Origin of the sequence: Domibacillus epiphyticus (genome assembly GCF_001975785.1) — a bacterium.
GTDB classification, from domain to species: Bacteria; Bacillota; Bacilli; order Bacillales; family Domibacillaceae; genus Domibacillus; species Domibacillus epiphyticus.
Window position 1 is genome coordinate 1 of record NZ_MSFI01000019.1, and the last position, 56,604, is coordinate 56,604.

A 56,604-nucleotide genomic window follows, 5' to 3' on the forward strand; every position below is an offset into this window, starting at 1 on the left:
CCTCCAATTGTCAGATGGTGTCTAACAATTGGGGTGCAGTTCATGAATAGGCTTCGGGTTTTTTTGATTTCCGAAAAATGCAGAATGAATGTCAACTCGAACAGCGAATGAAAGTCGAAATGTATAAAGCTGGTGACCCCATACTGCGGGTTGATGATAAATACGGAGTTTTACACACGCGGTGATTCGCCAAAAGGAAAAACAAGCGAAAAAAATTGTCAGCCCGGTGCCCCGGTGAAGGAAATAGCGGAAATAATATATTTATTGCCGGAAAAAGTCGGGAGTAATGTGAAAAAAACGGCCTTCAGGGGCCGCTTTTTTCTGACAGTAATACAGAGAGAGTATGGAATGTATTTTAGTAATGTGAGCCGTTTAAACCGGCTTCTTGTTTACTATTTTAAATGTTTTTGAAAGTGCTTTCATTATAAACGTCACAAAATGCCATAAAAAAGACATTAAGCAGAAATTTTTTGATCTAAATAACAAAATCATTTAATGGAAAGAAAAAACAGCCGGGTAAGGGCTGTTTTTTCATAAACGTTTTTTAGTTAAAGTTTATTTATTAGTAACGCCGGACCGCTTTTTGCGATTTTTTGAGATCAGGGCTGGAATCGGTCATAGAGCAAAAGCGGCCGAACGGACGTTAAAAAGTTTATTAGCCGATGACAGCTTGCTCTTTTTCAAGCATCGTACCTGTTTCGGCAAGGCGTGTGTGCCAGGATAACGCTTTTTCTAAAATATGCGGTGTCTGACCACCGCGGGCTGATGCTTCTTCAAAATAATCGAGAAGCTGCTTTTTATACTTCGGATGCGCACATTTTTCGATAATAACAAGTGCACGTTCACGCGGTGCAAGGCCGCGCAAGTCCGCATATCCCTGTTCCGTAACAAGAACATCCACATCATGCTCCGTATGATCAACATGTGATGCGAATGGAACAATGCTTGAGATGGCACCGTTTTTCGCCGTTGATTTCGTGACGAAAATAGCAATCCGGCAATTGCGGGCAAAGTCTCCTGAACCGCCGATGCCGTTCATCATTTTTGTACCGGAGACGTGAGTAGAATTGATATTTCCGTATATGTCCGCTTCAAGTGCCGTGTTAATGGACAAGAGTCCAAGACGGCGTATGATCTCCGGATGATTGGAAATTTCTTGCGGACGCAGCACAAGCTTTTCTCTATATTTGTCCAAATTTGCATACACGTCTTGCATTTTTTCATCTGATAAAGTAATCGAGCATCCGGAAGCGAATCTGATTTTGCCATGATCAAATAAATCAAAAACAGCATCTTGCAAAACTTCCGAATAAATGTCGAGATTCTCAAATTCCGAATCAATCAACCCATGCAGCACCGCATTGGCAACTGTACCTATTCCAGATTGAAGGGGAGCCAGACTGTTCGTGAGACGTCCTGCCTGTACCTCTGATCGGAAAAAGTCGATAAGGTGATCTGCCATTTGTGCTGTTTCAGCATCCGGCGGCACAATCGTAGAAGGAGAATCAAGCGCTTCCGTTACGACAATGCCTTTAATTTTGGATAAATCTACGCTTATTCCCGGTATCCCGATCCGCTGCTCAACGGATGTAAGTGGAATTGGTCCACGCATACCTTGTTCTTCTGCACTGTAAATATCGTGCAGCCCTTCAAGCTCGCCAGGCTGCGCGAGGTTTAGCTCGATGATGACATTTTCTGCTTTCTCAATAAAGATAGATGAATTGCCGACGGATGTAGCCGGAATGATCAGTCCATCTTCTGTTATCGCGACTGCTTCAATGATCGCATAGTCGATCGATCCGAGTACCTGGCTCCGAATAAGTTCCGCTGTATGAGAAAGGTGCTGGTCGACAAAATAAAGTGCGCCATCATTAATTTTTTTTCGCATTGATGCGTCTGCCTGGAATGGGAGACGTTTATTTATGATTCCGGCTTCTGCCATCATTTTATCAAGGTCAAATCCGAGTGATGCCCCGGTGAAGATGTTCACTTTAAATGCTTCCGTTTTTGCCCGTTCAACGAGTGACATCGGGACCGCTTTTGCATCTCCTGCCCGTGTAAAACCACTTAGACCGAGTGTCATGCCATCTTGAATCCAGGAAGCTGCCTCATCGGCTGTTACAATGCGTGTTTGTAAATCCTTATTGCGAAGTCTTTCAATCATACGTTTATCCACGATCTACTTCCTCCCCGTTTCCTTTTGATAAGTGTAACAATCTATGAAAAGGCTTTCATTCGATTCTGCATAAAAAGCCGAAAAAAAGACGCGAAAGAGAATTTTCGCATCTTGAAGCAGATATATTAATAGTTAAGTGATTTTCGAAACGCACTTGTGTACGTCTGGGTGACGGGTATTTTTGTCCGATCTTTCATAATAAGCAAGAATGTTGAATGCGAATCAGGCTGTATCTCCTGAATATAATGAACATTGACGATATAAGAACGGTGGACGCGGATAAATGAATCTTCTGGCAGCATAAATTCGAGCTCCGTTAAATTTAATTTATGGAAGCCCACTCCGGAATGCGCCTGAACTTTCGTTTTGCGTCCTTCAGACTCGAGATAAATCACATCGTTGTATGGAATTGGATACCACCGGTCTTCTGCTTTAATCGTCAATACATTGCGTGAAATGGGTGACGGTTTGGCAGGATAAATGGTTGTAATAGCTCCGGTCACTTCGCTTTTATCAAAAATCGGTACAGACATTGCGAAATAAGGAATTCCGTACACGTCGCTGTCAATATAAGTCGAAACTTGATGTTTTTCCATTAAAGCCTGGTGTGTCACACTTCCTTCTTTAATCGGCTCGCCATTCCGAATATGCAGATCTACAAGCCGGCTTGGCTGATAATAGATAAATTTTTCATGGTCAGAGACAGCTACTGACGTATTGGAAGGGAAAAATTCTTTCATTACTTCCATCATCGCGGATACAGTCATTTGATCCATTTTATCACCCCATTTTAATGATTGTAGTACAATGATTTTAACATAAAAATGGAGTGAGTCATGATGGCGAAAGGGAAAACAAATGCGATGCGTCTGCTAGATGCAGCGGGCATTGCCTATAACATATATGAATACAATAGCAAAGATGGGAAAATAGATGGTGTTGCAGCGGCAGAGAAAATCGGCAAAGACGTGGAGATGGTGTATAAAACGCTCGTTACCCAAGGATCAGGTGGATTGTATGTATTCGTTATTCCCGTTGCGGAAGAACTTGATTTAAAAAAAGCAGCACAAACAGCGGGCGAGAAAAAAGTAGAGATGATTCCAGTGAAAGACATTCAAAAACATACAGGCTACATTCGCGGCGGCTGTTCACCTGTAGGAATGAAGAAGTTATTTCCAACTTTTATTGAAAAAAGTGCACATAATTTGGACAAGATGATTATCAGTGCCGGCAAGATCGGTATGCAAATCGAACTGGCGCCGGATGATCTGAAAAAAGCAGTAAACGCTTCCTTTTGTGAACTTGTGAACAAATCTTGAATGAAATGTTAACGAAATGTGTAAAGTGAATGGAATCCGCGTAAAGCCGTTCTTTTCTGCTTCGTTTTTTCGTATACTGTACTCATCAAAAGAAACAGGAGTTGACCCACTAACATGATGGTCGTTGAAAATCTTCTTGACGTGAAAAATTATTTCGCCGGTGAAGTAAAAGAAAATTTTGTAGTGCAATATGAAAAAATGGTAAAATCAAACGCTTTTTACGAAGCAGGCGGATTACACGAAACAGAAGAAGAAACAGCGGAATGCATTAAAGTCCTGCGCTCAACAGGTGAAGCTTCCTCAGTCACAAGAATTAGTGAATATCAAATCGGCGGCGAATATACAAGCGTTGACGATGTACTTGCCGTTATCAGGGAAGCACATAAAGATATTTTTAAATCATAAATAAACGAAAAAACCGGTTCTTGTACAAAGAACCGGTTTTTTGTATGAATGCGGTCTTAAGACTTAAATATATTCATAAGCAGCCTGCCCATTTCATATAGTAGACCGTGTGCATACAAAAAGGGGGTGAGCGAATGATTTATTTTACGTCGGGTCACACAGCTAGAGGGTTTGTGCAGATGGCGGAATCAAATGTAGAGGATGTGCGGTTATTTATTTTGCTGCGGGGCGGCGGGGAATGCGCGCAGATGGAGTGTTTGAAAGAAGTCGAGCGGCGCCTTCAGTCAGCTGGTGAGGAATTTGATTCCGTTCGCAGTCCATGGAATGCGCTGCAGCCTGAAGGGCTGATTGTCGGTGATAAAGCCATTTGGTGCGGAAGCCTGGCTCCAAGTCTCCCGAGTGCTGCAACGGCCCGTCATGCCGCGATACGGCCGGATATGCTTTCAGCACCGCCTGCAGGGAAAACGGCTCACATTGCGTATGATTGTTTTAGGGAGGCATTGATCATTCATGATGAATGGGAATCTATTTACATTAATCGATTTAATAAAAACAAAGCAGATCTTCTTGCAGCGCAATGGATCAAGAAACTATTCCCTGGTAAATCAACTGAACAATCACGAACCGTCCATCGTTTTTTAGGCGCAGCCACACCGTCAGGATCGGTCGACTACATTCCTGAGCTGACAGAAGGCTTAACAAAAAGATATTTGATTAAAGGAAGAGCCGGAACAGGTAAATCGACATTCATGAAAAAGATTGCAGCTGCTGCGGAACAAAATGGATATTCGGCTGAAATATATCATTGCGGATTTGATCCGGCGAGCATCGATATGGTGATCGTTCGTGAACTTGGCTTTGCACTGTTTGACAGCACTAAACCGCATGAATATTTCCCAAGAAATAACACGGTTGATGAAATCATTGATATGTATGAATTACTTGTTGAACCGGGGACGGATGAACTGTTTTCTAAAGAAATTGCTGCCCTGTCTTCAAGGTATTCTGAACTGATGGAAGAAGGGACCGCGCACTTGCTTGAAGCGCACAAAGAAAAAGAAGCGGCTCGAACCGCTTCGTCCACCGCTGCTTCAAGAACGGCTGAAATGATCTGTAATTATTTATAGGAAAAAAAGGCGCCGATCTTTTCATCGACAATCGGTGTTTCATGCAGACCGCTATGATCAATTGTTCTGTCATCGATAATATCAACACTGTATTGTTTTTCAGGAATGATTGCTTTTAAACTGAGTGCACTTTCTATTGGTGTAACCTGGTCGCCGGTTCCAGCAATATTCAGTACGTTTGTTTCGGCGGGAAATCGAGAGTGTCCTGTAGCGATCTTGGAGAGAGCTGGGGATCCTGGCATTAAGTCGTAAACGGCAGGGCCGGTATTCTGTGTGAACCACCGGCCGCCGGCGACGCCATCAAATGGGCTGCCGATTGTGACGAGTTTATCTGTTGCCGGGTGCCGCGCTGGATCATACAGCTCCTGCAAAAATTTCACTGTCACAATGCCCCCCATAGAATGGCTGACTATATTAATGCGTTCAATTCCATATTCATTTTTAAGCACCTGCATAACGGATGAGAGGGCGTGTGATGTATCGTCAAATGAAGCACGGTTATTTTCGAATAATACTTGAATAAAAGCCGGTTTTCCTGGAAGGGGGGTTCCTTCATGGACGAGCAGGCGGCCCGTTCTTGTCACGTTCATCGTCAAAGCCTTTGCCCCCCAGCCGCGCTCTTCAAAACGAGCAATCATCGAACTAAACGAGCGGGCCGTTCCTTTAAAGCCATGCACAAACACAACGGGTTCATTATATTGATTTTCAGATACAGCGTGATCGCTTTTCGAAAGCATCAAAAAACTCATATAAATAAGGGCAGCAGCCGATAAAAATAAGCTGATATTGCGCATGACTTGTCTTCCTCTCCGGCAATAAGTAATACCTTTCATTATACGTAATTGCATTAATAATATACATATTGTTTTATAATGGGGAGAAAGGCAGGGGATTCATGTGAATGAACTAGTTGGGCAGTGCATGAAGTGCGGCAAAAAAGTATATTGCCTGGACGGCTTTTTAAATGGAGTGAAGGACGGCGGGAAATTACTTTGTTTTGATTGTGCGGATGAGGAAAAATAAGAGCCTGCAATGAAGCAGCGCTCTTATTTCTAATTTTAGGAATGTTCATTTCTTTTTCGTTCGGTTCCATTGGGGTGCAATAAAAATTCCGGATAAGACGAGGAGCGTTCCAGCATTTCGTATCCATTCTTCTGATCCTGTGAAATGATGACTGAAAAATGTTATGCATACACCGGCAAGCGCAAATGCGACGCTTATGAAAAGTCGTCCTGTCATCATAATCCTTCGACCCGGTCAAACGACTCCGGCTCCTTCATTCGAATTTGTCCGTTCCATGACCAGTTCGTCCACATACGCAGGACTTGCTCGATTGGTCCCCGTCTGAATCGTTTCATATACCAACTGCTGCACATGCATTGCAATAGAAAGATAACGATCCCGAATACAATTGCGTTGAGTACACCTAACTGTCCGAATAGACCCAACCCGTAACCATAAAACACAAACGTACAGATGACGGTTTGCATTAAATAATTCGTCAGGGACATCTTGCCGACTTGCACAAAAGAAGTGGTGATTTTCGATGCAGGGAGCCAAGTATATAATAAAGAGAAGGCAAATATATAGCCGACGGAAAGAAGGCTCGCACCGATAATTCCTGATACACCAGTCCAGTCCGTTTCAGGCATCAATACCGCAGCGCTTTTTAGCAAAAGGCCAAGCGGCACGAGCAGCACGCCTTTTTGATACATCCTTTTTTCTTTGTCCGGTTGAGTAAATAAACCTGATTTTGCTGCATACATGCCATATAAAAAAAGCGATGCGGTAACAAACGGCGACAGTAAAAGCAGGATAAGATAAACGTAGTCCGGCATAATCAACGGATCTTCGTTGTTTCGCTGTTCCATAATTTCCGTATACGTGCCATTTGCATAAATCGTTTTTGTCGCTTCGACGTAATTTGACATCTTTTCTTTTTCGGCGGGGGTTTCTTCCACTACACCATACCCGAGTGCAAAGGAAAGCACGAGCAAGATTGTGCCCCAGATAAGCAGCGCCTTTTTAGATCGTTTTAAGAATAAAAGAAGAAAAAACCCCATCACTCCGTAAAAGGAAAGAATATCCCCTTCCCATAAAAGGAAAGAATGCAGCAAGCCAAGTATGAGTAATAAAAGAAATCGACGGGCGAAATGACGCCGTGCCTTTACACCGTTTCTTTTTAAACTCTCCATCATTTTCACCATTGAATAGCCGAATAAAAACGTAAAAATCGGCATAGCACTTCCTTCAATGGCGACTTTGACAAATTTATACGCCATTAAATCAACACCAGACAGTGAATAAATATGGATTTCATCTTTTCCCCATATGCCGTATTGAAAAATGAGCAGGTTCGCAAGTAATATACCTAACAGGCTGAATCCCCTCATTCCATCAATCAGCTGTATCCGTTTTATTTCCACCTTGTTACCTCCATTTATTGTTACTAGTATTTTACAAGAATTTCTTTTCAGCAAAACAACCTGCCGTTTACCGATTCATAAATTGTTCCAGTATTGTTCAATTTTTGGTAATGTTCGTGTGCTATCATGAAAGTAAGCGAGGTGTATATAAATGGAAGAACAATCAATTTTAATTGTGGACGATGAAAAAGCAATTGTGAAAATGGTCGAAATGGTACTTCGTAAAGAAGGATTTCAATATATTTATACAGCGCATACAGCGAAAGCAGCAATGGAGGTCGTGGAGAATCGCCCGATTGATTTAATTATTTTGGATGTTATGCTGCCGGACGGAAACGGTTTCGATTTATGTCCAAAAATCCGTGCGGTGTCAGAAGCATACATTTTATTTGTTACTGCAAAAGTGTCCGACCTTGATGTGTTGACAGGATTCGCGACCGGCGGAGATGATTACGTGACAAAGCCGTTTAATCCGCTCGAAATTGCGGCCCGTATTAAAGCGTACTTTCGCCGTCATGCTTCAGGTGGGACAAATGAGACAGTAAAAAAACAAACAAGATATGATTTTGGCCGGTTTGTTGTCGATGAAGAGCAGGGGCAGCTGTTTGTAGCAGGACAGCCTGTTCCGTGTCCGACACAAGTGTACTTGCTGCTGCTTTATTTATGCAAGCATCCAAATAAAGTTTTTTCAAAGCAGGAATTGCTCGAAGCGGTGTGGGGGTTTACAGATTACGTAGATGACAACACCGTATCTGTCCATATTCGCCGCATCAGGGAGCGGATTGAAGAAGACCCGGGACAGCCGGCTTTTTTGCAGACTGTACGGGGCCTTGGGTATAAATTAGTTGAGGTAAAAAGATGAACCCGCTTAGAAGAAGACTTATTTTCCATTTTTCAATTCAGTTTATTTTAATGGCTGCAGCCATGATTCTCGTTTTAGGTGCTTTATTGTTTTTCCTTCTCCAGCGTATAGCGAATGAAGAGACGAAACTGAACCCGCCGGTAGGTGTACTCCAAATGATCTCACTTGAAACGGCGATAGAAGAAGGCGAGGCAAAGCTTGGGCAAAAATGGAATGACGTGCTGGAGAAACGGGGTTTTTGGGTGCAAATTATTGATGAATCCGGAGACGTCATGAAATCAGTTAATACACCGGAATCATTGCCGAATCAGTATTCAGTTCGTGAGCTTTTACATATAGAAAAGGAACGGAAATATGGGAAATTCACGGTCTTATCTGAAATGGAGACCATGTATGATGATCCTTACCTATATTTGCTTGGTTATGAGGACAAGGAAGCGGCCATGCTTGAAGCCCTTTTTCGACAGTACAGCAAGAATGGTTTGATGGAAATGAAATCAGAAGTTGAGGAGAAACTGAAATCAATCGATGGATCTCTTCTTATTATTGACCGGCAAGGGGAGATTATTCTGTCTGCTGGGGCTTCTGTAAATAGAAAAAGGTATAAACCGCTCGAATTGGCGAAAAAAACAATACAACCGGGGACTTTTTCTACCGCAACATCTATTTATCAAGATCCAGATTCGGATTATACATGGATCCTCGAAACACCGAAAGAAAAAGAGAAAGATCAGCGAATGTCATTACTTGAAGAAGTAATCCTTGGTTTCGGGTTAATTGGTGTAGTTGTGCTTGTGCTGACGCTTGCCATTGCGTTTTGGAACGGATATCGCTATGGATACCCGTTGTTTATTTTTACCGGGTGGCTTGATCGGATGGAACATGGACGCTATCAGGATATGATGACGGATAAAGAGCGGAAAAAGATCTTTACAAAAAAAGGGAAAGTGAAAATGCGTTATAAACTATATAAAGAAGTAATCGACGCGTTTTATTCAATGGTGGAAAAAATGAATGCGTCAGTGAAAGAGCGCGCTCAGCTGGAACAGACACGGGAAGAATGGATGACGGGCATTTCGCATGACTTGAGAACACCTCTTTCGACAATTCAAGGATACGGACATATGCTTGAAAGCGGGCATTACAGCTGGACCTCGGAGGAGCTTGAGGAAGTGGGGGCGGTCATTCGGGAAAAAGGAGACTACATGCTGCATTTAATTGAAGATTTTTCTCTTTCATTCCGATTAAAAAATAATGAACTCGTTCTGACGAAAGACGTGGTCAATCCGGATGAATTACTGGAAGGAATCGTATCAAAATTTGAACAAGACAGAACTCTAAACCAGTATTGTTTTCATTTTGACCAATCCAATGAGCAATTGCTTATTGAAGCGGATATTAAATGGTTTGAGCGGATGATCGATAATTTAGTCTTTAACGCGGTTAAGCACAACCCATCCGGCACGAAAATTACGGTGCGTGTCCGGCGGTCCATTTCCCATGTTCATGTGATGATTGAAGATAATGGTGTCGGCATGAATGAAGAAACTGTTAACCAATTATTTGACCGTTACTACCGTGGTACGAATACAGAGGAACGGACAGAAGGAGCAGGACTCGGGATGAGCACCGCCAAAAATATCGCGGAGCTGCACGACGGCACCGTATGCGTTCAATCCGCGCTTGGTGAAGGCACGATTGTGACCGTAACGCTTCCAATCTGTGAATAAAGAAAAAGGCTGCCTCGTTTCAATTGAACCCAAAAAAGAGTTAGACACTTTTACTCAGTTAGGCAGTACTCAGACTCAGGGTATGAGAGCGGTATTCAACCGGGGTCATGCCCTTTAGTTTTGCCTTAATTCGTATAAGAGAATGGAAACTTTCTTTTTTCCGGTTGATACTTTAACAAGGCTTGTATTTTTTCTTCATTTTTAAATTTGGCATAGAAAAACAGCACCTCCAGTTGTCTAACCACTAGAGGTGCTGTTCAGTTTGGACAGCCATTCATTTATTCTTTCGTTTATTCGTGGCGCAGCGACTGTATCGGATCAAGGCGCGCAGCTTTATTTGCTGGCAGCATGCCGAAAATGATGCCAATCACCATTGAAAACAAGAGCGCGCCAAGCACGACTTGCCATGAAATGAGAGACGGCCATCCGGCGAAAAAAGAGACAGCCGATGCGCCGGCTGCGCCGAGTAAAATACCAAGAATGCCGCCTATCGAGGTGAGCGTGAGTGCTTCGATTAAAAACTGAGTTAAAATTTGCTTTTTTGTAGCACCGAGTGCTTTTCGAATGCCGATTTCACGTGTCCGTTCGGTTACGGAGACGAGCATAATATTCATCACCCCGATGCCGCCGACTAACAGCGAAATGCCTGCGACGGAGCCGATAATAGTCGTCATAATGGTGGTGACTTGCCCGACACCTTCTGCAATTTCTTCCATGTTCATCACTTGATAGGAATCTTCCGTATCATGGAGCGAGTTTAACAGTTCGGTCGCTGCATTTCCGACATCCTGCAAACTGTCTGCATCGGATGCCTGTACACTAACAGATGTATAGTCAATCGACCCGAAGCCCGCCCGGTACGTATTAGACGGGATGTACACGTCCATTGTACCGAATGCGAAAAGCCCTGTTGGTTTGGCCGCGACACCGACAATTTCGATAGGCTGGCCGTTTACCCATATAATTTCACCAAGTGCCTGCTCATCTGCAAACAATTCTTTATTCAGTTCATCACTGATAATGCCGACCCGGCTGCCGGAAAGAAAATCCGTCTCATTGAAAATGCGTCCTTTATCGACGGCTAAACGGTTTACGTCTAAATACGCTTCATTTATGCCATACACCGTCGTTTCACGCTCTTCTTCCTTAAATCGGGTCGTCATCATCGTCATTGTGGAGGCAACAACATTTTTTACATCCGGCAGTTTTTGCAGTTCAGCAATGTCCTGTTCAGTAAAAAATGCCTGTTCATAGATATTTGGATTCGACTTCAATTCTTCTTCAGACGGCTCATAATATACGTCGATTGTATTCCCTGGACCTGTAAGCTGGGACTTCAGCATTTGCTCGCCGCCCTGGCCGATAGCCACAACTGTAATTACCGCTGCGACGCCGATAATAATACCGAGCATCGTTAAAATGGACCGCAATTTATGGGCCATGACAGATGAGAGTGCCATACGAATATTTTCCTGCAGACTCATTGTTTATTCACCTCATCCGGTACAATCAATCCGTCCCTTACGGTCACGGTTCTAGCTGCATATTCCGCGATCTCCGCTTCATGCGTAATGACGATAATTGTCGCGCCGTCTGCGTGAAGTTTCGTTAATTCTTCCATAATTGATATGCTTGTTTTCGTATCAAGTGCGCCAGTCGGCTCATCCGCTAAAATAAGTCCGGGATTGTTGACGATTGAGCGCGCGATCGCAACCCGCTGCTTTTGACCGCCGGATAGCTCATTCGGCAAATGATGCATCCGGTCGCGCAGCCCGACTTTATCAAGAGCGGAGGCCGCACGCTCTTTTCGTTCTTTTTTGGATACACCAGCATACACCATTGGCAGCTCCACATTTTCAAGTGCATTTAACCGGGATAGCAACTGAAATTGCTGAAACACAAAACCGATTTCTGCATTCCGTACATGGGCAAGTGCATCATCTGTATACGTTGATATTTCCTGTTCATTCAGGAAATAGGAACCGGATGATGGTTTATCAAGACAGCCAATAATATTCATCAGCGTCGATTTTCCTGAACCGGACGGTCCCATAATTGCTACAAATTCACCTTTATTGATTGTTAAATTAATATTTTTTAAAATGGGGACCGTTTCTTTTCCGAGTGTATAACTTTTTTCGATGTTTACAAGATCAATCATTTTACCTTCACATCCATCCCATCGATGAGATCTTCAGGCGGATTGATAATGACTTTGTCTTTCCCTTTAATCCCGCTTGTTATTTCAATGAGCTTATTCGTTTTTTGACCCGTTTTCACGGTCTTTTTAACAGCTTTCCCGTTTTCGGCAACAAATACATATTCCTCTTTTTCATCTTGACGAACTGCTTCCGCCGGAACTGCATATGCTGTTTTTTTGCTTGTCTCGATCTCCATTAACAATTTAAATCCTGGTTTTATATCAGAGATGCTGCTGTCTGCAATCGTGATTTCAACAGGGTATTGATTTGCTGTATCTCCGGCTGGATCCGCTTGCTTCTGCGGCAGCAGGTCCACTTTTGTTACTCTGCCTGTCCATTCTTTATCTGGTATAACATCAGATGTAATCGTGACAGGCTGTCCCTTTTTCACATTAAGCGCATCGTATTCCGATAGAACACCTTCACCAGTGAAGGACGTTGTATTGCCGATATGAACAAGCGGCTCCTGTATATCTGCTGTGTTCACATCTGCTTCTTTATTTACGTTTAATACCGTTCCATTTATTTCGCTTTCTACCGATAAGCCGGCTTTCTTTTTCCGGACGGTCTCCCGCTCAAGATCACTTCGTTTTCGTTCAATTTTCGCGGTGTCCAATTCAAGATTCAGCTGGTTCCGTTCCGCTGCTACCTGTTCTTTTGCTGCTTGTTTGCCGATCTCTTTTTCCAATTCATCCTGTTTGTCGCTTAGCTGGTTCAGCTGCTTGTTAATCGATTCAATTTGTAAGTTGCTTGATTGTCTCGTAAGGTCGCTTTGCTGTTCTTCGAGAGAGAGAGTTTCATTTTTATAGGTGACAAGGGGCGTCCCGATCTTTACTGTATCGCCTTCTTTCACGTGTATCGTATCGACATCGCCTTTTTCCATATCGTAGTAAATGGACTGTTCATTGGCGAGTGCTAGTGTGCCGGGAATCATAACTGTTGTTCGTAACTCCTGTTCTTTTAATGTTGTTACGCTGACAACAGCTTCATTCTGGCCTTTAGCGCGGTAAATACTGGTCCCAATCAGCAGTACTGCAACAAGAATGGCAACGGGGATGATGATTTTCTTTTTCCTCACGATACCGTCCCGCCTAAATAACCAAATATAAGCATTAAAATAAAGAAAATAATGGTGATAATCGTTGCTGAACGTTTTGATAAAGAACCGACAATATGTAAACCGTAACCGGTTAAAACAGTCGCCCAGATAGTGAAAATTTCGATTGTATTCAGCAGACCGCCAACTTTTCCTTCCACACCGATCAAACCATTGATGCTTGTGACATTTGGGTCTGTACCGGCCAGCAAAGCGATGCCGTTGTTAAGGATTTGCCCAATGAATGTAATAAACATAATGAAAATTGTAAAACTGATCATATGTTTATATGTCGTTTGCCCGCCGGCAATTTTCACGACAACGTATGTTATGCCAGCAGCTATTAAAAGAATAATGGGAAATGAAATGAGGCCGACCACACTGTTTGTTAGTAATGTTGTAGTTCGAGCTTCTTCATAGCTCATGCCAAAATCGTTGACCATCATATTTAATGTTTGCGGAAGAAGGGACATTAATACGAATGCGGACACAGATAAAATAAGTGTGATAAAAAGTGGACCCCAAATGACAGGGCGGGATTTCATTCGTTCAAACTGCACCCCTGGATTCGCTATAAGACCGAAAATAGAAGGCTTTGGAACGCTGTTTTGTTCTGTTGTAGTCATTGTCAATCTCCTTTTTGTAAATAAATTTGTATGTATAGTACTGAAAACAACAAATTGAATAAACAATACGTTTTCGGTAGAATCGCCGCCCTCCCTTTTTGCTATTTCTAATTAATAGTATAACAGGAACTTTTCGTAACAGATACCAGTTCATTACCAATATATTAACATTTCACTTTTTGTTCAAGAAATGGTAAAGAAAAACAACATAAAATGAGAATTTTCACAAAGAAAAAGCCTCACCGGTATTTCCGGAGAGACCTAAATATTTAATCGACTTCTTTCGCCGCAGCGTTGCGTATTTCCGTGCGTTTTTGATACAGGTTTGACAAGATTGTTTTAATCACAGCATAGGTCGGGATCGCGAGAATGATTCCCCAAATTCCCGCAATGTTGCCGGCTGCTAAGATTACCGTAATAACTGTCAGCGGATGAATATGGAGTGCCTTGCCCATGACGTTCGGTGAAATAAAATTACTTTCAATTTGCTGGGCGATGAGCATGATAATGGCTACGTAAAGGGCCATTTGCGGTTCTTGAAGAAGTGCAATGAGAATGGCTGGCACGACCGCGATATATGGTCCAAGAAACGGAATGACATTCGTGACCATTCCGAACAGCGCAAGTAACAACGCATAATCAAGACGGATAATTAAATATCCGATCAAGAGCATAACTCCGACGAGGAAGCTTACTAGCAGCTGTCCTTGTATGTACGAACGGAGTGTCACGTCGAGGTCATGAAGTGTTTTTTTAACCCACGTTTTTCTTTCTCCGGAGAAGAAACCGGACACAAACGGTACAAATTTCTCATGATCTTTTAGCATATATACGAGGAAAAATGGCACGAGAATGATTAAAAACAGCCCTTGTATGAGGCCTTGAATAAAACCAATAAGCCAAGTGCCAAAGCCCATTACAAACTCGTTCAGCCTTCCTGTTGCGTTTTCAAGGGATTCAACTGCAACCGGTGGAAGACGGTCCTTTTGATTCAGTACATAATCCAGCGCTTTTTCACTTTCTTTGACCATTTGTGGAGTGTTGTGAATGAGTGACGATACCTGACTATTAACGACAGGGCCAATAATGGCATAAATGAGCCAGAAAACGAGCCCGAGTATGATCAACACGGTCGTCAGTGATGCCCAGCGCGGCAATTTTTTTGATTCGAGCGACTTCATAAGCGGACGGGTTAAATAAAATAAAACACCGCCTAGAAGCAAAGGCAGGAAAATGGTTTTCGCGACAATGACAAGAGGATTAAATACTTCGCGGATTTCCTGGAACATAAAAATAATAAGCATTGTGAGTAATATGCCGATTCCAGTCTGGAACCAGAGTTTGTTTGTCACAGTGACACACCCTTTCTGTTGCATAACATATCATGTTAACCCGATTATACGAAAAAAAGTTTAGAGAGTTACGCTTTATTAAAATAATTATGTGCATAAACTTCGTCATTTGGTCAACTAAGAGCCCATTGATAAATGAAACATTCAGCAGGTACAGTTGTATAAATTTTTAGCCCAACGTTTCATCTATTCCCGAAAATCTATTTAAATTATCCATTTATAAAAACCGATTTATGGTTCCGCTTACAACTCTTGGTGCTTATAGAACAACGCTTTTTTCCGTATTCCGAAGTATTTTCATGTTAAAATAAGAAGGGATTAAATATAAACGAGAAGGTGAAAAGAATGATTACAAGCATCGCAACGGATATGGACGGCACGTTACTGAACGGGGAAATGGAAGTGAGCGAAGCAAATCGTAAAGCGATTAAAAAAGCGCAGGAACTAGGTGTGGAAGTGATTGTCGCCACAGGTCGTTCTTACGCTGAAGCACGTTTTGCATTAGAAGGCACCGGGATTGAGTGCCCGATTATTGCGGTAAACGGTGCGGAAGTGCGCGATGCGGCGGGAAAAGTCATTCAATTCACGGCACTTGAAGACGACCTTGCTTATGATCTTTATCGCCGTTTAAAGGATGTCGGCGTATACTTTGAAGTTTACACAAATGAGGGTACATATACGGATAATCCGGAGAAAGCGGTTGAACTTTTAATTGACATCATTTTGTCAGCACATCCTGAGACAAACATTGACGATATTCGTGAGCGGGCTAAATTGCGGATGGATCAAGGTCTTGTGAAGCAGGTGGACGATTATGAAGAAATTATACGGGACACGGATCAGCACATTTATAAATTTTTTGTGTTTTCAACCGATTATGATTTATTGCAAAAAGCGGCAGACCGTCTGGATGGGATAGAGGGTGTTGCTATCAGCTCCTCTGGAAGTGAAAACCTGGAAGTGACGAATGATCAGGCGCAAAAAGGGATCGCACTTGAAGCTTTTTTGTCGTCAAAAGGCCTTTCAATGAAGGATGCCCTTGCGGTTGGAGACAACTACAATGATTTGTCGATGCTTGAGCGTGTCGGCTATTCATATGCGATGGGCAATGCCGATGAAAATATAAAAAAAGTATGCCGATTTGAAACAGCCATTAACAATGACAGCGGCGTAGCAAAAGCGATTGAAGATGCACTGGAACGAAGTGTGGTCAAATGATACAATTATTCTTAAAATTCGAATAAAGAAGGAGAATGACCTTGTCGAAAGTATCAATTGAAGAAATTGTAGTGGCGAATCAAGTGCTAAAAGATGTAGTCGTAAAAACGCCGCTGCAAAAAAATGAACTATTATCCGCACGTTATGGCTGTAATGTGTATTTAAAGCGGGAAGATTTGCAGATTGTCCGCTCCTTTAAACTCCGGGGCGCTTATAATTTTATCCGAAGCTTAACGGAAGAAGAGCGGGCAAAAGGAGTTGTTTGTGCAAGTGCCGGCAACCACGCGCAAGGTGTGGCGTATTCATGCTATGCGCTCGGGATTGAAGGAAAAATCTTTATGCCGTCGACAACGCCGCGCCAAAAAGTATCCCAGGTAAAACGGTTCGGCGGCGACAAAGTCTCCGTTGTGTTGACAGGGGATACATTTGACGATTCTTATACAGCGGCAATGGAATATTGCACAGAAGAAGAAAAAATGTTTGTTCATCCTTTCGACGACTACCGGACAATTGCCGGACAGGGCACAGTCGGCGTGGAAATTTTGAACGATATGCAGGCGCCAATTGATTACATGTTCTGTTCAATCGGAGGCGGAGGATTAGCTGCCGGTGTCGGTTCTTATATAAAAGGAATAAGCCCGAATACAAAGTTGATTGGCGTGGAGCCAGAAGGTGCAGCCGGCATGAAAGCTTCTTTAAATAAAGGGAAAGTCACACGCCTTGGTACAATAGATCCATTCGTTGACGGCGCCGCGGTGAAACAGGTCGGCGATTTAACAATGGAGATTTGTATGGACGTTTTGGATGGTATTTCTATCATTCCAGAAGGCAAAGTGTGCACAACGATTTTACAGCTTTATAATGAAAATGCAATTGTTGCGGAACCAGCCGGCGCATTATCCGTTGCGGCACTTGACTTTTACAAGGATGAAATTAAAGGGAAAAACGTCGTATGTGTCGTCAGCGGAGGGAATAACGACATCGAACGCATGCAGGAAATAAAAGAACGATCACTGATTTACGAAGGGCTTAAGCATTACTTCATCGTGACTTTCCCGCAGCGGGCAGGGGCACTCCGGAAATTTATGGATCAAGTACTTGGCGAGCAAGATGATATTACACGTTTTGAGTATACGAAGCGTACTAACCGGGATGAAGGTCCGGTACTTGTCGGAATTGAACTGAAATATAAAGAAGATTACGAGCCGCTTGTGAAACGAATGAAAGAAAATGGCTTCCCCTACATGGAAATCAACAATGATCCATTATTATTTAATTTATTAATATAAAGTAAAAAAGCAGGCAAAGGGCCTGCTTTTTTATTTGATCTCGCTCACTTTATCATTTTCATCAAACGTATATGTCCAGAAGTGCTCATAATTAAAACGGTCGTGCAGTTCACTGCCTTCTTGTGCTACACCGGACTCAAGATCTTTCAGCATCCAGATTGTTTGTGAAATGTGGGCCTTCATTGCATCCATTTTTTGATCATATACGTGGCGGATATCATAATGGATATCTGCTGGCCCGATTTCTTCAAGTGTATTATTCGCAAATGCTACACAATGAAGCTTCGGACGTTTGTTTTCTTCAATAGCCCGAACGGCACGAACTACGGCACGTGCTGTCGCTTCATGGTCTGGGTGAACGGAATAGCCTGGATAAAAGGTGATGATTAATGATGGGTCAAGTTCATGAATTAAATCAGTCACAAGATCCATCATTTTTTGATCATCCTCAAATTCTAGAGTTTTATCGCGCAGCCCCATCATACGCAAATCCTGAATACCAATCGCTTCTGCAGCTTTTTTTAATTCAGCTTTGCGAATGTCCGGAAGAGATTCACGTGTTGCAAAGGGGGGATTTCCAAGATTGCGTCCCATTTCACCTAGCGTCAAGCATGCATATGTAACCGGTGTTTCGCGCCCTGTATGAATAGCGATTGTCCCTGATACACCGAATGCTTCATCATCCGGATGAGGGAAAATAACGAGAACGTGCCGCTCTTGTTCGACTTCCATCGTTTTCATCTTCTTCAGCCCTTTCGTTTATTTAAACGGCGTTTTGCCTATTTGCAAAGCAACAGCCAGTTTCCCGTCAAAGTCATGGCCTGCCATCAGCAAGTGCCCATCTTCATCAAAACCATAATGCGTTAATCCTTCTGCATACACCCAGCCAATTTCGAGCTTTAAACCAACCCGATATGGTCCGTCTCCGACAATTTTTCCGTGTTCATAGATAAGTTTTGCGTTACGGATATAGGCACCTGCAGAGAAAAACTTTTCGTTAAAGTGAGAAGCGTATGCGCCGTTCGTCGTTTCAAGGTGAAGATAAATTTCCTCGCCGGCAAACCGGTCAATGAGTTCCTGCACTTTATCCGGTAAAATCGGTTCCATGCCGTCCAGCCTCCAGTCAAAATCAGTTATTTGTTCATTGTACTAAAAATTATTCCCAATAGCGAAAATCTAGCTTTTTTCGTATGATGGTAGTGGAAAACTATTTGAATAGGGGTGTGGAGGATGAGTCAATCAATACAGGCAATTATTGCGGAACGCCGCTCGATTAAAAAATTTAATGGACGATCCGTTTCACAGTCAGACATAGTGGAGATTTTGGATGTGGCGTCATGGGCGCCGAATCACGGAAACCGTGAGCCGTGGCGTTTTATTGTTGCGGCCGAGAATGGACTTGATGCAATCCGGAATACGATGAAAGAATGCACCATTCCAAATTGGGGACAGCTTCCAGAAGAAGAAATTGAAAAGAAGACAGCAGGATTTAAACTGCCTGGCGCGTTTGTGTTTGTCGTCGTTCCGGAGGATGTGCGTCAAAAGGAAAGACTTGAAGATTTTTCTGCGGCAAGTGCACTCATTCAAAATGCACAGCTGCTCGCCTGGGGAAAAGGGATTGGAACATGCTGGAAAACGCCAGCGTGGATGGAGTTGCCAAAATTTAGACAGGCACTTGATGTAAAACCGGGCGAGCGCATTTTAGCTATGCTTCAATTCGGATATTATGATGAATTGCCAAAAGCGAAAGCGCGCACACCCATTGAACAGAAAATTACGTATTTCGGATAAACAGACGGCCTCCGGGCCGTTTTTTCTTATCCTAAACACGACACCCTAAAGCGGATGAGCATATTGATGGTTGAAAAGCAGTTTAATTGTCGATCATACTCTAACATCTTCTCTTATTCACATTGTTTTTAAACAATTGTTGATTCCTTTATAATGAATAGAGAGGTGAACCGTATGACGAATCAAATTTTACAAAATGATTGGGGACCGCTGCTTCAAAATGAATTTGAGGCTCCATATTACAAAAAGCTCCAGTCATTTTTACAAGAAGAATATAAAAGCAATACGATATATCCGCAGATGAACGACATATTCAATGCACTTCATTATACGCCATATGAAAAGGTGAAAGTAATCATTTTAGGGCAAGACCCGTACCATGGACCGGGACAGGCTCACGGTCTTAGTTTCTCCGTTCAGCCTGGTGTGGCGGTTCCGCCGTCTTTAAGAAATATATACAAAGAATTGCATACGGATCTCGGTTGTATGGTGCCAACCCACGGTTATTTAAAACAGTGGGCGGATGAAGGGGTGCTTTTATTAAACACGGTTCTGACCGTCCGCGCTGGACAAGCTCATTCACATCGCGCCAAAGGGTGGGAGACATTTACAGACCGGGTGATTACTCTTATCAACGAACGGGAAAAACCTGCTGTATTTATACTCTGGGGCCGTCCTGCCCAAAGCAAGAAGTCTTTGATCGACGAAAGCAGACATTTTGTGATTCAATCTCCGCATCCAAGTCCGCTGTCTGCGTCGAGAGGCTTCTTTGGAAGCGGTCCGTTTTCTAAGACAAATAAACTTCTTGCTGAGATGGGCGAGAAACCAATTAATTGGTGTATGAACGAGTTATCGTAAGAGTTTCACGTGAAACATGTCGATTTTTGCTACAATAAAGGAGAGAAGAGATTGTCTACTGAACCAAATTGTATGAAGTGCCAGCATTTTTTCGTGACGTGGGAACCTGCATCGCCAAGAGGATGCGGGGCGTACGGTTTCAAAACGAAACAGATGCCATCCATTGTGGTCCGGCGATCATCGGGACATCCATGCTACAAATTTTCTCCGAAAGCAGGTGAGAAGAAATGAATGTATCACATGAAAAAGTTCTCTTGAAAATGGAGCAGGAAATGAACGCAGCGAGAAATGCTGCGTCATCGGATTTTGAGCGGCATGTGTATGCGATTAAATCGATGTGTGAATTGTTGATCGGGTCGGAAGATTATGTGTCTCCTCCTGTTCAAGAATTATCGGGGATGACGCAAATGCCCCAGTCTTCTATTCGGCAGACAGAGCGGATAGTGGCAGATGATGGGTCAAATGGAGATTCTATTTTTGATTTTTAAAGGAGAATAAAAATGAAATTATTCATGATTTTAGGTGCTATCAACGCCTTTTTAGCTGTTGCGCTCGGTGCATTTGGCGCACATGGACTGGAAGGAAAAGTCGAACCAAAGTATTTAGAAATCTGGAAAACAGCGGTACAGTATCAAATGTTTCATGCGATCGGACTAATGATTGTCGGATTTTTAATGGGGCAGTTTCCGGGAAGTTCGCTCCTCAATTGGTCCGGCTGGCTTATGCTTGCTGGAATCATTTTATTCTCGGGCAGTTTGTTTGTACTGGCGGTAACAGCAATCAGTAAACTTGGCGCTATTACACCGCTTGGAGGACTTGCCTTTTTGGCTGCCTGGGTGTTAGTAATTGCGGCGGCAGTAAAAAATATGTAAATGAAAAGGTGAACCCGGCTAACGGGGTCACCTTTTGTGTTTTTACCTTGTATGGAACGGATATTCGTACGCAATTTCGCCGTCAAATGTGGCGTAATCCAAATAAAGAAGAGGGATTAAGTACCGTCGTCCAGTAGATGGTTCGCTTAAAATTAAATGGTCGCGTCCAGCAGCTTCAATACGTCCTCGGAATACTTTTGCATTCCATTCTTTATTGTTTTCGAATGTTGTGTAAACAGTCACCATTTTTCCGCGGTTCAGCCGGAAAATATTTTCGATGTAGGACTCTTCGACGACAGGCTGGCCCGGAGGCGCTCCTGGGCCTGGTACTAGTCCGGGACTAGGTGCGGGTACTTGCTGAACAGGCATCGCCATGTAACCGTAAGGATTCATCTTCATTATTCCCCCTTATTCAATATACACGCAGACAATCGGACGGAAGCGGTCTGTAAAAGTAGTGGCATCAAAACCGCCGGGTGGCTGAAAAACCATATCTTGAATGGATCGTATTTGATTGATAACCAGACAGTCAGCGCAAGTACGGTTGACACCTGCTTTACCGACCATCAGCATCCCGAGCGGTTCGTCATCTTCTGCTTCTGCCCGCATAATCCGTACAAGAAGCGTAGTTCATCTTGGCTATAACAACAGCTGCCCAACTTCACCTCCCTATGTAATGTATGCAGAAGGATCGTGACGTGTGACCTGCTATTGAGGACGCTATTTCACGCCGGTCATTAATTTTCTGCGCTGTCATTCAGCAGAGGCAATACATCATCAAAAAACCGTGCCCTTATAAGGACACGGTTACCGCAAAACGATTTAATTAACGTGCATCATTTGTGCGAATTTTTCGTCTGTCAATAAATTTCCAACGAAGAATGAACCAAATTCGCCATAGCGTGCGCTTACTTCATCAAAACGCATTTCGTAAATTAATTTTTTAAATTGCAGTACGTCATCGGCGTAAAGCGTGACGCCCCATTCGTAGTCGTCGAAACCGACTGACCCAGTAATGATCTGCTTCACAAGGCCTGCGTACTGGCGGCCGATCATGCCGTGGCTGCGCATCAAATTTCCGCGCTCTTTCATCGGAAGCATGTACCAGTTGTCTTCACCTTGACGCCGCTTGTCCATTGGATAGAAGCAAACGTACTGTGTCTTTGGAAGTTCCGGATACAAACGCGCACGAATTTGCGGGTTTTGATACGGATCTTCGTCAGAAGAAAGGTAGTTGCTAAGCTCGACAACCGAAACGTATGAATAGGCTGGAATCGTATATTCAGCGATTTTTAGCTTGTTAAATTCATTTTCAATCACATTCAATTCTTCCATTGTCGGGCGCAAAATCATTAGCATAAAATCAGCTTTTTGGCCAACAACACTGTAAAACGAATGGCTTCCAGTTTTCTGTTCATGCGCAGAATCTAATTTTTCTAGAAATTTTCGAAACTCGCTGATAGCGCCTTCGCGTTCATCACTTGACAGCATTTTCCATGTTGTCCAATCAATTGTCCGGAAATCATGCAGGCAATACCAGCCTTCAAGTGTTTTTGCTGCTTCACTCATGATCTTCACTCCTATGTAATTAGTCTCAACATCACTATACCACAAAGTAAATCTTCATTCACCGGAAGGGTTTCTTGCCATAATGAGCGGCTTCATGGAGCCAATTTAACGGGCAATTCACCAGCAAATAGCCTTGAAGAAATTTGCCTTTCGTTAAAGCTGCAGCTGGATAAAACACTTGAATGACTGGGATCATAAGGCTACAGTAAAGATAAGCAAAACAAGAAGGAGAAACCCTTATGGATCAATCACAAGACTTACTTCGCCGCCCGGTATGGCGTTTTATCGACCAATCTGCTTACGGACCTGGATTTAATCCTATTCATTCATTTGCAGCAGATGATGCCCTCTGCACGGCGGTTGGCGCAGGGAAAAGCCCCTCGACGGTACGGACGTGGGTACATCACGATACCGTCGTTCTAGGTATTCAAGATACAAAGCTTCCATTCTTAAAAGAGGGGATCCAAGTTCTGAAAGACTTTGGTTATCATGTCATCGTCCGCAATTCAGGCGGTCTTGCGGTTATGCTTGATGAAGGAGTGCTGAATTTGTCATTAATTATGCCGGATACGGAAAAAGGCATAGATATCGACCGGGGGTACGAAGCGATGTACGCGCTTGTTCGCCGCATGTTTCCTGATCAAATGATTGATGCTTATGAAATTGTTGGATCGTACTGCCCGGGGAGTTATGACTTGAGCATTGGCGGGAAGAAATTTGCCGGTATTTCACAGCGGCGTCTTCGAAAAGGGGTTGTGGTTCAAATATATTTGTGCGTTACTGGAAGCGGGGCCGAGCGGGCAGCGCAAATTCGTGAGTTTTACGAAGCGGCAAAACAAGGAGCAGAAACGAAATGGGTATATCCCGATATTCAGCCGGATGTAATGGCATCGCTTGCTGAATTAATCGGGATCGATTTAACCATCGAGGATGTGATTGTCCGGTTCTTGCATTCTCTGAAAGAAATCGGTGGACCGCTGGACGCCGGAGCAACGTCTCCGTTTGAAGCCGACTTATTTGACGGATATTTAGACCGAATGGTTGAGCGAAACGAAAGAGCTTTTGGATAGGTCATTCCGCCATTTTTTCTAAGTTGCCGTTTCGTTCCATTTTAAATGTGACGGAAGGCGATTCTTCATCGTCGAGTGCGACAAATTTACGGGCACGATTCATTATTTTCATTAATGTTTCATAGTCTTCCTGCATCGTTTCAGATGACTGCTCAATTTTTTGAAGTTTATGTTGAAGTTTTTCGTTTTCAGCACGAAGTCTATCGTTTTCGGCTTTTAACATATCGACGGATTCTAAGCTTTGTAAAAAACCAATTACGTCGGTCATGGTGACTCCCTCCGTCTTTGGTGTGTAGATTACTTTTTTCTCAAGAGACCGGCTTCGTTGCTTCCGCTGTTTTTTTGCAAGGCTTAGTGCTTTTTCATATTGTTGGCGGACAACAGCGTTCCATCGGAATCCACAGGCAGCGGATGTGCGGTTTAGTACGTCGCCGACTTCTTCAAATGCATTTAACTGTGTGCTGCCTTCACGCACGTGGCGGAGAACAGTCTCTGCGAGCAGCAAGTCATTTTCTTCTGACCAGGCATCTTGACGAATTTTCATTGATTCATCTCTCCTTTATGGAATAGTCTTTAAAAATAGGATAGCCAGAATCGCCTAATTATATACCGGCAGCACAAAGAAGATTAGAAAGCTTGCAAACACCCTTCTTTCCATGTAAAATACCGGTTGAATGTAAGGGAAAGGAATGTTTTAAATGGCAAATGAATTTCGCGTTTGCGATGATTGTCAGGCAGTCGATCTTAAAACATTGATTCCAAAGCTCGAAAAACTCGATCCGGAAGCAACGATTGATATTAAATGTCAGTCATACTGCGGACCGGGCCGTAAAAAGACGTTTGCTTTTGTGAATAATCGACCGGTTGCGGCACTCACAGAAGATGAGCTAATGGAAAAAATCGTTAAAAAATTAAAGTTATAAAGATAATCACCTTTTCTTCTGAAATAGGTGATTTTTCTATTTATGCAAACAGTATATGCGAGTTACAGTGCGAATTTTCCCATAAAGATTCGTTTTTCCGTTATAATGGACAAAAATAAGACTGGCGGGAGGTAGGTTATGAGCTACGCAAAGCAGAAGTTGAAAGAAGAGAAAGTGTTCAAAGATCCAGTTCATCGCTATGTGCACGTGCGCGATACAGTCATCTGGGATTTGATTAGCACAAAAGAGTTTCAGCGGCTGCGCCGGATCCGCCAGCTCGGCACGACATATTTTACGTTTCACGGGGCAGAACATAGTCGATTCAATCATTCGCTCGGCGTGTATGAGATTGTACGCCGAATGGTAGATGATGTGTTTCGCGGACGGCCGGAATGGAACTCCGATGAACGGCTCCTAAGCTTATGCGCAGCTCTTTTGCATGATGTCGGTCACGGACCTTTCTCGCATTCGTTTGAAAAAGTATTCGGACTCGATCACGAGGAATATACAGAACGCATTGTACTAGGGGATACGGATATTAACCGGGTATTGTCAAAGGTAAGTGCTGATTTTCCTGAAAAAGTAGCGGCAGTTATTAATAAATCGTATGAAAATAAACTCGTAGTCAGTTTAATTTCAAGCCAAATCGATGCCGATCGAATGGATTATTTGCAGCGGGATGCTTATTATACTGGGGTTAGTTACGGTCATTTTGATATGGAGCGCATTTTACGAGTTATTCGTCCGAGGGAAGAACAAGCTGTTTTTAAGCAGAGTGGCATGCATGCGGTCGAGGACTATATCATGAGCCGCTATCAAATGTACTGGCAAATTTATTTCCATCCGGTGACGCGCAGTGCAGAAGTGCTGCTGTCGAAAACGCTGCACCGGGCGAAAGTGTTATATGAAGAAGGATATTCATTTACATATGAACCTGTGCATTTTCATTCGCTTTTTGAAGGAGATTGTACACTAAAAGATTACTTGAAGCTTGATGAATCGGTTGTGATGTTTTATTTCCAAGTGTGGCAAGATGAAGAGGATGCGATTTTACGTGATTTGTGCAGCCGATTTATGGACCGGAATTTATTTAAATATGTAGAGTTTGATCCCGAGGAAGAAAAGCAGAAATACACCGAATTAGAAGAGTTGTTCCGAAAAGCAGGCATTGACCCGGATTACTATCTTGTACATGATTCGTCTTCCGATTTACCATATGACTTTTACCGTCCGGGCATAGAGTCCGAGCGTCAGCCGATTTACTTGCAAATGAAAGATGAGTCACTTCAGGAGCTGTCAGGCAAGTCGGAAATTGTTGATGCGATTACAGGCAAACGGCGCACCGATCATAAATTGTATTTTCCGGTAGATATTCTGCGGGATGAATCATCCAGCCGGTCAGTGAAACGGAAAATAAGAAGCATCTTGGAGATTTACCGAAAGTGAAAGTTGATGAAGTCGAGGTGGATTATTTATCCTAACAGGAATATTCACTTCATCGATACTTGTATAACTATTTCGGTTAGCATAATAGGTTCGGTCTCTTTCATATTGTTGCATATAAGAATGGCGCGGTTTGTTGTTAAGACCAACGACTACTACAATTAAAAGGAGATATAATTATTGGAAAACTTTTCAGTAAACTTTCTAGCGTTTTCACTTGAAGAAATGCCGTTTGTTATTATATCTTTACTGGTCGCGTTTACAGTTCATGAATTTGCTCATGCGTATACGGCATACAAGTTTGGAGATGATACGGCGAAAGACCAGGGAAGATTAACGCTGAACCCGGTGCATCATCTTGACCCAATTGGGACACTGTTTATTTTACTGGCAGGGTTTGGCTGGGCGCGTCCAGTGCCTGTGAACCGGCGCAATTTCGCGAATCCGAAGCTTGCCGGCGTACTTGTATCACTTGCCGGGCCGCTCAGCAACTTTCTTATTGCTTTTATCGCGTTTGGGATTTTATTTTTTATTATTGGAAGCGCCCCATCGTTTGCAATTGAGCTTTTAAACATGATGGTGTGGCTGAATGTTTTACTGTTTGTCTTTAACTTGCTGCCATTTCCACCTCTTGATGGCTACCGTATTATTGAGGATCTGGCGCCGCCGCACACGAGGATGAAAATGACACAGTATGAACAGTACGGGGTGCTGCTCTTTTTAATTTTAGTCATTACACCTTTGGGAGATTACTCCATACATCCATTTTTATCTGTTATGACTCGTGCTGTCATGACTGGTTTTCAATCCATTTTCAGCATATTTTTATAAAAGAGGAGGATCACTTCAATGGAACAAAAAAAGAAAGTCGGCTTCAATATCATTAAAAATGATCCAACCGATGGCCATAAAGGATTTGGAAAAGGTGCGCTAAGCTTAGAGAATGTGTCGCCCGTCATCGTTGACGTGGAAGATGGATCGGCCCACATAGATATCGGTGCGATGCATGCGCGCAGTGCTGTTGAAAAAGGAATTAAGTTTTTGCCGAACAAGGAAGAAGTGCAAGGGGCAAAACCGTACTGGCTTGTCTGGGTTACAGTCGACCGAAACGAAGCAGGACCTTATTACGCAGGTGTCACAGCCTGTGAAATGACCGTTAACCGTGACATTCGCAGGGGATACAAATCATTGCCTGAGCACGTGAACCGGATGGATAAATCATTAAAGAGGCATATTATTGTGTCAGATATGGACGATAAATCAAAAGACATTTTACGTGATTTTCTCATGACACATAACGCGGAAATGTGGGAACGATCATCTGATGAACTGAAAGACGGTTTAACGATCGGATAATTTCTGCTAAATGTGTCAACAATGTGAACATTTTCGTTTTCGGCGTTCTCCTGTTGCCGGAGTTCGTGAAAAAAAGTAAACTTAAATTGCATAAACTTGCATAATCTAGGACATGCAAATCGCCCGGGGACAGCACCCCCGGGCTTTTGCATGTCATCGGAACCAATCGGGAAGCTCCGGAAAAACCAAATCTTCATATTTATTCGGAGCGGGAGGGCATGATTCAGCTGGCTCCGTGCCTTTTTCAAATACTATCGTATGTCCATCCGGACAGTCGCTTGATGCAAGTTTCCCACTCTTTAAATCAATTGCAGCTGCTGTCACACCAGCCGGCTGCTTAAATAATGCAGGTTTTTTTCCTTTATGAATTGCTTCCATATAGTCTGCCCAAATCACTTTCGCACGTGATCGATCTTCTGTTTTTGTAATTTCCGACCCGTCATCATAACCAGTCCACACCACTGAAACTGCAGACGGCGTGAATCCCGCCATCCAGTAGTCAAACGGTGTCGAGCCCGATTTTCCTGCGTATGTCCTCGTTAACCTGTCCGCAAGAACGGCTCCTGTAGGCGTTGCATAATCACTCATGGACCCGTCAAACATTCCTGTCATCATATGGGTGAGAACAGCCATTTTTTTCTTATCAAACCGCTGTTCTGTCCGTTTTTTATGCTCGTACAGTATGGCGCCATCTGTACTTTCGACTCTCTTAATAAATACAGGGTCAGCATAGACCCCCCCTGCTGCAATTGTGGCATAGGAATTCGCCACTTCTACAACAGAAACGCCGGATGTTCCGAGTGCGAGTGACGGAACGGCTTCTAGTTTCGATGTGATCCCAAATTGTTTTGCTGTCTGTGCGAGGGTCTCCGGTCCAAGGAGCATATTTGTTTTTACTGCATAAATATTATCCGATACGGCAAGCGCCTCGGCCATCGTTACATTGCGCTCAGCGTATTGACTGTTAAAGTTTTTCGGTTTATACGTTTCATTAAATGTGGTTGGTTCGCTTTTACGCATCGTGACAGGTGTAAAGCCTTTTTCAAGAGCTGCGTAATATAAAAATGGTTTTAGCAACGATCCAGGCTGACGGACCGCCTGCACCGCCCGGTTAAATGGGCTGATACGATAATCGCGCCCTCCAGTCAAGGCGGTAACGAAGTGATTAGTCGGGTTAATCGAGACAAGGGCGGCTTCAATGCGAGCTGATGAATCGATCCCGTTCTTTAATGCTTCGTCTGCCGCTTTTTGATGTTTGGGATTCAGTGTTGTGTACACCTTGAGCCCACTTTGCTCAAGAAAGCCGAGCGCTTCCAGCTCGGTACGGACCGCATCGATAAAATATGGTGCATTTGTTTGATTTTCGGGGCTGAAGCCAGTAATGTCAGGCACTTCCCCTATTGCCTCCTCATAGTCTTTCTCAGGCAGGTTCATTTCGGACAAAATAAGACGGCGCCGTTCTTCAGCTTTTTCCCGCGAAGCGAGCGGTGAGTAAATAGAAGGGCCTTTTGGGATGCCGGCTAAAAGTGCAGCTTCTGAAATGGTAAGGGAGTCCGCCGATTTGTCAAAATAAAAACGGGAAGCTGCTTCAATACCGTATGCACCGTGTCCGAAATAAACGCTATTCAAATATCCTTCCAAAATTTCATCCTTGGAATAAAAAAGTTCAATTCGAGCCGCATACCACGCCTCTTTTATTTTTCTTTTCCATGTTTTGTCATTCGTTAAAAAGATATTTCGCGCATATTGCTGGGTGATGGTGCTCGCACCCTGCACCTTTGCCATAGCTTTCACGTCTGCAACAATAGCCCCGGCAATGCGTTTTAAATCAAACCCGAAATGTCGATAAAATTTTTTGTCTTCTATTGCAATAACTGCGTTCACTACATGGGGGGAGATATCGTCGAGCTTTACCCAGTACCTTTTTTCGCCTGCATGGGATTCCGCCGCTTTCGTTCCATCAGCCGCGTAAAAAATGGTCGAGCGTGAAACGGTTGTGTCCGGCGGTCCGGCGGTGTACAATGCGTAAATGAGCAGAGCAGCTGCACCGATAAATAAAATTACCACAACGCCAATCCACTTGATCCATTTTTTCATGCAATAGCGGCCTCCTTCTTCATGATTTATGTTCAGTATGAAAACAATTCCACTTTTTTAAACGTCTTAACATAAAATCACTATGCTTTTTCGTCAAATTGTTCTATACTTTTTTCCGTAAGTCTTGAAAGAGAGGATGAAAATCATGAGCGAATTATGGTATACCGAAAAGCAGACTGACAATTACGGCATCACAATGAAAGTGAAACGTACTTTGCATACAGAACAGACCGATTTTCAATATTTAGAGATGGTAGAGACAGAAGAGTGGGGCAACATGCTGTTTTTAGACGGCATGGTGATGACGAGCCAGCGTGATGAGTTTGTCTATCATGAAATGGTCGCCCATGTGCCGCTTTTCACACACCCAAATCCAGAAAACGTGCTTGTAGTGGGCGGCGGTGATGGCGGTGTCATCCGTGAAGTGCTAAAGCATCCATCCGTGAAAAAAGCGACACTTGCTGAAATTGATGGAAAAGTAATCGAATACTCGAAAATCTATTTGCCAGAAATTGCGGGGGAACTTGAAAACCCGCGTGTTGAAGTAAAAGTAGGTGATGGATTCATGCACATCGCTGAATCTGAAAACGAGTATGATGTGATCATGGTTGACTCCACGGAGCCAGTAGGACCGGCTGTCAACTTGTTTACGAAAGGGTTTTATGCCGGCATTTCAAAAGCGCTGAAAGACGACGGCATTTTCGTTGCGCAATGTGACAACCCTTGGTTTAAAGCGGACTTAATCCGCCAGGTACAGGCAGATGTGAAAGAAATCTTCCCGATTACACGATTGTACACAGCGAACATTCCAACGTATCCAAGTGGTCTTTGGTGCTTCACAATCGGTTCGAAAAAATACGATCCGCTTTCAGTGGAAGACAGCCGTTTCCACGAAATTGAGACAAAATATTACACGAAAGAACTGCACAAAGCATCATTTGCACTGCCAAAATTCGTGCAGGATTTGACCTGATTATGAGATTTGACGAAGCGTATTCAGGAAATGTATTCATCGGCACACAGACGTCTTATGAAGACAGCGATGTTGTGTTATATGGAATGCCAATGGATTGGACGGTCAGCTATCGCCCAGGTTCCCGTTTTGGTCCGGCCCGCATCCGGGAAGTGTCGATTGGTCTTGAGGAGTACAGCCCGTATTTAGACCGCGAGCTTCATGAAGTTGCGTATTTTGATGCGGGCGACATTCCGCTCCCGTTCGGAAATCCACAGCGCAGCCTTGACGTCATTGAAGAATATATTGACGGCTTGTTGGATGCCGGCAAAAAACCGCTCGGTATGGGCGGCGAGCACCTTGTATCGTGGCCGGTTATGAAAGCGGCGGCGAAAAAGTATGAGAACCTAGCGATCATTCACTTTGATGCGCATACGGATTTGCGTACAGAATATGAAGGAGAGCCGTTGTCACATTCAACGCCAATTCGCAAAATAGCGGAACATATCGGTCCATCTAATGTGTATTCATTTGGCATTCGCTCCGGCATGAAAGAAGAATTCGAATGGGCGAAAGAAAACGGCATGCACATTTCAAAATTTGAGGTGCTTGAGCCGTTAAAAGAAGTACTCCCATCACTTGCTGGACGTCCGGTTTATGTCACGATCGATATCGACGTCCTGGATCCTGCTCATGCACCGGGTACAGGAACAGTCGATTGCGGCGGCATTACTTCAAAAGAATTGCTTGCATCGATTCATGCCATTGCAGGTTCCGATGTAAGCGTAATTGGTGCGGACCTTGTAGAAGTTGCACCGATTTACGATAACTCTGAACAAACAGCGAATACAGCATCAAAGATTATTCGCGAAATGCTGCTTGGTTTCTTTTAAATAGTCATGGAGCGTCTGGATCTGAACCGGACGCTCTTTTTGTTTTTGGGAAACCTCATTTCGTCATGTTTACAAATGAAAAAACAAGATTTCTGCCTCTCGACTTTCTGTGATAAAATAAACACACATTGAAAAAGGAAGTGATTCGGCGTGGCAGATGAGCAGATGCCGGTGAAAATCCGGGTGAAGACGGATGTGGCGCACGAAGGGGAGAAAGAGACGTTTGAATTGTCACTGTTCGGGCGCCTGTTCAAAAAAGATGGTTCCACGTTTTTAAAATATGACGAAGTACAGGAAGAGGGCGTCGTTCATACGATCGTGAAGCTCGCAAAGGAAAATGCACTTATTTTGAGAAGCGGTGCGCTGAAAATGCGGATGGTTTTTGAACAGGGGCAGCAGCTAAACGGCTCATATGAAAGCCAGTACGGAACCCTCTTAGTCACGACAGACACGACATCTTTCGAACACGACACGAACGACGCGGGCACAGGACATGCGCAGCTCACATACAGGCTGCTTATGCAGGGAGACCCGGTCGGCACGTATACAATGAACATTCAATACGAACTGGAGGAACAATTGTGAACATTGCAGAACAAATGCAGACACAGCTGAAAGAGGAAATTAAAGCAGCTGTGCTGAAAGCGGGACTTGCCGCAGAAAATGAAATCCCGGCGGTTATTTTGGAAACGCCAAAAGAAAAGGCGCACGGCGATTATTCAACAAATATGGCGATGCAGCTCGCACGCGTGGCGAAAAAAGCACCCCGTCAAATAGCCGAAGCCATTCAGCAGAACATTGATCTGTCAAAAGGTTCAATTGAAAAAATTGATATCGCAGGTCCCGGTTTTATCAATTTTTACTTGAACAACAGCTACTTAACCAATCTCGTTCCAGCTGTGCTTGAAGAAGGCGGAAAATATGGCGAATCGAACGCCGGCAATAATCAAAAAATTCAGGTCGAATTCGTTTCGGCTAATCCGACCGGCGACCTTCACCTTGGGCATGCCCGCGGTGCATCTGTTGGCGATTCCTTATGTAATGTGCTGGAAAAAGCCGGTTATGACGTTACGCGCGAATATTATATTAACGATGCTGGAAACCAGATTCACAACCTTGCTTTGTCCGTTGAAGCACGCTACTTTCAAGCACTTGGCCATGATAAAGTAATGCCCGAAGACGGCTACCATGGCAAAGACATTATCGGCATTGGGAAAGAACTAGCAGAAGAATTTGGCGACAAATTCGTAAACTTGTCGGAAGAAGAGCGCTACAAAGCGTTCCGTGAACACGGTCTTAAGTATGAGCTGGCTAAATTACAAAAAGACCTTGCTGATTTCCGTGTGAAATTCGATGTTTGGTATTCAGAAACATCATTGTACGAAAACGGCAAAATTGATGAAGCACTTGCAGCACTTCGCCAAAATGGACACGTGTTTGAAGAAGAGGGTGCCGTTTGGTTCCGTTCGACTGCTTTCGGTGATGATAAAGACCGTGTACTTCGTAAACAAGATGGCACATACACGTATTTAACACCGGATATTGCGTACCATAAAGACAAATTTGAGCGTGGCCACGAAAAAGTAATCAATATTTGGGGAGCGGATCATCACGGGTACATTCCCCGTATGAAAGCGGCCGTTGAAGCGCTGGGTATCAGCCCGAATAACCTTGAAGTGGAAGTTATTCAAATGGTACAGCTGTACAAAGACGGGGAAAAAATGAAGATGAGCAAGCGGACCGGGAAAGCAGTGACGATGCGTGAACTTGTTGAAGAAGTCGGTCTTGATGCGGTTCGTTATTTCTTTGCGATGCGCAGCGGCGATACGCATATGGATTTTGACCTTGATCTTGCGGTATCGGAGTCAAATGAAAATCCGGTTTACTATGCGCAATACGCACATGCCCGTATTTCCAGCATTTTGCGCCAGGCAGCCGAGCAGGGGCTGGCGGTTTCTAAAGATGCAAATGTGTCTCTTTTAACAGCTGAAAAAGAAATCGATTTACTGAAAAAAGTCGGCGATTTCCCGCAGGTTGTTGCAGAAGCAGCAGAAAAGCGAATTCCGCATCGCATAACGAACTACGTGCAGGAGCTTGCCTCCACTTTCCACAGCTTTTACGGAGCGGAAAAAGTCGTTGATAAAGACAATGAAGAATTGTCTAATGCACGCCTGTCCCTCGTAAAATCTGTACAAATTACGTTAAAAAATGCACTAGCGCTAATCGGTGTATCCGCACCGGAAAAAATGTAATCGAAAAAAGCAGTCAGACCTTGTCTGGCAGCTTTTTTTTGTAAAATTTTTTCAAAAAACATGGAAATACAGTTAAAAATTTCTTTGCAAGACGGTTGACTGAATGCTCATTCATATATTAGGATAAAAGTAATCAAAGGGGAATTTTTAGGGGGAAGGGAGTGCACGGTTATGAACGGTCTACTCTGGCTTAATTTAATTGCCGCCATTTTTGTAATCGCTTACGCAGGCTGGCTATTCGTGTATTTGCTGAAAACACGGTACGAATTTATTAAGCTTGGCAAAAAAGAAGAGTTTGATCAGCGTAAAGACGAACGAATCCGGAATATTTGGGTGAACGTCTTTGGACAGAAAAAATTATTAAAAGATAAAAAGAGCGGTGCGATCCACGTCATGTTTTTTTACGGGTTTATTCTTGTGCAGCTCGGCGCGGTCGATTTCATTATTAAAGGGATCGTACCTGGTGCACATTTACCGCTCGGACCACTATATGGGGGATTTACTTTTTTTCAGGAAATTGTGACACTGATGATTCTCGTTGCGGTCGTCTGGGCATTTTACCGCCGGTATATTGAAAAGTTGGTGCGTCTGAAACGGGGTTGGAAAAGCGGGCTTGTGCTTATTTTCATCGGGGCATTAATGCTTTCGGTTTTAGCGGGAAATGGCATGTATCTTATCTGGCATGAAGAAACAATTCATTTTACATGGGTGGAACCAGTTGCTTCGGCAATTGCGGTCATATTTGCCGGGCTGCCGCAGCAAATTGTCATCGCCTTATTTTATGTCATGTGGTGGATCCATTTATTCGTGCTGCTCACGTTCCTTGTGTACGTGCCGCAGTCTAAGCATGCACATTTAATAGCCGGTCCGGTGAATACATATTTCCACCGGTTAAATAGAGCGGGCACGCTCCGTAAAATTGACTTTGAAGATGAAACACAGGAGTCCTTTGGTGTGGGGAAAGTACAGGATTTCACACGCACGCAAATGATCGATTTTTATGCGTGTGTGGAATGTGGACGCTGTACCAATATGTGTCCGGCAACCGGCACAGGGAAAATGCTGTCGCCAATGGACTTGATCGTGAAATTGCGCGACCATCTCACGTTTACAGGTGCTGCATTGACATCACAGCAGCCGTGGGTGCCGGCGTTCGCGTTCGCAGATACACAGGGAAATAAAATCGCCAAGGGTATTGATCCGTACAGTCCGTCGATGATTGGCGATGTCATTACGGAAGAAGAGATTTGGGCATGCACCACTTGCCGTAACTGTGAAGACCAGTGCCCGGTGATGAATGAACATGTCGATAAAATTATTGATTTACGCCGTTATCTTGTGCTGACAGAAGGAAAAATGAATCCGGACGCGCAGCGTGCAATGCAGAACATTGAGCGTCAGGGAAATCCGTGGGGGCTGAACCGGAAAGATAAAGAAAAATGGCGTGAGATTCGCGATGATGTTTATATTCCGACGATAAAAGAAGCAAAAAAAGCAGGAGAAGAGCCGGAATATTTATTCTGGGTCGGTTCAATGGGCGCATTTGACAGCCGCAGCCAAAAGATCGCACTGGCTTTTGCGAAGCTGATGAATGAAGCAGGCGTATCATTTGCGATTCTCGGCAATAAAGAAAAAAACTCGGGCGACACGCCTCGCCGTCTCGGCAATGAATTTTTGTTCCAGGAGCTTGCTGCAGCGAACATTGCGGAGTTTGAAAAAAATGATGTGAAAAAAATCGTGACGATCGATCCGCATGCATACAATATTTTTAAAAATGAATATACGGATTTCGGCTTTACGGCTGACGTGTATCATCATACGGAACTGTTGGGTGCTCTCGTGAAAGAAGGACGATTGAAGCCGCGGTATGCCGTCGACGAAACAATTACGTTCCACGATTCCTGTTACCTCGGCCGGTACAATGATGTATACGATCCGCCAAGGGAAATTTTAAAATCCATTCCTGGTGTAAAGCTGGTTGAAATGACGCGGCGCCGGGAAACGGGCATGTGCTGCGGCGCTGGAGGAGGACTTATGTGGATGGAGGAAGACACCGGCCACCGTATTAATGTTGCCCGTACAGAGCAGGCGCTCGATGTGAATCCATCCGTTATCAGTTCCGGCTGTCCGTTCTGCCTGACGATGCTGAGCGATGGAACGAAAGCGAAAGAAGTGGACGACCAGGTTTCCACCTATGATGTTGCGGAACTTCTTGAGAAATCAATTTACGGTGCAAAAGAAGAAGAAAAAAGTGCATAAGGAAACGAGGCGCATTATTCCGCTTCTCGTTTTACCCGTTCAGAACAGGAGGGTATTCATTGAAGATAAAGAAGATAATGGTGATCGGTGCCGGCCAGATGGGATCAGGAATTGCACAAGTTTGTGCACAGGCCGGATATGATGTGTTTCTTTATGATCTTAAGCCGGAACAAATTGACCACGGAATGGACAAGATATCTAAAAATCTGTTTCGTTCCGTTCAAAAAGAGCGAATGACTGAGGCGGAAAAATCAGCTGTTCTTGCACGCATTCATAAAACAATAGATATAAATGACGCAGGGGGCGTGGACATTGTCATTGAAGCGGTTGTGGAGAACATGGAAATCAAACGGAACATTTTCGCTCAGCTTGATGAAATTACGCCTGATCATACTATTCTCGCATCAAATACGTCATCTATGCCAATAACAGAAATTGCCGCGGCGACGGACCGGCCTGAAAAAGTGATCGGGATGCATTTTATGAATCCGGTGCCGGTCATGAAACTGGTAGAAATTATCCGCGGACTGGCAACGGCGGATGAGGTGTATAAAAAGGTTGAGGACTTGACGAAAACGATTGGAAAAGTACCTGTGGAAGTAAATGATTTCCCTGGTTTTGTGTCAAACCGAATCTTGATGCCGATGATTAATGAGGCGATCTACACGCTGTATGAAGGGGTTGCAACAAAGGAATCGATCGATCAAGTAATGAAACTTGGAATGAATCATCCGATGGGACCGCTTGAACTTGCGGATTTTATTGGGCTTGATACATGTTTGTCGGCGATGGAAATTCTACATGAAGGTTTTGGTGACGATAAATACAGGCCATGTCCATTGCTCCGGAAGTATGTGAAAGCGGGTTGGGTCGGAAAAAAAGCGGGGCGCGGATTCTATTTGTACGAATAAACGGAGGCGATTTGGATGGAATTTCGTCTGACCGATGAGCAGGAATTGACTCGGCAATTGGTCCGGAATTTTGCGGAAAAAGAAGTTGCACCGTTTGTGGAACAAATGGAATCGGGAGTATTTCCACATGACATTGTGAAGAAAATGTCGTCACTTGGGTTGATGGGAATGACGGTTCCTTCTACTTATGGTGGAAGTGATATGGACTTCACATCATATATAATCGCCATTCATGAACTGTCAAAAGTAAGCGCGGCGGTTGGAGTAATTTTATCCGTCCACACCTCTGTCGGGACGAATCCGATACTTTATTTTGGCACAGAATCCCAAAAAGAAAAATATGTGACGAAACTCGCGTCAGGCCAATGGCTGGGAGCATTTTGTTTAACGGAGCCGTCATCCGGTTCCGATGCGGCTTCGTTGAAAACGACAGCTGTACACAAAGGGGCTTATTACGAATTAAACGGTACAAAAGCGTTTATTACAAACGGTGGAGCCGCAAATACGTTTATTGTTTTTGCTAAAACAGACCGTGGTATTTCTGCTTTTGTCGTCGAAAAAGGGACACCTGGCCTTGTCATCGGCAAAGAAGAACGGAAGATGGGGCTGCACGGATCAAGCACAGTACAAGTGACGTTTGAGGATGCAAGGATCCCGGCTGAAAATATGCTTGGTCAAGAAGGGAAAGGATTTAACATTGCGATGGCCAATCTTGATGGGGGCAGAATTGGGATCGCGGCACAGGCGCTCGGCATTGCGGAAGCGGCATATAAATGTGCTGTGAAATACGCACAAGAACGGTGCCAATTTGGCAAGCCGATTGCTGCTCAGCAGGATATTTCATTTAAAATGGTCGATATAGCTACAGGAATAGAAGCGGCACGTCTACTTGTGTATCGAGCAGCAGATATGCGATCAAGGGGGCTCCCATGCGGAAAAGAAGCGGCAATGGCGAAATTGTTTGCATCGCAGACAGCCGTTGATGCGTCGATTGAATGTGTACAGATTTTTGGCGGATATGGCTATACAAAAGACTATCCGGCTGAGCGATATTTTCGGGACGCGAAAGTGACACAAATTTACGAAGGCACCTCAGAGATTCAGCGCATTGTGATCAGCAAACAATTGTTAAAATAACGAGCGGGGGAATGGGAGAATGAATTTCACATTATCAGAGGAGCATGAGATGATTCGCAAAATGGTGCGTGATTTTGCCAAGAATGAAGTTGCACCAACAGCATCAGAACGTGATGAAGAAGAACGGTTTGATATGGAGATCTTTGAAAAAATGGCGGATCTCGGCTTGACAGGTATTCCGTGGCCGGAAGAATACGGCGGGATAGGCAGTGATTATCTCGCATACTGCATTGCGATAGAAGAGCTGTCCCGTGTGTGCGCATCAACAGGAGTCACGTTATCTGCTCACACCTCGCTTGCCGGCTGGCCAATCTACACATTTGGTACAGAGGAGCAAAAACAAGCCTATTTAAAACCGATGGCATTGGGGAAAAAGATTGGTGCGTACGGATTGACTGAACCCGGCTCCGGTTCAGACGCAGGCGCGATGAAGACGACAGCCCGCAAAGATGGTGATCATTACATATTAAATGGGTCGAAAATTTTTATTACAAATGGCGGAATTGCTGATATATATGTTGTGTTTGCAACTGGTGATGAAGGAACAACTGCGTTTATAATCGAAAAAAACGTTGAAGGGTTCTCTGTCGGCAAAAAAGAAAAGAAACTTGGCATCCGTTCATCGCCGACGACAGAAATTATTTTTGATAACTGCCGGGTGCCGAAAGAAAACGTTCTTGGCGAAGTTGGCGGAGGATTTAAAGTGGCGATGATGACGCTTGACGGGGGACGCAACGGGATTGCAGCCCAGGCAGTCGGTATTGCTCAGGGAGCACTGGATGCATCAATTGAATATGCAAAAGAACGGCAGCAATTTGGTAAACCAATTGCAGCCAATCAAGGGATTTCGTTTAAACTAGCTGATATGGCAACTTCGATAGAAGCAGCGCGTCTGTTGACATACCAGGCAGCGTGGCTTGAATCAGAAGGACTGCCGTACGGAAAAGCATCAGCCATGTCGAAGCTGATGGCGGGTGACACAGCGATGAACGTAACGACAGAAGCAGTGCAAATTTTCGGTGGCTATGGCTATACAAAAGACTATCCAGTCGAACGGTTTATGCGTGATGCGAAAATCACCCAGATTTATGAGGGAACGCAAGAAATTCAACGGCTTGTTATTTCACGCACGCTGACGAAATAAGGTGAAAACAATGACAGATCGAAAACGGCAAGTACACACAACGGTGAAGGACGTACAGCTTATTGAAAAACGGCGTTCGGAGATGATCCGCGGCGCCGTTCAATTATTTAAGAAAAAAGGATTTCATCGGACTACAACACGTGAAATTGCCAAAGCGTCCGGATTCAGTATCGGTACAATGTATGAATATATCCGTACAAAAGAAGATGTATTGTATCTTGTATGTGACAGCATTTATGATCAGGTAAAGGAGCGGCTGCAGCAGATTGATTTCGAACGGGGAACGCTTGAAAGCTTAAAGCTTGGCATCGCTTATTATTTTCGAGTGATGGATGAAATGCAGGATGAAGTACTTGTCATGTACCAGGAAGCGAAGTCGCTTTCAAAAGATGCTTTGCCATACGTGCTGAAAAAAGAAGTGGAAATGGTCGCAATGGTAGAGACACTCATCCAACGCTGCGTGGACCACGGCCTCCTTGATATGGATCAAAAAAAGGTGCATATATTGGCGCAAAATATTTTTATTCAAGGTCAAATGTGGGGGTTTCGCCGCTGGATGCTGCAAAAATCGTTCTCGCTGGATGAATACATTACGTTGCAGACCGATCTGCTTTTTTCTGGTGTGAACGGGTACGAAAAATAAAGGGATGTTTTGTTCAGTGCAAAAAAGACAAGCCCGCTCACGAAAAAGAGCGGGGCTTGTCTTTTGTAATTATATATTACGTTTCGTCGAGTCTTCGTTTATGTTTGCTTCTTCTCGTAGAACCGTATCACGAACCGTTTCTGTTTCATTCACTTTTCGTTTACTGATGATAATTTCTTCTTTCACAACCGGCTTCTTTGTTACGTCTATGCGCTCTTCTGTAATTGGTACACGAATCGTTTCACTGTCCTCTTTAAACGCAGCGTCCCGCTCATCTTCTGACCCTATTATTGCATCATCTATGACCGGTCTCCGTTCGACGACAACTTCTTCTCGCTGGACAGGCACATCAAGGACTTTTTCTTCTTCCACTACCTTTTTATCAACATGTACTTCACCCGTTTGAACACGTTCCTTATTTACATGAATCCGTTCTTCGTGCAGTCTAAGCTTTTCCTCTTCTGTTAGCTCATGGTCGAGGCGTCCATCTGTTGACGCATATGTGCCGCCAGCCAAGTTTGCTTGATCTGCTGCGTATGCATTGCCGCCTAAGTTCGGATCAACAACTCCTCCCGTACGCTCTTCATCATACAGGAGACCGTATTCATGATCGACATATAAAAGAATTCCGCCATTTTCTACTTCTGTATAGTAACGATCTGCTTCCGCGTCGGATACACCCATATGGCGGAAAGCTGTTCGAACCGGTTCTTCGCCAGATAAAAACGCAATAAAGCGATCCATCCATGAGCTTCCTGCTGTCTGCACCTCGGCGTCGGTTCTTCCGCGGACCATTGAAATATCTTCCTGATTTTTTGCCACGACATAAATATCACCTTCTGTATAACCTTGCCTTTTTAATTCATCAATTTTTGCGATTAATTCTGTTTCACTATGATATACACCAATAAATTTTTTCTTTTCCATGATGCAAACACTCCTTCTGTCATTGAAATTTTATTCATGTTCTGCTCTTCACTCTACCCGGCATATGTATTGGAAAACGACTTTTTCTGAAAATGATTAAAAAGATAGAGACGTCGTACGAAAGTTTCTTTTTTTCCCCTTTACGATTATTATCAAGGAAGAAGGGAATACTTATAAAAAATTTACAATGAAAAGATGTTCGATCAACATTTAAAGAGTAAAATGATTGTGAGAGTTGACAGGAAGGATGTGAAGGTATGAAGCGGGTTGTTCAATATACTGCTATGATTATTGTTGCCATTTTTTCATACTGGCTTTATTTAAAACAATTTGGAGCTGTTCCATTCCTTCTCATCTCCTTTTTTTTCTTTTATAAATCGTATGAAGAATATAGCGGTCGTTCAAAAAAAAGGAATAGAACACCACAAATAGACCATTCCGCCCCTTCCGCTGGAAAAAAAGCAGAAATCATCACATAAATATGGCATATAGCCATATTTTTTGTTTATAATGGAGAATATGCTAAAAACGTTTTGCTCTTTTAGAGCTTTTTGTTAATAGAGAAGGGAAGTGCGGATGGTGAGTTTGCAACAATATTCCAAAGAAGAGTTAAAAGAAATGTCATTCCTTGAGCTGGCGCATTTAATTCTTGCTGAAAAGCGGGAGCCGGTATCATTTAAGGAGATGCTGTCACAAATACAAAAGCATCTTGAAATTTCAGATGATGAAGTAAAGTCACGTATGGTTCAATTTTATACGGACTTAAACATCGATGGCAGCTTTCTGCCTTTAGGTGATAACCGCTGGGGTCTGCGCGCATGGTATCCGGTTGAAAAGCTTGAAGAAGAAACAACAACTGCCACTGTGAAAACACGCAAGAAAAAGACGAAAAAAGCAGTGGACGACGATTTTGAAGAAGAAATTATTGAAGACGAAGATGATCTCGATGATTTTGAGGAAGACGATTTTGATGAGATTGAGGATGACATCAATGTTGACGAAGACGACCTCGATGAGGATATTGAAGAAGAAATCGACGTTGAAATCGACGACGACCTTGATGACAATGATGACGATTTTGAAGAAGAAGAAGGCGCTGAAGACGAGTATGATCTCGACGATAAATAACTAATAATCTTCGCTTGACTAATTTATCGTCGAATTGTAGTATTTTATTTGGGCTCTTTTATGAGACGAATTATTTTAGTCTATGACGCTCCTCTTACTGAGAAGTAAGCGGAGCGTTTTTTGTATTTCCCCCACCTTAAGGGGCATTACGACCTAATCAAAACGTGTGAATATAGAAGAAATTTAGGGGGATAACTGCCCCTAAAGATCCGATTTGTTCAACAAACCAATCGCTTGGGTTATTTTATCCCGCGGATTGAGTTTCACTTTATGGAGAAAAACAGAAGCATCGAAGGAGGATTTTCACTTTGACGAAATATATATTCGTAACAGGCGGGGTTGTTTCATCATTAGGAAAAGGAATTACCGCTGCATCACTCGGCCGTCTTTTAAAGAACCGTGGCTTAAAAGTTTTTATTCAAAAATTCGATCCATATATTAACGTGGACCCGGGGACAATGAGTCCGTATCAGCATGGGGAAGTATTCGTCACTGATGACGGTGCGGAAACGGATCTTGATCTCGGTCACTATGAACGTTTCATCGATATAAACTTGACGAAACTAAGCAACATTACAACAGGTAAAGTGTATTCAACCGTACTCCGGAAAGAGCGCCGCGGCGAATATTTGGGCGGTACGGTTCAGGTTATACCGCACATTACGAATGAAATTAAAGACCGTGTTTTCCGGGCGGGTAAAGAATCAGGCGCAGATGTTGTTATAACGGAAATTGGCGGTACAGTTGGCGACATCGAATCACTTCCATTCCTTGAAGCGATTCGTCAAATAAAAAGTGATGTCGGCCAGGATAATGTATTATACATTCATTGTACGCTTATCCCTTATTTAAAAGCAGCCGGTGAAATGAAAACAAAACCGACGCAGCATAGCGTAAAAGAACTTCGCAGTCTCGGTATACAGCCGAACATTATTGTTGTTCGTACGGAGATGCCAATTTCCCAGGATATGAAGGACAAACTTGCTTTGTTCTGTGACATTGCGAAAGAAGCTGTTATTGAAGCAACAGATGCGGATACACTTTATGCGGTACCGCTTATGCTTCAGAAGCAAAAAATGGACGACCTTGTGTGCCGTTTATTAAAAATGCAATGCCACGATGCGGATATGACCGAGTGGAAAGCACTCGTTGATAAAGTTCGCAACTTGCCGAACAAAACGCGCATTGCGCTCGTTGGTAAATATGTAGAACTTCAAGATGCGTATATTTCTGTTGCGGAGTCATTGAAACATGCCGGTTATCAGTTTGATACAGATGTGGAAATTGACTGGGTAAATTCTGCAGAACTCTCAGAAGAAAACGCGGCGGAGCGATTGAAAGACGCAGCCGGTATTCTTGTGCCGGGCGGATTTGGTGACCGGGGCATCGATGGAAAGCTTGCTGCAATTAAATATGCACGAGAAAATAACGTTCCGTTTTTTGGTATTTGTCTCGGTATGCAGCTTGCGTCTATTGAGTACGCGCGCAACGTATTGAAATTGGAAGGTGCACACTCGGCAGAAATCGTACCGGAAACGCCATATCCGATTATTGATCTTTTGCCTGAGCAAAAAGACATTGAAGATCTTGGCGGTACACTTCGTCTTGGTTTATATGCATGTAAATTAACAGAAGGTACACGTGCCCGCGAAGCTTACAATGAAGAAATCGTATATGAGCGCCATCGTCACCGTTATGAATTCAACAACGAATTCCGTGAACAAATGGAGAAAAAAGGGTTCATCTTCTCTGGAACAAGCCCGGATGGCCGTCTCGTTGAAATTGTAGAGCTAGCCAACCATCCATGGTTCGTCGCAGCGCAGTTCCATCCGGAATTTACATCGCGCCCGACACGTCCGCAGCCATTGTTCAAAAAATTTGTTGAGGCCGCAATCGAAAATAAATAATTGAGAGAAAAAGCCAGCTGAAATTTGTCAGCTGGTTTTTTTATGGGTATTAAAGGCCCTATCTATGTCAGTGTGTTAGTCGTATTCGTTTACGATTTCCTCGATCGTCATTTTTAATAAAAAATAAGCATATAACCCGGCGATGGATGATGGGAAACCGGTTCGTCCTCCCTCATCATCCGGCAAAATGCCTTGTGTCAGCCTCAGATCAATAAATGCATCGGCTAGTTCTTCAATGCCGGTTTCTTCTCTTTTCGAAGAAATCGCCGCAAATGGAATTCCTGTATCTATTAATTTTTTCGCAAGCGTCAATGCTCCCGGATCATCGGAAAAACGGGAAGCGATCAATACACGGTCAGCCTCCGTCAACCGGGCGGAAGGTGTCCATCGATGAACGTTTTGCAAGGTTTCTGCACCTTCTGTTGCTTCCGTTTCAATGACCGCCATTTCACCGAAACCCTTCATATATATAGTCCCTTCACTGATCAAGCCTTGAGCAAGCAAACGTCCCGCATCTTCAATTGAAAATTCCTCTTTTTCGCTGATCCGTTTTATCAAGCCGCTAAGCTGTGTCATAAACATTTTCGACAACTGTATCACTCTTTCTTTTTTCTTTATTATAGTACGCTCAGCAAAATGAAGGAAGCAGGCAGGAATCTTGAGGAAAACAGCGAATGTAGAATGTTAAGGGGTAATGAGAGCGGGAAGGCGGAAATTGCAGGAGGACGAATAGGAGGACAACAAACGTGACAGCAAACATATTAATTGTTGATGACCAATATGGCATCCGTATTTTACTGAATGAAGTGTTAAAAAAAGAAGGGTATGATACCTTGCAGGCGGCAAGCGGACCAGAAGCCGTAAAATTAGCGAAGGAACATAAACCTGATCTTGTGCTGCTTGATATGAAAATTCCCGGAATGGACGGGATTGAAATTTTGAAACGAATGAAAGCGGATAACCCGAGTATCCGCGCTATTATCATGACGGCGTATGGGGAGCTGGACATGATCCAGGAAGCGAAAAACATCGGTGCCATCATGCACGTTCCGAAACCATTTGATATTGATGATATTCGGAAAACAGTGAAAGAACATTTAATCCATTAAGAGAATACGGATTTTTCTGTTGGTAATAAAAAGATGAATTTGATATGATACTTATGTGGTTTTTCATGATGCAATAAATTCCCTTGAGGAGGAAGTAATAATGCCATTAGTATCTATGACAGAAATGTTAAACACAGCGAAAGAAAATAAGTATGCTGTTGGTCAGTTCAACTTGAATAACCTAGAATTCACACAAGCGATTTTACAGGCGGCTGAAGAAGAAAAGTCTCCGGTAATCCTCGGTGTTTCTGAAGGAGCAGCGCGTTATATGGGCGGCTTCAAATTAGTTGTTGCAATGGTTAAAGAATTAATGGACGAATACGGCGTAACAGTTCCTGTTGCGATTCACCTTGATCACGGTTCAAGCTTCGAAAGCTGCGCCAAAGCGATTCATGCAGGATTCACATCTGTCATGATCGACGGCTCACATCATCCGCTTGAAGAAAATATTGCTTTGACGAAAAAAGTGGTTGAGCTTGCTCACTTCCACGGTGTTTCAGTTGAAGCAGAACTTGGCCGCATCGGTGGCCAGGAAGACGATTTAATCGTTGATGATGCGGATGCAATGTACGCAATTCCTTCTGAGTGCGACCAGCTTGTACGTGAAACGGGCGTTGACTGTTTCGCTCCTGCACTTGGATCTGTTCACGGTCCATACAAAGGTGAACCGAACCTTGGTTTTGACCGCATGAAAGAAGTAATGGAATTGACAGGGGTGCCGCTTGTGCTTCACGGTGGTACTGGTATTCCGACAAAAGATATCGAAAAAGCGATCTCTCTTGGTACAGCAAAAATCAACGTAAACACAGAAAACCAAATCGCTTCTGCAAAAGCAGTTCGTGAAACACTTGCTGCAAAACCGGAAGAGTATGATCCACGTAAATACCTTGGACCTGCACGTGACGCTATTAAAGAAACAGTTAAAGGCAAAATGCGTGAATTTGGTTCTTCAGGCAAAGCGTAATTTATTTGCTCCATAACTGAACGAAACACAATAACCGCCTTTTTAACAAATAGGCGGTTGTTGTTTATTTAATATAATGAACTGAAAAGAGGGAATATTTAATGAAATTCTTTATTGACACAGCAAATATGGACGAAATCCGCGAAGCACACTCATGGGGCATCCTTTCAGGTGTAACAACGAACCCATCACTTGTTGCCAAAGAAACGGTTCCTTTCCATGAACGTCTTCGTGAAATCACAGATCTTGTAAGTGACTCGGTCAGCGCAGAAGTAATTGCTCTTGATGCGGAAGGCATGATTGAAGAAGGACGTGAACTTGCAAAAATTGCACCAAATATTACAGTGAAAGTACCGATGACTCCGGAAGGTTTGAAAGCGGTAGCGGTGTTTGCGAAAGAAGGCATTAAAACGAACGTTACCCTCATATTCAGTGCAAACCAGGCATTGATGGCTGCCCGCGCAGGTGCTACTTACGTATCGCCGTTCCTTGGACGTCTTGATGATATTGGTCACGATGGACTTGAGCTGATCGAAACAATTGCCGACATTTTTGCGATCCATGGAATCGAAACAGAAATTATCGCGGCATCGATTCGCCATCCACAACATGTAACAGCAGCAGCATTGAAGGGTGCTCATATATCTACGACGCCATTTAAAGTACTTCAGCAGTTATTCAAGCATCCGTTAACGGATAAAGGCATAGAAGGCTTCCTTGCTGACTGGGAAAAACGCAAAGCGAAATAATCCTGTACATGAGACTGAAGATATAGGGTTAAACTACGACTATCAAGAAAGCTTTCCCGCTTTCCGTTTACACACAGAAAGAAGGGAGTACATGATGGAAAAATTAAAAATTGAAGGCGGTCATTCGTTAAAAGGGACGATTAAAGTAGACGGTGCGAAAAATAGTGCCGTCGCCCTTGTACCGGCTGCTATTTTAGCGGAGTCGCCGATTACAATTGAAGGATTGCCGGATATTTCAGATATTCACATGCTAAAAGGACTGCTTGAGGAAATTGGCGGCTTCGTGACATTTGAAGATGGTGAAATGATTATTGATCCGACGCAGATGACAGCGATGCCTCTTCCGAACGGGAAAGTAAAAAAGCTGCGCGCTTCTTATTATTTAATGGGTGCGCTGCTTGGCCGTTTTAATAAAGCGGTAATCGGTCTGCCGGGCGGATGCCATCTCGGCCCTCGTCCAATAGACCAGCATATTAAAGGGTTTGAAGCGCTCGGAGCTGAAGTGACGAATGAACAGGGTGCCATTTATTTGCGTGCGAACGAATTACGGGGTGCGCGCATTTACTTAGACGTTGTCAGCGTTGGCGCGACGATCAATATTATGCTTGCGGCAGTCCGGGCAAAAGGGCAGACGATAATTGAAAATGCGGCAAAAGAACCTGAAATTATTGATGTGGCGACACTGCTTTCTAACATGGGTGCCAATATTAAAGGTGCCGGAACAGATGTCATTCGCATTGACGGTGTTGATCAATTACATGGATGCCGCCATACGATTATTCCGGACCGCATTGAGGCAGGGACATTTATGATTATGGCCGCAGCTGCTGGTGAAGGTGTCGTTATCGATAACGTCATCCCGCTCCATCTTGAATCATTAACAGCAAAACTCCGCGAAATGAACGTTCCGATTGAAATTGGTGAAGACAGCGTTTTCGTCGGCAAAGCCGAATTGCTCAAAACGGTAGATATTAAAACATTGGTTTACCCAGGATTCCCGACTGATCTGCAGCAGCCGTTTACCTCTCTTTTGACGAAAGCGGACGGTTCTGCTATCGTAACAGATACAATTTATCCAGCTCGATTTAAACATATTGATGAACTGCGCCGGATGGGGGCTAACGTGAAAACGGAAGGCCGTTCTGCGATTGTGAACGGGCCAGTCGTCCTGCAGGGGGCAAAAGTGAAAGCAAGTGATTTGCGGGCAGGAGCCGCACTTGTGCTAGCAGGACTAATGGCAGAAGGCATAACAGAAGTTACGGGCCTTGAACATATCGACCGGGGCTACAGCCGTTTAACGGAAAAGCTGACGGCGCTCGGTGCAAATATATGGCGAGAAGAAATGTCAGAAGAAGAATTTGAAGAGATAAAAAGCTCATAAGATAAGTTTTTTTCGGTAGACGAGCTAAATGTGTTACAATATATCTGTAAATGGGTTATACAGATTCAGAATTTGTTCGTAACACGGGAGGAAAGAGAGCTATGGAGAGAAGTTTATCGATGGAACTTGTTCGCGTTACAGAAGCGGCAGCACAAGCTTCAGCGCGCTGGATGGGACGAGGCTTAAAAGATGAAGCAGACGGCGCAGCAACATCCGCCATGCGTGATGTGTTTGATACAATTCCGATGAAAGGAACGGTTGTCATCGGTGAAGGTGAGATGGATGAAGCCCCGATGCTTTACATCGGCGAAAAGCTCGGAACAGGCTACGGTCCTCGCGTTGATGTAGCGGTTGATCCTCTTGAAGGCACAAATATCGTCGCAGCAGGCGGATGGAATGCACTTGCAGTTCTGGCAGTAGCGGATGATGGAAACCTTTTAAATGCGCCTGACATGTACATGGATAAAATTGCTGTTGGACCAGAAGCTGTCGGGCAAATCGATATTAACGCTTCTGTAACGGACAATTTAAGAGCGGTTGCACGGGCGAAAAATAAAGATATAGAAGACGTTGTCGCGACGATTTTGAATCGCGAACGCCACGAGCATATTATTGCGGAATTGCGCGCAGCAGGTGCACGTATTAAGCTTATTAATGATGGTGACGTTGCAGGCGCGATCAATACAGCATTTGATATGACAGGCGTTGACATTTTATTCGGCTCGGGTGGTGCACCAGAGGGCGTAATCTCAGCGGTTGCTTTAAAAGCGCTCGGCGGTGAAATTCAAGGTCGTCTGCTGCCGCAAAATGAAGCAGAGCTTGAACGTTGTAAAAAAATGGGTATCGATGTGGAAAAGGTTCTCCGCATGGAAGATCTTGTCCGTGGCGACGATGCCATATTTGCAGCGACAGGCGTAACAGACGGTGAACTGTTGCGAGGTGTTCAATTCAAAGGAACATATGCGGAAACGCAATCGGTCGTAATGCGTGCAAAATCAGGAACAGTCCGCTTCGTTGACGGCCGTCACAGCTTGAACAAAAAACCTAATCTCGTGATTAAACCATAAAAGGATTTTCTTCTAATTAACCAACAGCGGTGCAGCCGGTCCGGTTCTCCGCTGTTTTGTTTGATTTGAAAACCACTGACCAATTGCTTCAAAGACAGGCAGACGAAGAGTGCCGCCCCTCCCTTATATAATCAATCTAATAAAGCGTGGTGCCATAATGGAAGAATTAACGATTAACCATCTTGAAAACTTAAAACTGAAAGAATTATATGAGCTTGCGAAAACTTATAAAATCTCATATTACAGCAAACTAACAAAAAAAGAACTCATTTTTGCTATTTTAAAAGCGCGTGCTGAACAGCAGGGCTACTTCTTTATGGAAGGTGTTCTTGAAATCATTCAATCGGAAGGATTCGGGTTCCTCCGTCCGATTAACTATTCAGCGAGTTCTGAAGACATTTACATTTCGGCTTCACAAATCCGCCGATTTGATTTGCGCAACGGAGATAAAGTATCAGGAAAAGTGCGCCCGCCAAAAGAAAATGAACGATATTACGGTCTGCTTCACGTTGAAGCAGTCAATGGCGACGATCCGGAAACAGCGAAAGAGCGTGTCCATTTTCCGGCATTGACACCGCTTTATCCGGATCGTCAAGTAAACCTGGAAACAGAGTCGAAAAATTTATCGACACGCATCATGGATCTCGTTTCGCCGGTCGGCTTCGGCCAGCGTGGACTTATTGTCGCACCGCCCAAAGCGGGGAAAACGATCCTTTTAAAAGAGATCGCCAATTCGATTTCAACGAATCATCCCGACGCGGAACTGATCGTCCTTTTAATCGATGAACGTCCAGAAGAAGTAACTGACATTGAACGTTCGGTACAGGCGGAAGTTGTCAGCTCCACATTTGATGAGGTGCCTGAAAATCATATTAAAGTGGCGGAGCTTGTGCTGGAGCGGGCAATGCGGCTTGTTGAGCATAAACGCGATGTTATTATTTTAATGGACTCTATTACCCGGCTTGCCCGCGCTTATAACCTTGTTATCCCGCCAAGTGGGCGAACACTTTCCGGAGGGATTGATCCGGCAGCATTCCACCGTCCAAAACGGTTTTTCGGGGCAGCACGGAATATTGAAGAAGGCGGCAGCCTGACCATTCTCGCAACCGCGCTCGTTGACACTGGATCTCGTATGGATGATGTCATTTATGAAGAGTTTAAAGGAACGGGCAACATGGAGCTTCATTTGGACCGTTCACTTGCAGAACGCCGTATTTTCCCGGCAATCGACATACGCCGCTCCGGCACGCGAAAAGAAGAGCTGCTTATTGGGAAAGAACAGCTTGAAATGGTCTGGGCAATCCGTAAAACGATGTCAGATACACCGGATCTTGCAGAAAAAGTGCTTCGGCGTCTTCGTCAAACGAAGAGCAATGAGGAGTTCATTGCACAGCTTCAGGCAGAACTGAAAAAGAATGGTGCTTCGAAAAAAATGCTATGAAATAATTTGCGAAAAAGACAATACCCTGATATAATATGTTTTGTGTGATTTAAAGAAAGGCACAAGAAACTTGTGCTTGTTCATATAACAACTCTGTTTCGGAATGACTCAGGGCGGAAGGAGAGATAAGACATGCAAGCAGGAATTCATCCTAACTACAAAACAGCAATCGTTAAATGCGCATGCGGTAACGAGTTCGAAACTGGTTCCGTAAAAGAAGAAATCCGCGTAGAGGTTTGCTCTGAATGCCATCCATTCTATACTGGACGTCAGAAGTTTGCTGACGCAGGCGGACGTGTGGATCGCTTCAACAAAAAATACGGCCTTAAAGATCAAGCAAGATAATGATAGACGAAAACAGGCGAGGAGTGCTACACTGCTTGCCTGTTTTTTTGTACATAAAAACGGAGGAATAACCAAAATGGCCCAGTTATTTTTTAAATATGGTGCAATGAATAGCGGCAAATCGATCGAGATTTTAAAAGTAGCCCATAACTACGAAGAACAAAATAAATCGGTGCTGCTTTTTACATCTGGACTTGATACACGTGATGAAGTCGGCTATATTTCAAGTAGAATCGGCCTGCGCCGCCAGGCAAAACCCGTTTTTAGCGAGACAAACGTATATGAAGAGGTACGCGATGACCATTCGAAACCATCCTGCATTTTAGTTGATGAAGTGCAATTTTTATCGAAGAAACATGTTTTGCAGCTTGCTCAAATAGTAGATGAATTGAACATTCCAGTGATGGGGTTCGGACTGAAAAACGATTTTCAAAATGAATTATTTGAAGGCAGTAAGTATATGTTGATTTATGCAGACAAAGTAGAAGAAATGAAAACAATCTGCTGGTTTTGCGAACGCAAAGCAATAATGAATTTACGTGTGGATGAAGCGGGAAAACCAGTATACACTGGCGAGCAAATTCAAATTGGCGGCAATGATTCCTATTATCCGGTCTGCCGCAAATGTCATCAAAACCCGCCGCTTTCATGATAAAAAATCGAGGTGATTAAATATGTTTGACCGATTGCAGGCGGTGGAAGACCGCTATGATAAATTAAATGAACTGTTGAGTGATCCAGATGTGGTGAACAATCCAAAACGGCTGCGCGACTATTCAAAGGAACAGTCCGATATTCAAGAGACAGTGGAAGTGTACCGTGAATATAAAGAAGCGAAAGAGCAGTACGCTGATGCAAAAGTGATGCTTGATGATAAACTGGACGATGATATGCGCGAAATGGTAAAAGAAGAGCTGAATGAACTGGAGTCGAGCCTTGCTGATCTTGAAGCGCGCTTGAAAATTTTATTGATCCCGAAAGATCCAAATGATGATAAAAACGTCATTATAGAAATTCGCGGGGCAGCCGGTGGAGATGAAGCCGCCTTGTTTGCAGGGGACCTGTACCGTATGTATTCACGCTTTGCAGAAGCAAACAGCTGGAAAATCGATCTGATTGAAGCGAACGCTACGGGACTGGGCGGATATAAAGAAATCATCTTTATGATTAACGGCCGTGGAGCGTATTCGAAATTGAAATATGAAAATGGCGCTCACCGTGTACAGCGCGTGCCGGAAACGGAATCGGGCGGACGTATTCACACATCAACAGCAACCGTTGCGGTTTTGCCTGAAACGGAAGAGGTTGAAGTGGAAGTACATGAAAAGGATATACGTGTTGATACATTTGCATCAAGCGGTCCAGGCGGTCAATCGGTTAATACGACGATGTCTGCTGTCCGGCTGACGCATTTGCCAACAGGAATTGTCGTATCCTGCCAGGATGAAAAATCCCAAATTAAAAATAAAGAAAAAGCGATGAAAGTACTCCGTGCCCGCATTTATGATAAATTTCAAAAAGAAGCACAGGCTGAGTACGATGCTGTGCGTAAATCTGCAGTTGGAACGGGTGATCGTTCTGAACGGATTCGTACGTACAATTTCCCTCAAAACCGCGTGACCGATCACCGGATTGGATTGACAATTCAAAAGCTCGATCAAATTCTCGAAGGAAAAGTCGGCGAAGTCATTGATGCACTTATCGTAGAAGATCAATCGAGCCGTCTTGAAAATTTGGAGGATTAACTTGTGGGAAAAAAAATATACGAAGCCCTAAATTGGGCTTCTTCGTTTTTGAAACAGCATGACCGCGACGAAAATGCCGGAGAATACATCATGTTACACGTATTACAAGCCGAACGTGCGCAAATGCTTGCCCGTCTTCATGATAGGATGACTGATGAACAGGCGGCGAAATTTGAGAGATTTGTCAATATTCATGCGGACGGTGTGCCTGTACAGCATATCACTGGTATGGAAGAATTTTATGGCCGCACATTTATAGTCAATAAAGATGTCCTCATTCCACGTCCGGAAACGGAGGAGCTTGTTCATTATGCGCTTGAAAAAATCGAAGGATTGGAATCGCCGGCGATTGCGGATATCGGTACGGGAAGCGGGGCAATCGCTGTGTCAATGAAAAGTGAACGCCCGGATGCAGATGTATATGCTGTTGATCTATCAAAAGCAGCACTCCATACAGCTAGGCAAAATGCTGAAAAGCTCGGTGCGGCAGTTCAGTTTTTTCACGGTGATTTACTTGAACCGCTGATTAAACGTCATATAAAAGTAGATCTCTTATTATCGAATCCCCCTTACATTCCGATCCACGAAAAAGAAAAGTTATCCACAATTGTTGTGGATCATGAACCGCATATGGCTCTTTTCGGCGGCAAAGATGGCCTTGATTTATATCGTTCATTAACTGAACAGCTGCCGTTTGTCTTAAAAGAAGGCGGGATCGCTGGCGTTGAGACAGGTGCCGGACAGACTGAAGCGGTTGCTGCTCTTTTTCAAAAGGCATACCCGGAAGGAAGCGTCCAAACCATGTATGATATTAATGGGAAAGATAGAATGGTATTTTTGCACGTATAAAAGAAACCCGTACCGGCGATACTGATTGCCGGGAGGGATTTTCAGTGAAAACAAAGACAATGATTCTATATTTATATGGGCTTTCGGCAGCTGCTGCTTTTATGGTGTATTTTGCTCCTGCAGATGAAGCAGCAGGCGGCATTCCAGATGAATCAATTCGAATCCGAGTTGTGGCACATGATGACAGCATGGAGGAGCAAGAACGGAAGGATAATGTACACCGGGCGGTTGCAGAGGAAATTAGTAATTGGGCACAGAAAGCTGATTCAGCAGAAGAATCAAGGGTGATGATTGAGGAACATTTGGAAGCGATTGAGGAAATCGCCGATTCAGAAGCTGGAACTGAACATGATGTTCACGTAACATTTGGACAAGAGGAATTTCCAGCAAAACAGTACGGCCGTTTCATTTATCCACCTGGTACATACGAATCGCTAGTCGTCACAATTGGTGATGGAAATGGGGACAACTGGTGGTGTTTGCTGTACCCGGCACAATGTTTTCCGGAAGAGCAGCCTTTAGAAGATGAAGAAGTAAAATGGGCTGTTGTCGATTTATGGGGACAAATGCAAAAATGATGCCATTTTAAAGATAATATTCACATTCATCCACTAAGTTATTCACAAAACGGGGAAAGTTATACACATATTGTGGATAGATGTGTGTAAAAGAAAGATCGAAAGTCGATTTATGTATAGAAATCAGTTATAGTGTAGTAGTTTTGTAAATAAAGAAGCAAAGGTGACGAAAATGGAGACAAAACACTGGATTGTGGATAAGTCCGGTATAACTCATCAACACTATCCACAAATTAAAGAAGCGGCTCTCTTAATTCAGGACGGTGAAGTCGTCGCATTTCCGACTGAAACGGTTTACGGTCTCGGTGGAAATGTAAAAATGGATAGTGCTGTACAAAAAATATTTCAGGCGAAAGGCCGTCCATCGGATAATCCGCTCATTGTTCATATTGCAGAACGTTCAGATGTGGATAAACTGGCGCAAAAGGTACCGGAATATGCACAAAAACTGATGGATGCATTTTGGCCGGGTCCGCTAACGATTATTGTGCCGAAAAAAGAAGGTGTGCTTTCAGAACTTGTGACAGCCGGTCTTAACACGGTAGCGATCCGGATGCCTGACCATCCTGCGGCGCTCGAAATTATTAAAGCGGCGGGCATTCCAGTCGCTGCACCGAGTGCCAACCGCTCTGGAAAACCGAGCCCGACAACAGCTGCCCATGTGCTTGAAGATCTCAGCGGCCGGATTGCCGGTGTTGTGGATGGAGGTGAAACGGGTGTCGGATTGGAATCCACAGTTGTGGATTGTACGGGGACATTTCCGGTTATACTCCGTCCAGGCGGTGTAACCCAGCTGGATATAGAAGCGGTATCGGGAAAAGTGGAGATGAACGCTGCTCACAATGATCTGAAAGAACCGCCTAAATCTCCAGGAATGAAATATACACATTATGCGCCAAAAGCACCTCTTTATTTAATAGAAGGAACGAATGGACAAATTCAACATAAAATTAATCAGCTGCGAGCGGAAGGCAAAAAGATTGGGTTGCTGACAACTGAAGAAAGCGAGCGGTTTTACGAGGCCGATGCTGTTCTCTCATGCGGACAACGCAGGAATCTAGAATCGGTCGCCAAAAGATTGTATGGGACATTGCGTTCGTTTGATGAGCAGCCAGTGGATATGATTCTAGCAGAAACGTTCCCGTCAGAAGGAGTGGGGGCGGCGATTATGAATAGGCTGGAAAAAGCAGCCGGCCACCGATGGATAGAAGCCGAGTGATCATTTGGTCACTCGGCTTTTTTGTGGATAAATAAGCCGGTTAAAGAATATAGATAGGCATGGACATCCTTATACTTTCTCTGGCATTGTCGGCAGATGCTTTTGGGGCGGCACTTGCGCTTGGAATGCGCAGAATTGGTTTGTGGAAGATCATTGTCATAAGTTTTACTGTCGGGCTGATGCATGTCATCATGCCGCTCATCAGCATGACGGCTGGGAACGAATTGCAAGAAATATTCGGCCGGGCACTGTTTTCGGCAGGCGGTGTGATTTTAGTGCTGACGGGGCTTCAAATGGTGCTGTCACTTTTAAAAGATGAATCGAACGTGAAACAGCCGGCGGGAATTGGTATTGTATTTTTCTCATTGGGGGTGAGCATGGATAGTTTTTCTACAGGTCTTTCCCTTGGTGTTATCGGGGTTGACCAGATGGCAGCCGTCTTATGTTTCGGTTTGTCGTCCGCCATTTTTACGATGACCGGTTTGATGTTAAGCCGCCGTATTGGTGCTTTAGCCGGAAAAGCAGGTGAAGCGGCAGGCGGTGCTGTCCTAATGTTTATTGGGATAAAATGGCTTCTTTCGTTATGAATAGTCCTTTTCTGGATGAAAAGGACTATTTTACTGTTTGTAGATGCATTATAATGAAAGAAACGTCATAAAAGGTGGTTGTTCATGAATATATTGTTTGTCTGCACGGGTAACACATGCCGCAGTCCAATGGCAGCGGCAATATTGCGGAAAAAGAAACCGGAGTGGAATGTACAGTCAGCGGGGTTGTTTGCCAATCCGGGTGAGCAAGCGTCATCTGGAACGATGAGTGTTTTGGAAGAAAAAGGAATAAACCTGCAGCATTCTTCTGTTCAATTGTCGGAAGAACTGGCAGAGTGGGCAGATATTATCTTGACGATGACGGCATCTCATAAACAGACAATTGATATTCATTTTCCGCATGTAAAGGAAAAGACGTTTACGTTAAAAGGGTCTCATGGAGATGTAAGTGATCCATTTGGCGGCCCTGTCGATGTGTACCGCAAGACATATGATGAACTGATCTTTTTTATTGAAAAGTGGCTTCAAAGCGAGAAAGGAAGCAGACGATGAGAGAAAAGAAGTCGTATTCATTTGGCATCCGTAAAAAAGTGGTCATGCTTGTTACTTTATTGGCGATTATTACATACACCGTTACTGCTTTCTTTATT

At 43.8% G+C, this 56,604-nt stretch carries 62 protein-coding genes and 2 pseudogenes (1 of these 64 only partly in view); 44 read left to right on the plus strand and 20 right to left on the minus strand.

Going from position 1 to position 56,604, the window contains the following annotated elements; translation table 11 throughout:
- Positions 1-655 precede the first annotated feature (655 nt).
- Together BTO28_RS10755 and BTO28_RS10760 are read right to left on the minus strand one after the other, a co-directional pair.
- Positions 656-2,164, minus strand: a complete 1,509-nt coding sequence (locus BTO28_RS10755; protein WP_408606665.1) for an acetyl-CoA hydrolase/transferase family protein — start codon at positions 2,162-2,164, stop codon at positions 656-658.
- 137 nt (positions 2,165-2,301) lie between these two features.
- Positions 2,302-2,952 (minus strand): LytTR family DNA-binding domain-containing protein, encoded by a 651-nt coding sequence (locus BTO28_RS10760; RefSeq protein WP_076766102.1) that lies wholly within the window; start codon positions 2,950-2,952, stop codon positions 2,302-2,304.
- 63 nt (positions 2,953-3,015) lie between these two features.
- On the opposite strand from BTO28_RS10760, the gene ybaK reads away from it, so the two are divergent.
- The 3 genes and pseudogenes from ybaK to BTO28_RS10775 form a co-directional block, all read left to right on the plus strand.
- On the plus strand, positions 3,016-3,495 hold the full coding sequence (gene ybaK / locus BTO28_RS10765) for a Cys-tRNA(Pro) deacylase (RefSeq protein ID WP_076766105.1): 480 nt from the start codon (positions 3,016-3,018) through the stop codon (positions 3,493-3,495).
- 114 nt (positions 3,496-3,609) lie between these two features.
- On the plus strand, positions 3,610-3,900 hold the full coding sequence (locus BTO28_RS10770) for a hypothetical protein (RefSeq protein ID WP_076766107.1): 291 nt from the start codon (positions 3,610-3,612) through the stop codon (positions 3,898-3,900).
- A gap of 452 nt (positions 3,901-4,352) precedes the next feature.
- Positions 4,353-5,027 (plus strand): annotated as a pseudogene (locus BTO28_RS10775) (hypothetical protein); the annotation flags it as partial.
- Here BTO28_RS10775 and BTO28_RS10780 read toward each other — a convergent pair.
- On the minus strand, positions 5,018-5,821 hold the full coding sequence (locus tag BTO28_RS10780) for an alpha/beta hydrolase (RefSeq protein WP_158068815.1): 804 nt from the start codon (positions 5,819-5,821) through the stop codon (positions 5,018-5,020). The pseudogene BTO28_RS10775 and the gene BTO28_RS10780 sit on opposite strands and share 10 nt — an antisense overlap.
- A gap of 103 nt (positions 5,822-5,924) precedes the next feature.
- On the opposite strand from BTO28_RS10780, the gene BTO28_RS17685 reads away from it, so the two are divergent.
- Positions 5,925-6,050, plus strand: a complete 126-nt coding sequence (locus tag BTO28_RS17685) for a hypothetical protein (protein ID WP_269843867.1) — start codon at positions 5,925-5,927, stop codon at positions 6,048-6,050.
- Positions 6,051-6,095: 45 nt separating this feature from the next.
- Here BTO28_RS17685 and BTO28_RS17155 read toward each other — a convergent pair whose 3' ends face one another.
- Both BTO28_RS17155 and BTO28_RS10785 read right to left on the minus strand, forming a co-directional pair.
- Complete coding sequence (locus tag BTO28_RS17155; RefSeq protein ID WP_158068816.1) at positions 6,096-6,266, minus strand: hypothetical protein; 171 nt, start codon at positions 6,264-6,266, stop codon at positions 6,096-6,098.
- A complete protein-coding gene (locus BTO28_RS10785) occupies positions 6,266-7,420 on the minus strand; it encodes a DUF418 domain-containing protein (RefSeq protein ID WP_198936765.1) in 1,155 nt (384 codons plus the stop codon). Before BTO28_RS10785 ends, BTO28_RS17155 begins: the two co-directional genes overlap by 1 nt.
- A gap of 184 nt (positions 7,421-7,604) precedes the next feature.
- On the opposite strand from BTO28_RS10785, the gene BTO28_RS10790 reads away from it, so the two are divergent.
- Positions 7,605-8,315, plus strand: a complete 711-nt coding sequence (locus BTO28_RS10790) for a response regulator transcription factor (RefSeq protein ID WP_076766115.1) — start codon at positions 7,605-7,607, stop codon at positions 8,313-8,315.
- Entirely contained in the window at positions 8,312-10,045 is a 1,734-nt protein-coding gene (locus BTO28_RS10795) for a sensor histidine kinase (protein WP_076766117.1), read from the plus strand. The genes BTO28_RS10790 and BTO28_RS10795 overlap by 4 nt, the downstream gene beginning before the upstream one ends.
- A gap of 58 nt (positions 10,046-10,103) precedes the next feature.
- On the opposite strand, the gene BTO28_RS17900 is transcribed toward BTO28_RS10795, so the two are convergent.
- From BTO28_RS17900 to BTO28_RS10820, 6 genes are all read right to left on the minus strand, one after another.
- Positions 10,104-10,214 carry an IS3 family transposase gene (locus BTO28_RS17900; protein ID WP_408606666.1) on the minus strand — a complete coding sequence of 37 codons (111 nt, stop codon included), beginning with the start codon at positions 10,212-10,214 and terminating at the stop codon, positions 10,104-10,106.
- Between the two features lie 121 nt (positions 10,215-10,335).
- The gene (locus tag BTO28_RS10800; protein WP_076766119.1) at positions 10,336-11,529 is read right to left on the minus strand and encodes an ABC transporter permease; all 1,194 of its coding nucleotides are present in this window, start codon (positions 11,527-11,529) and stop codon (positions 10,336-10,338) included.
- A complete protein-coding gene (locus tag BTO28_RS10805) occupies positions 11,526-12,206 on the minus strand; it encodes an ABC transporter ATP-binding protein (protein WP_076766121.1) in 681 nt (226 codons plus the stop codon). The genes BTO28_RS10800 and BTO28_RS10805 overlap by 4 nt, the downstream gene beginning before the upstream one ends.
- Positions 12,203-13,324, minus strand: a complete 1,122-nt coding sequence (locus BTO28_RS10810; RefSeq protein WP_076766124.1) for an efflux RND transporter periplasmic adaptor subunit — start codon at positions 13,322-13,324, stop codon at positions 12,203-12,205. The genes BTO28_RS10805 and BTO28_RS10810 overlap by 4 nt, the downstream gene beginning before the upstream one ends.
- On the minus strand, positions 13,321-13,968 hold the full coding sequence (locus BTO28_RS10815) for a Yip1 family protein (protein WP_076766126.1): 648 nt from the start codon (positions 13,966-13,968) through the stop codon (positions 13,321-13,323). Before BTO28_RS10815 ends, BTO28_RS10810 begins: the two co-directional genes overlap by 4 nt.
- Before the next feature lie 269 nt (positions 13,969-14,237).
- Complete coding sequence (locus tag BTO28_RS10820; RefSeq protein WP_076766128.1) at positions 14,238-15,320, minus strand: AI-2E family transporter; 1,083 nt, start codon at positions 15,318-15,320, stop codon at positions 14,238-14,240.
- Between the two features lie 345 nt (positions 15,321-15,665).
- Between BTO28_RS10820 and BTO28_RS10825 the strand changes: the two genes are divergently transcribed.
- The gene (locus tag BTO28_RS10825; protein ID WP_076766130.1) at positions 15,666-16,538 is read left to right on the plus strand and encodes an HAD family hydrolase; all 873 of its coding nucleotides are present in this window, start codon (positions 15,666-15,668) and stop codon (positions 16,536-16,538) included.
- A gap of 35 nt (positions 16,539-16,573) precedes the next feature.
- Positions 16,574-17,827 (plus strand): threonine ammonia-lyase IlvA, encoded by a 1,254-nt coding sequence (gene ilvA / locus BTO28_RS10830; RefSeq protein ID WP_076766132.1) that lies wholly within the window; start codon positions 16,574-16,576, stop codon positions 17,825-17,827.
- Positions 17,828-17,857: 30 nt separating this feature from the next.
- On the opposite strand, the gene bshB2 is transcribed toward ilvA, so the two are convergent.
- Together bshB2 and BTO28_RS10840 are read right to left on the minus strand one after the other, a co-directional pair.
- The gene (bshB2, locus tag BTO28_RS10835) at positions 17,858-18,568 is read right to left on the minus strand and encodes a bacillithiol biosynthesis deacetylase BshB2 (protein ID WP_083711496.1); all 711 of its coding nucleotides are present in this window, start codon (positions 18,566-18,568) and stop codon (positions 17,858-17,860) included.
- Positions 18,569-18,586: 18 nt separating this feature from the next.
- Complete coding sequence (locus BTO28_RS10840) at positions 18,587-18,934, minus strand: YojF family protein (RefSeq protein ID WP_076766135.1); 348 nt, start codon at positions 18,932-18,934, stop codon at positions 18,587-18,589.
- A gap of 123 nt (positions 18,935-19,057) precedes the next feature.
- On the opposite strand from BTO28_RS10840, the gene BTO28_RS10845 reads away from it, so the two are divergent.
- The 4 genes from BTO28_RS10845 to BTO28_RS10865 all read left to right on the plus strand — a co-directional run bounded on the left by BTO28_RS10845 (position 19,058) and on the right by BTO28_RS10865 (position 21,348).
- Positions 19,058-19,618, plus strand: coding sequence for a nitroreductase family protein (locus BTO28_RS10845; protein ID WP_076766137.1), 561 nt, complete (start codon positions 19,058-19,060; stop codon positions 19,616-19,618).
- 174 nt (positions 19,619-19,792) lie between these two features.
- Positions 19,793-20,476: a uracil-DNA glycosylase gene (locus tag BTO28_RS10850; protein ID WP_198936761.1), complete on the plus strand. Its 684-nt coding sequence runs from the start codon at positions 19,793-19,795 to the stop codon at positions 20,474-20,476.
- A gap of 227 nt (positions 20,477-20,703) precedes the next feature.
- The gene (locus BTO28_RS10860; RefSeq protein ID WP_076766141.1) at positions 20,704-20,964 is read left to right on the plus strand and encodes a YwdI family protein; all 261 of its coding nucleotides are present in this window, start codon (positions 20,704-20,706) and stop codon (positions 20,962-20,964) included.
- A 12-nt stretch (positions 20,965-20,976) separates the two neighbouring features.
- The gene (locus BTO28_RS10865; RefSeq protein ID WP_076766142.1) at positions 20,977-21,348 is read left to right on the plus strand and encodes a DUF423 domain-containing protein; all 372 of its coding nucleotides are present in this window, start codon (positions 20,977-20,979) and stop codon (positions 21,346-21,348) included.
- A gap of 42 nt (positions 21,349-21,390) precedes the next feature.
- Here BTO28_RS10865 and gerQ read toward each other — a convergent pair whose 3' ends face one another.
- The 3 genes and pseudogenes from gerQ to hemQ form a co-directional block, all read right to left on the minus strand.
- Entirely contained in the window at positions 21,391-21,741 is a 351-nt protein-coding gene (gene gerQ, locus BTO28_RS10870) for a spore coat protein GerQ (RefSeq protein WP_076766144.1), read from the minus strand.
- A 63-nt stretch (positions 21,742-21,804) separates the two neighbouring features.
- Positions 21,805-21,957, minus strand: a pseudogene (locus tag BTO28_RS10875) (cell wall hydrolase); the annotation flags it as partial.
- Positions 21,958-22,170: 213 nt separating this feature from the next.
- The gene (gene hemQ / locus BTO28_RS10880; protein ID WP_076766146.1) at positions 22,171-22,917 is read right to left on the minus strand and encodes a hydrogen peroxide-dependent heme synthase; all 747 of its coding nucleotides are present in this window, start codon (positions 22,915-22,917) and stop codon (positions 22,171-22,173) included.
- 239 nt (positions 22,918-23,156) lie between these two features.
- On the opposite strand from hemQ, the gene BTO28_RS10885 reads away from it, so the two are divergent.
- On the plus strand, positions 23,157-23,987 hold the full coding sequence (locus tag BTO28_RS10885; protein ID WP_076766148.1) for a lipoate--protein ligase family protein: 831 nt from the start codon (positions 23,157-23,159) through the stop codon (positions 23,985-23,987).
- 1 nt (position 23,988) lies between these two features.
- On the opposite strand, the gene BTO28_RS10890 is transcribed toward BTO28_RS10885, so the two are convergent.
- A complete protein-coding gene (locus BTO28_RS10890; RefSeq protein WP_076766150.1) occupies positions 23,989-24,531 on the minus strand; it encodes an RsfA family transcriptional regulator in 543 nt (180 codons plus the stop codon).
- 154 nt (positions 24,532-24,685) lie between these two features.
- Between BTO28_RS10890 and BTO28_RS10895 the strand changes: the two genes are divergently transcribed.
- From BTO28_RS10895 to BTO28_RS10910, 4 genes are all read left to right on the plus strand, one after another.
- Positions 24,686-24,910, plus strand: a complete 225-nt coding sequence (locus tag BTO28_RS10895) for a DUF1450 domain-containing protein (protein WP_076766152.1) — start codon at positions 24,686-24,688, stop codon at positions 24,908-24,910.
- Positions 24,911-25,048: 138 nt separating this feature from the next.
- Complete coding sequence (locus BTO28_RS10900) at positions 25,049-26,356, plus strand: HD domain-containing protein (RefSeq protein ID WP_076766154.1); 1,308 nt, start codon at positions 25,049-25,051, stop codon at positions 26,354-26,356.
- A gap of 222 nt (positions 26,357-26,578) precedes the next feature.
- On the plus strand, positions 26,579-27,184 hold the full coding sequence (locus tag BTO28_RS10905) for a site-2 protease family protein (RefSeq protein WP_076766480.1): 606 nt from the start codon (positions 26,579-26,581) through the stop codon (positions 27,182-27,184).
- Positions 27,185-27,202: 18 nt separating this feature from the next.
- Positions 27,203-27,709 carry a YwhD family protein gene (locus BTO28_RS10910; RefSeq protein WP_076766156.1) on the plus strand — a complete coding sequence of 169 codons (507 nt, stop codon included), beginning with the start codon at positions 27,203-27,205 and terminating at the stop codon, positions 27,707-27,709.
- A 153-nt stretch (positions 27,710-27,862) separates the two neighbouring features.
- On the opposite strand, the gene BTO28_RS10915 is transcribed toward BTO28_RS10910, so the two are convergent.
- Positions 27,863-29,806, minus strand: coding sequence for a transglycosylase domain-containing protein (locus BTO28_RS10915; RefSeq protein WP_076766158.1), 1,944 nt, complete (start codon positions 29,804-29,806; stop codon positions 27,863-27,865).
- Positions 29,807-29,951: 145 nt separating this feature from the next.
- On the opposite strand from BTO28_RS10915, the gene speE reads away from it, so the two are divergent.
- From speE to BTO28_RS10960, 9 genes are all read left to right on the plus strand, one after another.
- Entirely contained in the window at positions 29,952-30,779 is an 828-nt protein-coding gene (gene speE / locus BTO28_RS10920; protein ID WP_076766161.1) for a polyamine aminopropyltransferase, read from the plus strand.
- Between the two features lie 2 nt (positions 30,780-30,781).
- Entirely contained in the window at positions 30,782-31,651 is an 870-nt protein-coding gene (gene speB, locus BTO28_RS10925; RefSeq protein ID WP_076766163.1) for an agmatinase, read from the plus strand.
- A 150-nt stretch (positions 31,652-31,801) separates the two neighbouring features.
- Positions 31,802-32,236, plus strand: a complete 435-nt coding sequence (locus tag BTO28_RS10930) for a DUF1934 domain-containing protein (protein WP_233129869.1) — start codon at positions 31,802-31,804, stop codon at positions 32,234-32,236.
- The gene (gene argS / locus BTO28_RS10935) at positions 32,233-33,903 is read left to right on the plus strand and encodes an arginine--tRNA ligase (protein ID WP_076766165.1); all 1,671 of its coding nucleotides are present in this window, start codon (positions 32,233-32,235) and stop codon (positions 33,901-33,903) included. The genes BTO28_RS10930 and argS overlap by 4 nt, the downstream gene beginning before the upstream one ends.
- Before the next feature lie 171 nt (positions 33,904-34,074).
- Positions 34,075-36,162 carry a 4Fe-4S dicluster domain-containing protein gene (locus tag BTO28_RS10940; protein ID WP_076766167.1) on the plus strand — a complete coding sequence of 696 codons (2,088 nt, stop codon included), beginning with the start codon at positions 34,075-34,077 and terminating at the stop codon, positions 36,160-36,162.
- A gap of 59 nt (positions 36,163-36,221) precedes the next feature.
- A complete protein-coding gene (locus BTO28_RS10945) occupies positions 36,222-37,073 on the plus strand; it encodes a 3-hydroxybutyryl-CoA dehydrogenase (protein WP_076766169.1) in 852 nt (283 codons plus the stop codon).
- A 15-nt stretch (positions 37,074-37,088) separates the two neighbouring features.
- Positions 37,089-38,210, plus strand: a complete 1,122-nt coding sequence (locus BTO28_RS10950) for an acyl-CoA dehydrogenase (protein WP_076766171.1) — start codon at positions 37,089-37,091, stop codon at positions 38,208-38,210.
- Between the two features lie 19 nt (positions 38,211-38,229).
- Entirely contained in the window at positions 38,230-39,354 is a 1,125-nt protein-coding gene (locus BTO28_RS10955; protein ID WP_076766173.1) for an acyl-CoA dehydrogenase, read from the plus strand.
- Between the two features lie 10 nt (positions 39,355-39,364).
- A complete protein-coding gene (locus tag BTO28_RS10960; protein WP_076766174.1) occupies positions 39,365-39,997 on the plus strand; it encodes a TetR/AcrR family transcriptional regulator in 633 nt (210 codons plus the stop codon).
- A 69-nt stretch (positions 39,998-40,066) separates the two neighbouring features.
- Here the strand turns inward: BTO28_RS10960 and BTO28_RS10965 are convergent, their stop codons facing one another.
- Entirely contained in the window at positions 40,067-40,924 is an 858-nt protein-coding gene (locus BTO28_RS10965; protein WP_076766176.1) for a YsnF/AvaK domain-containing protein, read from the minus strand.
- 257 nt (positions 40,925-41,181) lie between these two features.
- Here BTO28_RS10965 and BTO28_RS10970 point away from each other — a divergent pair, with 257 nt between their 5' ends.
- From BTO28_RS10970 to BTO28_RS10980, 3 genes are all read left to right on the plus strand, one after another.
- Positions 41,182-41,403, plus strand: coding sequence for a hypothetical protein (locus BTO28_RS10970; protein ID WP_076766178.1), 222 nt, complete (start codon positions 41,182-41,184; stop codon positions 41,401-41,403).
- Positions 41,404-41,500: 97 nt separating this feature from the next.
- Complete coding sequence (rpoE, locus tag BTO28_RS10975) at positions 41,501-42,052, plus strand: DNA-directed RNA polymerase subunit delta (protein ID WP_083711498.1); 552 nt, start codon at positions 41,501-41,503, stop codon at positions 42,050-42,052.
- A 308-nt stretch (positions 42,053-42,360) separates the two neighbouring features.
- On the plus strand, positions 42,361-43,959 hold the full coding sequence (locus BTO28_RS10980; RefSeq protein ID WP_076766180.1) for a CTP synthase: 1,599 nt from the start codon (positions 42,361-42,363) through the stop codon (positions 43,957-43,959).
- Positions 43,960-44,034: 75 nt separating this feature from the next.
- Here BTO28_RS10980 and BTO28_RS10985 read toward each other — a convergent pair whose 3' ends face one another.
- On the minus strand, positions 44,035-44,541 hold the full coding sequence (locus tag BTO28_RS10985) for a DUF2529 family protein (RefSeq protein ID WP_198936766.1): 507 nt from the start codon (positions 44,539-44,541) through the stop codon (positions 44,035-44,037).
- A gap of 164 nt (positions 44,542-44,705) precedes the next feature.
- Between BTO28_RS10985 and BTO28_RS10990 the strand changes: the two genes are divergently transcribed.
- From BTO28_RS10990 to BTO28_RS11060, 15 genes are all read left to right on the plus strand, one after another.
- Positions 44,706-45,068, plus strand: a complete 363-nt coding sequence (locus BTO28_RS10990) for a response regulator (protein ID WP_076766184.1) — start codon at positions 44,706-44,708, stop codon at positions 45,066-45,068.
- A 100-nt stretch (positions 45,069-45,168) separates the two neighbouring features.
- Positions 45,169-46,032, plus strand: coding sequence for a class II fructose-bisphosphate aldolase (locus tag BTO28_RS10995; protein WP_076766186.1), 864 nt, complete (start codon positions 45,169-45,171; stop codon positions 46,030-46,032).
- 101 nt (positions 46,033-46,133) lie between these two features.
- Positions 46,134-46,781 (plus strand): fructose-6-phosphate aldolase, encoded by a 648-nt coding sequence (gene fsa, locus BTO28_RS11000; RefSeq protein ID WP_076766188.1) that lies wholly within the window; start codon positions 46,134-46,136, stop codon positions 46,779-46,781.
- A 94-nt stretch (positions 46,782-46,875) separates the two neighbouring features.
- Positions 46,876-48,162: a UDP-N-acetylglucosamine 1-carboxyvinyltransferase gene (locus BTO28_RS11005; RefSeq protein ID WP_076766486.1), complete on the plus strand. Its 1,287-nt coding sequence runs from the start codon at positions 46,876-46,878 to the stop codon at positions 48,160-48,162.
- Between the two features lie 101 nt (positions 48,163-48,263).
- Positions 48,264-49,229: a class II fructose-bisphosphatase gene (gene glpX / locus BTO28_RS11010; RefSeq protein ID WP_076766190.1), complete on the plus strand. Its 966-nt coding sequence runs from the start codon at positions 48,264-48,266 to the stop codon at positions 49,227-49,229.
- Positions 49,230-49,386: 157 nt separating this feature from the next.
- Positions 49,387-50,670, plus strand: coding sequence for a transcription termination factor Rho (gene rho, locus BTO28_RS11015; RefSeq protein WP_076766192.1), 1,284 nt, complete (start codon positions 49,387-49,389; stop codon positions 50,668-50,670).
- A 132-nt stretch (positions 50,671-50,802) separates the two neighbouring features.
- Positions 50,803-51,015, plus strand: a complete 213-nt coding sequence (gene rpmE / locus BTO28_RS11020) for a 50S ribosomal protein L31 (protein ID WP_076766194.1) — start codon at positions 50,803-50,805, stop codon at positions 51,013-51,015.
- A 76-nt stretch (positions 51,016-51,091) separates the two neighbouring features.
- Positions 51,092-51,667 carry a thymidine kinase gene (locus tag BTO28_RS11025; RefSeq protein ID WP_076766196.1) on the plus strand — a complete coding sequence of 192 codons (576 nt, stop codon included), beginning with the start codon at positions 51,092-51,094 and terminating at the stop codon, positions 51,665-51,667.
- A 22-nt stretch (positions 51,668-51,689) separates the two neighbouring features.
- The gene (gene prfA, locus BTO28_RS11030) at positions 51,690-52,760 is read left to right on the plus strand and encodes a peptide chain release factor 1 (RefSeq protein WP_076766198.1); all 1,071 of its coding nucleotides are present in this window, start codon (positions 51,690-51,692) and stop codon (positions 52,758-52,760) included.
- Positions 52,761-52,763: 3 nt separating this feature from the next.
- Positions 52,764-53,609 (plus strand): peptide chain release factor N(5)-glutamine methyltransferase, encoded by an 846-nt coding sequence (prmC, locus tag BTO28_RS11035; RefSeq protein ID WP_076766200.1) that lies wholly within the window; start codon positions 52,764-52,766, stop codon positions 53,607-53,609.
- A 44-nt stretch (positions 53,610-53,653) separates the two neighbouring features.
- Positions 53,654-54,187 carry a stage II sporulation protein R gene (locus BTO28_RS11040; RefSeq protein ID WP_076766202.1) on the plus strand — a complete coding sequence of 178 codons (534 nt, stop codon included), beginning with the start codon at positions 53,654-53,656 and terminating at the stop codon, positions 54,185-54,187.
- Between the two features lie 172 nt (positions 54,188-54,359).
- Complete coding sequence (locus BTO28_RS11045) at positions 54,360-55,406, plus strand: L-threonylcarbamoyladenylate synthase (RefSeq protein ID WP_076766204.1); 1,047 nt, start codon at positions 54,360-54,362, stop codon at positions 55,404-55,406.
- Positions 55,407-55,465: 59 nt separating this feature from the next.
- Positions 55,466-55,993: a manganese efflux pump MntP gene (locus tag BTO28_RS11050; RefSeq protein WP_083711500.1), complete on the plus strand. Its 528-nt coding sequence runs from the start codon at positions 55,466-55,468 to the stop codon at positions 55,991-55,993.
- An 84-nt stretch (positions 55,994-56,077) separates the two neighbouring features.
- Positions 56,078-56,506 (plus strand): low molecular weight protein arginine phosphatase, encoded by a 429-nt coding sequence (locus tag BTO28_RS11055; RefSeq protein WP_076766207.1) that lies wholly within the window; start codon positions 56,078-56,080, stop codon positions 56,504-56,506.
- A protein-coding gene (locus BTO28_RS11060) for a methyl-accepting chemotaxis protein (protein WP_076766210.1) crosses the window boundary here: on the plus strand, positions 56,503-56,604 show its start. It continues 1,188 nt past the right edge of the window; the window shows 102 of its 1,290 coding nt (coding positions 1-102); its start codon is at positions 56,503-56,505; its stop codon lies off the right edge, out of view. Before BTO28_RS11055 ends, BTO28_RS11060 begins: the two co-directional genes overlap by 4 nt.

Excerpts from the sequence above, each read along its gene's own strand:
- BTO28_RS10755 (WP_408606665.1), bottom strand. The coding sequence starts at position 2,164 with ATGATTGAAAGACTTCGCAATAAGGATTTACAAACACGCATTGTAACA.
- BTO28_RS10760 (WP_076766102.1), bottom strand. The coding sequence starts at position 2,952 with ATGGATCAAATGACTGTATCCGCGATGATGGAAGTAATGAAAGAATTT.
- ybaK (WP_076766105.1), top strand. The coding sequence starts at position 3,016 with ATGGCGAAAGGGAAAACAAATGCGATGCGTCTGCTAGATGCAGCGGGC.
- BTO28_RS10770 (WP_076766107.1), top strand. The coding sequence starts at position 3,610 with ATGATGGTCGTTGAAAATCTTCTTGACGTGAAAAATTATTTCGCCGGT.
- BTO28_RS10780 (WP_158068815.1), bottom strand. The coding sequence starts at position 5,821 with ATGCGCAATATCAGCTTATTTTTATCGGCTGCTGCCCTTATTTATATG.
- BTO28_RS17155 (WP_158068816.1), bottom strand. The coding sequence starts at position 6,266 with ATGACAGGACGACTTTTCATAAGCGTCGCATTTGCGCTTGCCGGTGTA.
- BTO28_RS10785 (WP_198936765.1), bottom strand. The coding sequence starts at position 7,420 with ATGAGGGGATTCAGCCTGTTAGGTATATTACTTGCGAACCTGCTCATT.
- BTO28_RS10790 (WP_076766115.1), top strand. The coding sequence starts at position 7,605 with ATGGAAGAACAATCAATTTTAATTGTGGACGATGAAAAAGCAATTGTG.
- BTO28_RS10795 (WP_076766117.1), top strand. The coding sequence starts at position 8,312 with ATGAACCCGCTTAGAAGAAGACTTATTTTCCATTTTTCAATTCAGTTT.
- BTO28_RS10800 (WP_076766119.1), bottom strand. The coding sequence starts at position 11,529 with ATGAGTCTGCAGGAAAATATTCGTATGGCACTCTCATCTGTCATGGCC.
- BTO28_RS10805 (WP_076766121.1), bottom strand. The coding sequence starts at position 12,206 with ATGATTGATCTTGTAAACATCGAAAAAAGTTATACACTCGGAAAAGAA.
- BTO28_RS10815 (WP_076766126.1), bottom strand. The coding sequence starts at position 13,968 with ATGACTACAACAGAACAAAACAGCGTTCCAAAGCCTTCTATTTTCGGT.
- BTO28_RS10825 (WP_076766130.1), top strand. The coding sequence starts at position 15,666 with ATGATTACAAGCATCGCAACGGATATGGACGGCACGTTACTGAACGGG.
- ilvA (WP_076766132.1), top strand. The coding sequence starts at position 16,574 with ATGACCTTGTCGAAAGTATCAATTGAAGAAATTGTAGTGGCGAATCAA.
- bshB2 (WP_083711496.1), bottom strand. The coding sequence starts at position 18,568 with ATGAAAACGATGGAAGTCGAACAAGAGCGGCACGTTCTCGTTATTTTC.
- BTO28_RS10840 (WP_076766135.1), bottom strand. The coding sequence starts at position 18,934 with ATGGAACCGATTTTACCGGATAAAGTGCAGGAACTCATTGACCGGTTT.
- BTO28_RS10845 (WP_076766137.1), top strand. The coding sequence starts at position 19,058 with ATGAGTCAATCAATACAGGCAATTATTGCGGAACGCCGCTCGATTAAA.
- BTO28_RS10850 (WP_198936761.1), top strand. The coding sequence starts at position 19,793 with ATGACGAATCAAATTTTACAAAATGATTGGGGACCGCTGCTTCAAAAT.
- BTO28_RS10860 (WP_076766141.1), top strand. The coding sequence starts at position 20,704 with ATGAATGTATCACATGAAAAAGTTCTCTTGAAAATGGAGCAGGAAATG.
- BTO28_RS10865 (WP_076766142.1), top strand. The coding sequence starts at position 20,977 with ATGAAATTATTCATGATTTTAGGTGCTATCAACGCCTTTTTAGCTGTT.
- gerQ (WP_076766144.1), bottom strand. The coding sequence starts at position 21,741 with ATGAATCCTTACGGTTACATGGCGATGCCTGTTCAGCAAGTACCCGCA.
- hemQ (WP_076766146.1), bottom strand. The coding sequence starts at position 22,917 with ATGAGTGAAGCAGCAAAAACACTTGAAGGCTGGTATTGCCTGCATGAT.
- BTO28_RS10885 (WP_076766148.1), top strand. The coding sequence starts at position 23,157 with ATGGATCAATCACAAGACTTACTTCGCCGCCCGGTATGGCGTTTTATC.
- BTO28_RS10890 (WP_076766150.1), bottom strand. The coding sequence starts at position 24,531 with ATGAAAATTCGTCAAGATGCCTGGTCAGAAGAAAATGACTTGCTGCTC.
- BTO28_RS10895 (WP_076766152.1), top strand. The coding sequence starts at position 24,686 with ATGGCAAATGAATTTCGCGTTTGCGATGATTGTCAGGCAGTCGATCTT.
- BTO28_RS10900 (WP_076766154.1), top strand. The coding sequence starts at position 25,049 with ATGAGCTACGCAAAGCAGAAGTTGAAAGAAGAGAAAGTGTTCAAAGAT.
- BTO28_RS10905 (WP_076766480.1), top strand. The coding sequence starts at position 26,579 with ATGCCGTTTGTTATTATATCTTTACTGGTCGCGTTTACAGTTCATGAA.
- BTO28_RS10910 (WP_076766156.1), top strand. The coding sequence starts at position 27,203 with ATGGAACAAAAAAAGAAAGTCGGCTTCAATATCATTAAAAATGATCCA.
- BTO28_RS10915 (WP_076766158.1), bottom strand. The coding sequence starts at position 29,806 with ATGAAAAAATGGATCAAGTGGATTGGCGTTGTGGTAATTTTATTTATC.
- speE (WP_076766161.1), top strand. The coding sequence starts at position 29,952 with ATGAGCGAATTATGGTATACCGAAAAGCAGACTGACAATTACGGCATC.
- speB (WP_076766163.1), top strand. The coding sequence starts at position 30,782 with ATGAGATTTGACGAAGCGTATTCAGGAAATGTATTCATCGGCACACAG.
- BTO28_RS10940 (WP_076766167.1), top strand. The coding sequence starts at position 34,075 with ATGAACGGTCTACTCTGGCTTAATTTAATTGCCGCCATTTTTGTAATC.
- BTO28_RS10950 (WP_076766171.1), top strand. The coding sequence starts at position 37,089 with ATGGAATTTCGTCTGACCGATGAGCAGGAATTGACTCGGCAATTGGTC.
- BTO28_RS10955 (WP_076766173.1), top strand. The coding sequence starts at position 38,230 with ATGAATTTCACATTATCAGAGGAGCATGAGATGATTCGCAAAATGGTG.
- BTO28_RS10960 (WP_076766174.1), top strand. The coding sequence starts at position 39,365 with ATGACAGATCGAAAACGGCAAGTACACACAACGGTGAAGGACGTACAG.
- BTO28_RS10965 (WP_076766176.1), bottom strand. The coding sequence starts at position 40,924 with ATGGAAAAGAAAAAATTTATTGGTGTATATCATAGTGAAACAGAATTA.
- BTO28_RS10970 (WP_076766178.1), top strand. The coding sequence starts at position 41,182 with ATGAAGCGGGTTGTTCAATATACTGCTATGATTATTGTTGCCATTTTT.
- rpoE (WP_083711498.1), top strand. The coding sequence starts at position 41,501 with ATGGTGAGTTTGCAACAATATTCCAAAGAAGAGTTAAAAGAAATGTCA.
- BTO28_RS10985 (WP_198936766.1), bottom strand. The coding sequence starts at position 44,541 with ATGTTTATGACACAGCTTAGCGGCTTGATAAAACGGATCAGCGAAAAA.
- BTO28_RS10995 (WP_076766186.1), top strand. The coding sequence starts at position 45,169 with ATGCCATTAGTATCTATGACAGAAATGTTAAACACAGCGAAAGAAAAT.
- fsa (WP_076766188.1), top strand. The coding sequence starts at position 46,134 with ATGAAATTCTTTATTGACACAGCAAATATGGACGAAATCCGCGAAGCA.
- BTO28_RS11005 (WP_076766486.1), top strand. The coding sequence starts at position 46,876 with ATGGAAAAATTAAAAATTGAAGGCGGTCATTCGTTAAAAGGGACGATT.
- glpX (WP_076766190.1), top strand. The coding sequence starts at position 48,264 with ATGGAGAGAAGTTTATCGATGGAACTTGTTCGCGTTACAGAAGCGGCA.
- rho (WP_076766192.1), top strand. The coding sequence starts at position 49,387 with ATGGAAGAATTAACGATTAACCATCTTGAAAACTTAAAACTGAAAGAA.
- rpmE (WP_076766194.1), top strand. The coding sequence starts at position 50,803 with ATGCAAGCAGGAATTCATCCTAACTACAAAACAGCAATCGTTAAATGC.
- BTO28_RS11025 (WP_076766196.1), top strand. The coding sequence starts at position 51,092 with ATGGCCCAGTTATTTTTTAAATATGGTGCAATGAATAGCGGCAAATCG.
- prfA (WP_076766198.1), top strand. The coding sequence starts at position 51,690 with ATGTTTGACCGATTGCAGGCGGTGGAAGACCGCTATGATAAATTAAAT.
- BTO28_RS11045 (WP_076766204.1), top strand. The coding sequence starts at position 54,360 with ATGGAGACAAAACACTGGATTGTGGATAAGTCCGGTATAACTCATCAA.
- BTO28_RS11050 (WP_083711500.1), top strand. The coding sequence starts at position 55,466 with ATGGACATCCTTATACTTTCTCTGGCATTGTCGGCAGATGCTTTTGGG.
- BTO28_RS11055 (WP_076766207.1), top strand. The coding sequence starts at position 56,078 with ATGAATATATTGTTTGTCTGCACGGGTAACACATGCCGCAGTCCAATG.